The 50,439-nt window shown below is 65.5% G+C and carries 70 protein-coding genes; 33 read left to right on the top strand and 37 right to left on the bottom strand.

What is annotated here, in order from left to right:
• The coding region (locus OC446_RS16400) for a cbb3-type cytochrome c oxidase subunit I (protein ID WP_262030092.1) at positions 1-1,036 on the bottom strand (1,036 nt) is incomplete at its 3' end.
• Positions 1,037-1,324: 288 nt separating this feature from the next.
• On the opposite strand from OC446_RS16400, the gene OC446_RS16405 reads away from it, so the two are divergent.
• From OC446_RS16405 to OC446_RS16470, 14 genes are all read left to right on the top strand, one after another.
• Positions 1,325-1,453: a hypothetical protein gene (locus OC446_RS16405; RefSeq protein WP_262030093.1), complete on the top strand. Its 129-nt coding sequence runs from the start codon at positions 1,325-1,327 to the stop codon at positions 1,451-1,453.
• Between the two features lie 30 nt (positions 1,454-1,483).
• Positions 1,484-1,810 carry a hypothetical protein gene (locus tag OC446_RS16410; RefSeq protein ID WP_262030094.1) on the top strand — a complete coding sequence of 109 codons (327 nt, stop codon included), beginning with the start codon at positions 1,484-1,486 and terminating at the stop codon, positions 1,808-1,810.
• 100 nt (positions 1,811-1,910) lie between these two features.
• The gene (locus tag OC446_RS16415) at positions 1,911-2,243 is read left to right on the top strand and encodes a carboxymuconolactone decarboxylase family protein (RefSeq protein ID WP_262030095.1); all 333 of its coding nucleotides are present in this window, start codon (positions 1,911-1,913) and stop codon (positions 2,241-2,243) included.
• A gap of 63 nt (positions 2,244-2,306) precedes the next feature.
• Complete coding sequence (locus tag OC446_RS16420; protein ID WP_262030096.1) at positions 2,307-2,711, top strand: DUF488 domain-containing protein; 405 nt, start codon at positions 2,307-2,309, stop codon at positions 2,709-2,711.
• Positions 2,712-2,840: 129 nt separating this feature from the next.
• Positions 2,841-3,533, top strand: a complete 693-nt coding sequence (locus OC446_RS16425; RefSeq protein ID WP_262030097.1) for a CBS domain-containing protein — start codon at positions 2,841-2,843, stop codon at positions 3,531-3,533.
• A gap of 259 nt (positions 3,534-3,792) precedes the next feature.
• Positions 3,793-4,134: a hypothetical protein gene (locus tag OC446_RS16430; RefSeq protein ID WP_262030098.1), complete on the top strand. Its 342-nt coding sequence runs from the start codon at positions 3,793-3,795 to the stop codon at positions 4,132-4,134.
• 250 nt (positions 4,135-4,384) lie between these two features.
• Positions 4,385-4,804, top strand: coding sequence for a DUF5602 domain-containing protein (locus tag OC446_RS16435; protein WP_262030099.1), 420 nt, complete (start codon positions 4,385-4,387; stop codon positions 4,802-4,804).
• Between the two features lie 98 nt (positions 4,805-4,902).
• Positions 4,903-5,331, top strand: coding sequence for a plastocyanin/azurin family copper-binding protein (locus tag OC446_RS16440; RefSeq protein ID WP_262030100.1), 429 nt, complete (start codon positions 4,903-4,905; stop codon positions 5,329-5,331).
• Positions 5,332-5,421: 90 nt separating this feature from the next.
• Positions 5,422-7,224 carry a family 1 glycosylhydrolase gene (locus tag OC446_RS16445; RefSeq protein WP_262030101.1) on the top strand — a complete coding sequence of 601 codons (1,803 nt, stop codon included), beginning with the start codon at positions 5,422-5,424 and terminating at the stop codon, positions 7,222-7,224.
• Complete coding sequence (locus OC446_RS16450; protein WP_262030102.1) at positions 7,217-7,765, top strand: hypothetical protein; 549 nt, start codon at positions 7,217-7,219, stop codon at positions 7,763-7,765. The genes OC446_RS16445 and OC446_RS16450 overlap by 8 nt, the downstream gene beginning before the upstream one ends.
• An 84-nt stretch (positions 7,766-7,849) precedes the next feature.
• Positions 7,850-8,557 (top strand): RNA polymerase sigma factor, encoded by a 708-nt coding sequence (locus OC446_RS16455; RefSeq protein ID WP_262030103.1) that lies wholly within the window; start codon positions 7,850-7,852, stop codon positions 8,555-8,557.
• Positions 8,558-8,709: 152 nt separating this feature from the next.
• Positions 8,710-9,186: a DUF2231 domain-containing protein gene (locus OC446_RS16460; protein ID WP_262030104.1), complete on the top strand. Its 477-nt coding sequence runs from the start codon at positions 8,710-8,712 to the stop codon at positions 9,184-9,186.
• Positions 9,187-9,226: 40 nt separating this feature from the next.
• Positions 9,227-9,667 carry a PAS domain-containing protein gene (locus OC446_RS16465; protein ID WP_262030105.1) on the top strand — a complete coding sequence of 147 codons (441 nt, stop codon included), beginning with the start codon at positions 9,227-9,229 and terminating at the stop codon, positions 9,665-9,667.
• Between the two features lie 7 nt (positions 9,668-9,674).
• Entirely contained in the window at positions 9,675-10,256 is a 582-nt protein-coding gene (locus tag OC446_RS16470) for a DUF488 family protein (protein ID WP_262030106.1), read from the top strand.
• On the opposite strand, the gene OC446_RS16475 is transcribed toward OC446_RS16470, so the two are convergent.
• The 4 genes from OC446_RS16475 to OC446_RS16490 form a co-directional block, all read right to left on the bottom strand.
• Positions 10,190-10,687 carry a nucleoside deaminase gene (locus OC446_RS16475; RefSeq protein WP_262030107.1) on the bottom strand — a complete coding sequence of 166 codons (498 nt, stop codon included), beginning with the start codon at positions 10,685-10,687 and terminating at the stop codon, positions 10,190-10,192. The genes OC446_RS16470 and OC446_RS16475 overlap by 67 nt on opposite strands.
• Before the next feature lie 23 nt (positions 10,688-10,710).
• Positions 10,711-11,388, bottom strand: coding sequence for an ankyrin repeat domain-containing protein (locus OC446_RS16480; protein WP_262030108.1), 678 nt, complete (start codon positions 11,386-11,388; stop codon positions 10,711-10,713).
• Positions 11,389-11,499: 111 nt separating this feature from the next.
• Positions 11,500-12,309: a pseudouridine synthase gene (locus tag OC446_RS16485; protein WP_262030109.1), complete on the bottom strand. Its 810-nt coding sequence runs from the start codon at positions 12,307-12,309 to the stop codon at positions 11,500-11,502.
• A gap of 19 nt (positions 12,310-12,328) precedes the next feature.
• Positions 12,329-13,576 carry a Glu/Leu/Phe/Val family dehydrogenase gene (locus OC446_RS16490; protein WP_262030179.1) on the bottom strand — a complete coding sequence of 416 codons (1,248 nt, stop codon included), beginning with the start codon at positions 13,574-13,576 and terminating at the stop codon, positions 12,329-12,331.
• Between the two features lie 480 nt (positions 13,577-14,056).
• On the opposite strand from OC446_RS16490, the gene OC446_RS16495 reads away from it, so the two are divergent.
• Entirely contained in the window at positions 14,057-14,524 is a 468-nt protein-coding gene (locus OC446_RS16495; RefSeq protein WP_262030110.1) for a GreA/GreB family elongation factor, read from the top strand.
• Positions 14,521-14,958: a GreA/GreB family elongation factor gene (locus tag OC446_RS16500; protein ID WP_262030111.1), complete on the top strand. Its 438-nt coding sequence runs from the start codon at positions 14,521-14,523 to the stop codon at positions 14,956-14,958. The genes OC446_RS16495 and OC446_RS16500 overlap by 4 nt, the downstream gene beginning before the upstream one ends.
• 419 nt (positions 14,959-15,377) lie before the next feature.
• Here OC446_RS16500 and OC446_RS16505 read toward each other — a convergent pair whose 3' ends face one another.
• From OC446_RS16505 to OC446_RS16535, 7 genes are all read right to left on the bottom strand, one after another.
• On the bottom strand, positions 15,378-16,103 hold the full coding sequence (locus tag OC446_RS16505) for a uroporphyrinogen-III synthase (RefSeq protein WP_262030112.1): 726 nt from the start codon (positions 16,101-16,103) through the stop codon (positions 15,378-15,380).
• Positions 16,103-16,558: a transcription elongation factor gene (locus OC446_RS16510; RefSeq protein WP_262030113.1), complete on the bottom strand. Its 456-nt coding sequence runs from the start codon at positions 16,556-16,558 to the stop codon at positions 16,103-16,105. Before OC446_RS16510 ends, OC446_RS16505 begins: the two co-directional genes overlap by 1 nt.
• Positions 16,559-16,591: 33 nt before the next feature.
• On the bottom strand, positions 16,592-17,056 hold the full coding sequence (locus tag OC446_RS16515) for a RidA family protein (protein WP_262030114.1): 465 nt from the start codon (positions 17,054-17,056) through the stop codon (positions 16,592-16,594).
• Between the two features lie 106 nt (positions 17,057-17,162).
• Positions 17,163-18,047 (bottom strand): polyamine aminopropyltransferase, encoded by an 885-nt coding sequence (gene speE, locus OC446_RS16520; RefSeq protein ID WP_262030115.1) that lies wholly within the window; start codon positions 18,045-18,047, stop codon positions 17,163-17,165.
• Positions 18,044-18,562 (bottom strand): adenosylmethionine decarboxylase, encoded by a 519-nt coding sequence (gene speD, locus OC446_RS16525; RefSeq protein ID WP_262030116.1) that lies wholly within the window; start codon positions 18,560-18,562, stop codon positions 18,044-18,046. Before speD ends, speE begins: the two co-directional genes overlap by 4 nt.
• Positions 18,563-18,671: 109 nt before the next feature.
• Entirely contained in the window at positions 18,672-19,097 is a 426-nt protein-coding gene (rnk, locus tag OC446_RS16530) for a nucleoside diphosphate kinase regulator (RefSeq protein ID WP_262030117.1), read from the bottom strand.
• A 550-nt stretch (positions 19,098-19,647) separates the two neighbouring features.
• A complete protein-coding gene (locus tag OC446_RS16535) occupies positions 19,648-20,208 on the bottom strand; it encodes a PTS sugar transporter subunit IIA (protein ID WP_262030180.1) in 561 nt (186 codons plus the stop codon).
• 518 nt (positions 20,209-20,726) lie between these two features.
• Between OC446_RS16535 and rnk (OC446_RS16540) the strand changes: the two genes are divergently transcribed.
• Complete coding sequence (gene rnk, locus OC446_RS16540; RefSeq protein WP_262030118.1) at positions 20,727-21,209, top strand: nucleoside diphosphate kinase regulator; 483 nt, start codon at positions 20,727-20,729, stop codon at positions 21,207-21,209.
• A gap of 44 nt (positions 21,210-21,253) precedes the next feature.
• Here the strand turns inward: rnk (OC446_RS16540) and hpf are convergent, their stop codons facing one another.
• A complete protein-coding gene (gene hpf / locus OC446_RS16545; protein ID WP_262030119.1) occupies positions 21,254-21,601 on the bottom strand; it encodes a ribosome hibernation-promoting factor, HPF/YfiA family in 348 nt (115 codons plus the stop codon).
• Positions 21,602-21,881: 280 nt separating this feature from the next.
• A complete protein-coding gene (locus OC446_RS16550) occupies positions 21,882-22,070 on the bottom strand; it encodes a hypothetical protein (RefSeq protein ID WP_262030120.1) in 189 nt (62 codons plus the stop codon).
• A 578-nt stretch (positions 22,071-22,648) separates the two neighbouring features.
• On the opposite strand from OC446_RS16550, the gene OC446_RS16555 reads away from it, so the two are divergent.
• The 6 genes from OC446_RS16555 (at position 22,649) to OC446_RS16580 (ending at position 26,001) form a co-directional block, all read left to right on the top strand.
• Entirely contained in the window at positions 22,649-22,864 is a 216-nt protein-coding gene (locus OC446_RS16555) for a helix-turn-helix domain-containing protein (protein WP_262030121.1), read from the top strand.
• A 47-nt stretch (positions 22,865-22,911) separates the two neighbouring features.
• On the top strand, positions 22,912-23,130 hold the full coding sequence (locus OC446_RS16560) for a hypothetical protein (RefSeq protein ID WP_262030122.1): 219 nt from the start codon (positions 22,912-22,914) through the stop codon (positions 23,128-23,130).
• 273 nt (positions 23,131-23,403) lie between these two features.
• Positions 23,404-24,303 carry a CBS domain-containing protein gene (locus OC446_RS16565; protein ID WP_262030123.1) on the top strand — a complete coding sequence of 300 codons (900 nt, stop codon included), beginning with the start codon at positions 23,404-23,406 and terminating at the stop codon, positions 24,301-24,303.
• A gap of 18 nt (positions 24,304-24,321) precedes the next feature.
• Complete coding sequence (locus OC446_RS16570; RefSeq protein ID WP_262030124.1) at positions 24,322-24,525, top strand: hypothetical protein; 204 nt, start codon at positions 24,322-24,324, stop codon at positions 24,523-24,525.
• Between the two features lie 230 nt (positions 24,526-24,755).
• The gene (locus OC446_RS16575; RefSeq protein WP_262030125.1) at positions 24,756-25,574 is read left to right on the top strand and encodes a TIGR02587 family membrane protein; all 819 of its coding nucleotides are present in this window, start codon (positions 24,756-24,758) and stop codon (positions 25,572-25,574) included.
• 7 nt (positions 25,575-25,581) lie between these two features.
• Positions 25,582-26,001: a hypothetical protein gene (locus tag OC446_RS16580; protein WP_262030126.1), complete on the top strand. Its 420-nt coding sequence runs from the start codon at positions 25,582-25,584 to the stop codon at positions 25,999-26,001.
• Positions 26,002-26,138: 137 nt separating this feature from the next.
• On the opposite strand, the gene OC446_RS16585 is transcribed toward OC446_RS16580, so the two are convergent.
• On the bottom strand, positions 26,139-26,582 hold the full coding sequence (locus OC446_RS16585; RefSeq protein WP_262030127.1) for an OsmC family protein: 444 nt from the start codon (positions 26,580-26,582) through the stop codon (positions 26,139-26,141).
• Positions 26,583-27,008: 426 nt separating this feature from the next.
• On the opposite strand from OC446_RS16585, the gene OC446_RS16590 reads away from it, so the two are divergent.
• Entirely contained in the window at positions 27,009-27,677 is a 669-nt protein-coding gene (locus tag OC446_RS16590) for a CBS domain-containing protein (RefSeq protein WP_262030128.1), read from the top strand.
• Positions 27,678-27,807: 130 nt separating this feature from the next.
• On the top strand, positions 27,808-28,455 hold the full coding sequence (gene trhA, locus OC446_RS16595) for a PAQR family membrane homeostasis protein TrhA (protein WP_262030129.1): 648 nt from the start codon (positions 27,808-27,810) through the stop codon (positions 28,453-28,455).
• A 224-nt stretch (positions 28,456-28,679) separates the two neighbouring features.
• Here the strand turns inward: trhA and glp are convergent, their stop codons facing one another.
• The 9 genes from glp to OC446_RS16640 form a co-directional block, all read right to left on the bottom strand.
• Entirely contained in the window at positions 28,680-29,948 is a 1,269-nt protein-coding gene (gene glp / locus OC446_RS16600) for a gephyrin-like molybdotransferase Glp (protein ID WP_262030130.1), read from the bottom strand.
• Positions 29,945-30,493, bottom strand: a complete 549-nt coding sequence (locus OC446_RS16605) for a DUF4142 domain-containing protein (protein ID WP_262030131.1) — start codon at positions 30,491-30,493, stop codon at positions 29,945-29,947. The genes glp and OC446_RS16605 overlap by 4 nt, the downstream gene beginning before the upstream one ends.
• A 4-nt stretch (positions 30,494-30,497) precedes the next feature.
• Entirely contained in the window at positions 30,498-31,115 is a 618-nt protein-coding gene (locus tag OC446_RS16610; RefSeq protein WP_262030132.1) for a NapC/NirT family cytochrome c, read from the bottom strand.
• Positions 31,115-31,588 (bottom strand): nitrate reductase cytochrome c-type subunit, encoded by a 474-nt coding sequence (locus OC446_RS16615; RefSeq protein ID WP_262030133.1) that lies wholly within the window; start codon positions 31,586-31,588, stop codon positions 31,115-31,117. Before OC446_RS16615 ends, OC446_RS16610 begins: the two co-directional genes overlap by 1 nt.
• Positions 31,585-34,104, bottom strand: a complete 2,520-nt coding sequence (napA, locus tag OC446_RS16620; protein ID WP_262030134.1) for a periplasmic nitrate reductase subunit alpha — start codon at positions 34,102-34,104, stop codon at positions 31,585-31,587. Before napA ends, OC446_RS16615 begins: the two co-directional genes overlap by 4 nt.
• A gap of 3 nt (positions 34,105-34,107) precedes the next feature.
• Complete coding sequence (locus OC446_RS16625) at positions 34,108-34,365, bottom strand: chaperone NapD (protein ID WP_262030135.1); 258 nt, start codon at positions 34,363-34,365, stop codon at positions 34,108-34,110.
• On the bottom strand, positions 34,362-34,658 hold the full coding sequence (locus tag OC446_RS16630) for a 4Fe-4S binding protein (RefSeq protein WP_262030136.1): 297 nt from the start codon (positions 34,656-34,658) through the stop codon (positions 34,362-34,364). Before OC446_RS16630 ends, OC446_RS16625 begins: the two co-directional genes overlap by 4 nt.
• A 5-nt stretch (positions 34,659-34,663) precedes the next feature.
• Entirely contained in the window at positions 34,664-34,828 is a 165-nt protein-coding gene (locus tag OC446_RS16635) for a periplasmic nitrate reductase, NapE protein (RefSeq protein WP_262030137.1), read from the bottom strand.
• 304 nt (positions 34,829-35,132) lie between these two features.
• Positions 35,133-35,876 carry a Crp/Fnr family transcriptional regulator gene (locus OC446_RS16640; protein WP_262030138.1) on the bottom strand — a complete coding sequence of 248 codons (744 nt, stop codon included), beginning with the start codon at positions 35,874-35,876 and terminating at the stop codon, positions 35,133-35,135.
• Between the two features lie 686 nt (positions 35,877-36,562).
• Here OC446_RS16640 and OC446_RS16645 point away from each other — a divergent pair.
• From OC446_RS16645 to OC446_RS16670, 6 genes are all read left to right on the top strand, one after another.
• Complete coding sequence (locus OC446_RS16645) at positions 36,563-36,850, top strand: bacterioferritin-associated ferredoxin (protein WP_262030139.1); 288 nt, start codon at positions 36,563-36,565, stop codon at positions 36,848-36,850.
• Positions 36,851-36,869: 19 nt separating this feature from the next.
• Complete coding sequence (gene bfr, locus OC446_RS16650; protein WP_262030140.1) at positions 36,870-37,361, top strand: bacterioferritin; 492 nt, start codon at positions 36,870-36,872, stop codon at positions 37,359-37,361.
• A complete protein-coding gene (irr, locus tag OC446_RS16655) occupies positions 37,354-37,860 on the top strand; it encodes a Fur family transcriptional regulator Irr (RefSeq protein ID WP_262030141.1) in 507 nt (168 codons plus the stop codon). The genes bfr and irr overlap by 8 nt, the downstream gene beginning before the upstream one ends.
• 78 nt (positions 37,861-37,938) lie before the next feature.
• Positions 37,939-39,480: a PAS domain S-box protein gene (locus OC446_RS16660; RefSeq protein WP_262030142.1), complete on the top strand. Its 1,542-nt coding sequence runs from the start codon at positions 37,939-37,941 to the stop codon at positions 39,478-39,480.
• Complete coding sequence (fixJ, locus tag OC446_RS16665) at positions 39,470-40,087, top strand: response regulator FixJ (protein WP_262030143.1); 618 nt, start codon at positions 39,470-39,472, stop codon at positions 40,085-40,087. The genes OC446_RS16660 and fixJ overlap by 11 nt, the downstream gene beginning before the upstream one ends.
• Positions 40,088-40,198: 111 nt before the next feature.
• Positions 40,199-40,579, top strand: a complete 381-nt coding sequence (locus OC446_RS16670) for a response regulator transcription factor (RefSeq protein ID WP_262030144.1) — start codon at positions 40,199-40,201, stop codon at positions 40,577-40,579.
• Here the strand turns inward: OC446_RS16670 and OC446_RS16675 are convergent.
• The 6 genes from OC446_RS16675 to OC446_RS16700 form a co-directional block, all read right to left on the bottom strand.
• On the bottom strand, positions 40,563-41,000 hold the full coding sequence (locus OC446_RS16675) for a hypothetical protein (protein ID WP_262030145.1): 438 nt from the start codon (positions 40,998-41,000) through the stop codon (positions 40,563-40,565). The two genes, OC446_RS16670 and OC446_RS16675, sit on opposite strands and share 17 nt — an antisense overlap.
• 31 nt (positions 41,001-41,031) lie before the next feature.
• Positions 41,032-41,280, bottom strand: a complete 249-nt coding sequence (locus OC446_RS16680; protein ID WP_262030146.1) for a DUF6455 family protein — start codon at positions 41,278-41,280, stop codon at positions 41,032-41,034.
• A 251-nt stretch (positions 41,281-41,531) separates the two neighbouring features.
• Positions 41,532-42,038 carry a cytochrome b gene (locus tag OC446_RS16685; RefSeq protein ID WP_262030147.1) on the bottom strand — a complete coding sequence of 169 codons (507 nt, stop codon included), beginning with the start codon at positions 42,036-42,038 and terminating at the stop codon, positions 41,532-41,534.
• Between the two features lie 416 nt (positions 42,039-42,454).
• Positions 42,455-42,595, bottom strand: a complete 141-nt coding sequence (locus OC446_RS16690; protein ID WP_262030148.1) for a hypothetical protein — start codon at positions 42,593-42,595, stop codon at positions 42,455-42,457.
• A gap of 215 nt (positions 42,596-42,810) precedes the next feature.
• Positions 42,811-43,836: a sensor histidine kinase gene (locus tag OC446_RS16695; RefSeq protein WP_262030149.1), complete on the bottom strand. Its 1,026-nt coding sequence runs from the start codon at positions 43,834-43,836 to the stop codon at positions 42,811-42,813.
• Positions 43,820-44,035 (bottom strand): DUF6894 family protein, encoded by a 216-nt coding sequence (locus tag OC446_RS16700; protein WP_262030150.1) that lies wholly within the window; start codon positions 44,033-44,035, stop codon positions 43,820-43,822. Before OC446_RS16700 ends, OC446_RS16695 begins: the two co-directional genes overlap by 17 nt.
• 250 nt (positions 44,036-44,285) lie before the next feature.
• Here OC446_RS16700 and OC446_RS16705 point away from each other — a divergent pair, with 250 nt between their 5' ends.
• Complete coding sequence (locus OC446_RS16705; RefSeq protein WP_262030151.1) at positions 44,286-45,227, top strand: GGDEF domain-containing protein; 942 nt, start codon at positions 44,286-44,288, stop codon at positions 45,225-45,227.
• A 14-nt stretch (positions 45,228-45,241) separates the two neighbouring features.
• Here the strand turns inward: OC446_RS16705 and OC446_RS16710 are convergent, their stop codons facing one another.
• The gene (locus tag OC446_RS16710; protein WP_262030152.1) at positions 45,242-45,745 is read right to left on the bottom strand and encodes a DUF2267 domain-containing protein; all 504 of its coding nucleotides are present in this window, start codon (positions 45,743-45,745) and stop codon (positions 45,242-45,244) included.
• A gap of 423 nt (positions 45,746-46,168) precedes the next feature.
• On the opposite strand from OC446_RS16710, the gene OC446_RS16715 reads away from it, so the two are divergent.
• On the top strand, positions 46,169-46,864 hold the full coding sequence (locus OC446_RS16715; protein WP_262030153.1) for a gamma-glutamylcyclotransferase: 696 nt from the start codon (positions 46,169-46,171) through the stop codon (positions 46,862-46,864).
• Here the strand turns inward: OC446_RS16715 and OC446_RS16720 are convergent.
• The 6 genes from OC446_RS16720 to OC446_RS16745 all read right to left on the bottom strand — a co-directional run bounded on the left by OC446_RS16720 (position 46,861) and on the right by OC446_RS16745 (position 50,185).
• Complete coding sequence (locus OC446_RS16720; RefSeq protein ID WP_262030154.1) at positions 46,861-47,004, bottom strand: hypothetical protein; 144 nt, start codon at positions 47,002-47,004, stop codon at positions 46,861-46,863. The genes OC446_RS16715 and OC446_RS16720 overlap by 4 nt on opposite strands.
• 66 nt (positions 47,005-47,070) lie before the next feature.
• Positions 47,071-47,529, bottom strand: a complete 459-nt coding sequence (locus OC446_RS16725; protein WP_262030155.1) for a DUF6691 family protein — start codon at positions 47,527-47,529, stop codon at positions 47,071-47,073.
• A 3-nt stretch (positions 47,530-47,532) separates the two neighbouring features.
• Positions 47,533-47,958, bottom strand: coding sequence for a YeeE/YedE family protein (locus OC446_RS16730; protein ID WP_262030156.1), 426 nt, complete (start codon positions 47,956-47,958; stop codon positions 47,533-47,535).
• A gap of 12 nt (positions 47,959-47,970) precedes the next feature.
• The gene (locus OC446_RS16735; protein ID WP_262030157.1) at positions 47,971-48,306 is read right to left on the bottom strand and encodes an ArsR/SmtB family transcription factor; all 336 of its coding nucleotides are present in this window, start codon (positions 48,304-48,306) and stop codon (positions 47,971-47,973) included.
• A gap of 199 nt (positions 48,307-48,505) precedes the next feature.
• Positions 48,506-48,931, bottom strand: coding sequence for an MAPEG family protein (locus OC446_RS16740; RefSeq protein WP_262030158.1), 426 nt, complete (start codon positions 48,929-48,931; stop codon positions 48,506-48,508).
• A gap of 117 nt (positions 48,932-49,048) precedes the next feature.
• A complete protein-coding gene (locus OC446_RS16745) occupies positions 49,049-50,185 on the bottom strand; it encodes a murein L,D-transpeptidase family protein (RefSeq protein WP_262030159.1) in 1,137 nt (378 codons plus the stop codon).
• Positions 50,186-50,439: the final 254 nt, after the last annotated feature.

Below are 50,439 nucleotides of genomic sequence, written 5' to 3' on the forward strand. Positions count from 1 at the left end.
ACGAGAAGATCTTCACGCCGGTGGGAACCGCGATCACCATCGTGGCGAACACGAAGTAGGCCTGCGTCTGCAGCGAGAGGCCGACGGTGTACATGTGGTGCGCCCACACGACGAAGCCGACCACGCCGATGGCCACCATGGCGTAGGCCATGCCGAGATAGCCGAAGATCGGCTTCTTGGAGAAGGTCGAGACGATATGGGTGATGATGCCGAAGGCCGGCAGGATCATGATGTACACTTCGGGGTGGCCGAAGAACCAGAACAGGTGCTGGTAGAGCACCGGGTCACCACCGCCCGACGGCTCGAAGAAGGTCGTGCCGAAGTTGCGGTCGGTCAGCAGCATCGTGATCGCACCCGCGAGAACCGGCAGCGACAGGAGCAGCAGGAACGCGGTCACAAGCATGGACCAGGCGAAGAGCGGCATCTTGTGCAGCGTCATGCCCGGAGCGCGCATGTTGAGGATCGTGGTGATGAAGTTGATCGCACCCAGGATCGAGGAGGCGCCAGAGAGATGAATGGCAAGGATCGCGAAGTCGAAGGCCGGGCCAGGATGGCCGACCACTGAGAGTGGTGGGTACGCCGTCCAGCCGCCGCCGAACCCGGTCGACCCCGGCGCGCCTTCGGTGAACAGCGAGCAGAGCATCAGGCCGAAGGCCGCCACGAGCAGCCAGAACGAGATGTTGTTCATCCGCGGGAACGCCATGTCCGGCGCGCCAATCATGATCGGGATGAACCAGTTGCCGAAGCCGCCGATGAGCGCCGGCATGACAACAAAGAAGATCATGATGAGGCCGTGGCCGGTCACGAACACGTTGTAGGCCTGCGGATTGGAGAAGTACTGCAGGCCGGGCTCCTGCAGCTCCAGGCGCATGCCGATGGAGAGCAGGCCGCCGATGATGCCCGCCGCGAAGGCGAAGATGAGGTAGAGGCTGCCGATGTCCTTGTGGTTCGTGGAATAGAACCACCGGCGCCAGAACGTCGGATGCACGTCATGGGCCGCGGCATCGAGTTCGCGTCCGTGGACTCGTTCAGGCATGTCATCGCTCTCCAGACCTGCGACAGGGTTGGGCAAGGGCGGAGCCGTGACAAACGAATTTTATTGCTGGATATCGGCAGGGATCCTGCACCATGCTCCGTCAGGCGCCTGAGCGCCATAGCCGGCACGGCCGGCTTGAACTCCAAATCTTTTGCTTGATCAGACCAAACAATTTCGTTTGCCAGGCTCCCGAGCCGGAGGGAGGATTGTTGCACCGTTTCGCTAGACCGCCCCTCCTCCCGGATGGGACGGCGGCGGAACTGGGCAGTCCACGGCACGATGGAGGTCATGATGCAGCATGCCAGGCCCGCTCAATCCACGGCCATCTCCGACAGCCACACGGGCGAACGATGGCTGGCCGTCAGTCTTCTCGCCAGCTCGCTGGCCCTGCTCACTTGGTGCGTCGTCGCGCTTTAGGCGGACCGAATCCACAGAAAGGACCAGGACATGTGCCACTATAATCTGTTCCGCCACGCCGACCGTTCGGAACTCATCTGCGCGGTTCCGGAAGTGCGGCCCGTGCCCGCCTTCATCACCGGGCCGCCCTGGAGCTTCGTCGGACGCGTGAGGGACTATCCCGGCTCGTCGGGTTTCGATCATCAGGTGGCGGCGGTGAGCGCCCACTACAACGGTTTCTACCTGTTCCAGCTGATCAACCCGTCGGATCTCAAGGCCTGGGTCGATCAGGACCGCAGGCCACCCGATAGGGATGCTCCCATCTGTGGCCAAGAACGGCCAGGGGAGACCTTGCCGCTCCGGATGGCTGCCGGGTGAAACGAGGCGCAGCGGCGACCAAGTTCGGGAGCCATGCGATGTCACGGCTCATCGGCCGCGACGCTTTTGGCAAGGCACTGCAGGCTGGGTGGAGACCAACATGGCTGGAGAGTTTTATCTGAACCCAGCACCCGAGCTGGCGCGCAGGCGCCGCGAGCTCGCACCCGACGTGCAGGCCGCGTTCGAGGCGTTCGGACGCCAGGTGTTCGCCGCCGGCGCCCTGGACGCCAAGACGAAGCAGTTGATTGCCGTTGCCGTCGCCCATGTCACCCAGTGTCCCTATTGCATCCAGGGACATACGAAGGCGGCACAGCGCGCCGGCGCGACCCCGCAGGAACTCATAGAGGCCGTTTGGGTCGCAGCCGAGATGCGGGCCGGAGCGGCCTACGCGCATGCCGCGGTCATGGTCGCCTCATTGTCCGAGGATCAATAGGCAGGCGGTCATCAGGCGCTCCGGTGGCGCCCGCCGCTGAGGACCGTCATCTGGAGCATTCCCATGAGCGCAGAGGTTCCCAACGCCAATGTACGGCTAAAGCGGGCTTACGAAACGCCTGCCGCCGATGACGGCGCCCGCATCCTTGTCGACCGGCTTTGGCCCCGCGCGGTCTCCAAGCAAGCCCTTGCCCTTGACACATGGATGAAGGACATCGCCCCCAGCCCCGGTTTGCGCCGCTGGTTCGGGCATGATCCCGGCCGATGGCATGAATTCTGCCGCCGGTTCGCCGCCGAGGTGCATGAACACCAGGATCTGCTGGATGAGTTGCGCGCCCGCGCCCGCAAGGGCCGGATTACCCTCGTGTTTTCCGCCCGCGACGAGGTGCACAACGACGCGGTCGCCCTCCGGGGCTTTATCCTGCATGGCCTGGCGGATCGAGGGGCAGCCAAAGTGCAAAGAAAGTGATTGGAACCGGCAAATCTATTCGTTTGTCACGCAACCCGTCCACTCATACCCTCTTTCTTATCGAGCGATGGCGCCGATGACCGGCCTAGCTCGTAAAGCCTCTCGTCAGCGCACCCAGAGGAGGCAGAGATGCTCACCGCTGCAGATGTCATGACGACTGCCGTCATCACAGTCAGGCCCGAGACATCGATCCACGAGATCGCCAAGTTGCTCTGCGACCATCATATCAGCGGGGTTCCGGTGGTCGGAGACGACGAGCAACTGCTGGGCATCGTCAGCGAAGGCGATCTGATCGGGCATGCCCAATTGGCTGGTGAACAACGCCGGTCCTGGTGGCAGACTTTCCTCAGCGGCCCCACGGTACTGGCTCAGCACTACGCCAAATCACATGGTCGCACGGCCCGCGACGTCATGACGGAAGAGGTGGTTACGGTCCTGGCCACCACGCCACTCGCCGACACGGCCCGCGCCCTGGAGCAGCACCGGATCAAGCGCGTCCCGGTTTTGCGGAATGGGAGACTCGTCGGCATCGTGACGAGAAGCAACCTGCTTCAGGTCTTGGCGACCACCGACGTGTCGAAGCCGATGAATGTTGCCGACCGCATCATTAGGCAGCGGCTGAACGAAGAACTCGAAGGCCAGCCTTGGGCCTATCTCCTGTCGAAGAACATCGTCGTCGAGAATGGCGTCGTTCACCTGTTTGGCATCGTCCAGTCAGACGAGGAGCGGCACGCGATCCGCCTGGCTGCAGAGAACCAGGCCGGCGTGAAGGGCGTGGAGGATCACCTCTCAGTGGTACCGCCCGTCTCTTATGTCTTCTGAGGAGCTCACGGTGACTCTGTTCAACGCTGGAGAATTGAGGAACGCCAAAGTGGCTGCCGGCGCAACCCACGAGGTCGCGCAAGCAGGATGTGTCCTGCTTTACCCCTCGAAACGCCCGGACTTGTCATGGAGCCGCTATTGTTGAAGATGCAGTCCTCCGCGCCCATGCGCCTTGAAACGTGTCGGTCCTTTCAGGTGCTCGGCCCTAGTGGTTCGGTGTCTCGGCGTCGTCAGGCTTTCAGAACATGGCGGTGCAGACATGACGCCTGCTCGCGGTGAAGCGACGTCCTCACCGAACTTCAAAGCGGTTCTATACGGCCTTGCGCTCACGGCACTTGCCAGAGCCTCTCTTGTGCTGGCCGTGTGCATCATCATGGATGCGTCCGGAGGCCAGAGTCTCGGACTGAACCTGCGGACAGCGGTCCTTGCCTTCGGCCTCCTTGGAGGAGCCGGGCTTGGCCGCGGGTTGAGGGCGGAGCGGACTTTAGAATTTGAACAGGCAAGCCGTTTGTATGCCCTCGCCCTTGTGAACTTCTCCATCTGCTATGCTGCGCTTCTGGCTGGCAGCTTGTTGAGCGCCGGTGAAAGTCAGGGAACGTAAGCTTTGCATGGCAGCCCTTTCTTGACCTCATCCACCGGGCAAAGGCCCATTGCACTCATCACCGGCGCAACCGGCATCTGGGCCGCCCGCTCGGCAAGGTGTTAAGCGCGGCCACAGTACCTCCTGGAGCCGGGTGGTGTAGCGAAATGACAGGCTCCGGAACGCTCTTGCCGGGAACCTTTTGGGGCTGTTCCCATCCAATGGGGACGCGCGGGGCATAGATGGACTCGGCGCGTCACCGGAGGATGCCATGAGAATTGCTTTCGCCACGCTCGCCCTGGCTGCCGCCTTCAGCCTGCCGGCCCTTGCCGCCGACCAAGTCGAGAAGGCGCCGCCCACAGGTGCCTACAAGAAGGTGAGCGAACTTGTGAAGATACCCGACTTCCTGCCCGGCCTTGGCCAGCTCTACGTCGATCCCAAGACCCTACCGGCCGGCCCGTTCCTGGCCTATGACCGCGACGGGCGCCTCGTCAGCACCGTCTACATGCTCCCCATCGAGGACCTGTCGAACAAGGACAAGCGCTTCGACGACCTCGCCGCCCCCGGCGGCAAGGTCGACCACGTCGACGTCTACTTCAACGCCGGCCATCCCGGGGTCGAGAAGCCCCATGCGCACGTGGTCCTGTGGCATGTTCCGAAGGCCGATGAGCAGCGGGTGGCGGCAAAGTGATGGTCTCGCGCAGACACATCCTGCGGATCGGCGGGGGTCTCCTCGCCGGTCTGGCTCTGCCCCGGCTCCCACTCGCCGCTGAGGCAGTCGAAATCCGGATGCAGGGCAATGCGGACGGCTCGCAGGTCTGGTTTAACCCAATTGGCCTGCGCATCAAGCCGGGCCAGACGATCCGCTGGGTCAACCTGGACCCGGGGAATTCCCATACCGCGACAGCCTACCATCCCAAGAACTTCGAGCGCCCGTTGCGTATCCCTGAGGGTGCCGAGCCCTGGAACTCTGACTACCTGCTGCCGAACGAGAGCTTCTCGGTCACGCTCAAGGATGAAGGCGTCTACGACTTCTTCTGTGTTCCGCACGAGCATGCCGGCATGGTGGGGCGGATCATCGTTGGCGAACCGGACAGGTCTTCCATCGACAGCGGGCCGGCACAAGCAGCCGGCGGGGAACCGATCCCCGAGATTGCTCTCCGCGCTTTCCCGTCCGTCGCCGAAATCATGCGCCGCGGCATCGTCAGGCCCGCATAGGGCCGGTTCCGATAGCGGCGGGAACCTTACTTGTTCCCGCCCATCCAATAATCAGCCACCGAGGCCCTGCCAGATGCAGATGAGGGCGCCATGATCCGCTCGGTTGCCTACATGAAGGCGGTTCTCGCCGGCATGGCGGGAGCCATCGCTTGGGAGATCGTTGCCCGGCTGCTGATCTGGGCCGGCATGCCGTTCTTTGACCTTGTCATGACGCTCGGGACCTTGATCCTCCCCCATGCACCGGCATGGGAAGCCTGGCTGGCCGGCATGGCAATCCACCTGCTGGTCGGTGCCATTTGGGCTGTCTTCTACGCCTACTTCTTCTGGTCCGTCCTGCCGCTCCGTCCTGCTCTGCAGGGCATGGTGTTCGCCTTCGTACCGATGCCACTGGCGATCTTCATCATGCATCCGCAGTTCGACCTCATGCACCCGCTCGTCCAAAGCGGCCATCTGTCTTCCTCGGGCCTGTTCGGGTTGAGCGGCGGGGCGCACGAGCCGCTCTCCATCGCGGCGGGCCATCTGATCTGGGGCACCGTTCTGGGCCTGCTCTACACCCGCCCTGTCGGCTACCGGGCAAATAGGGCGCCGCGCCTGAACCGATGGACCATCGGAGCACGACCGCCTGTCAGCTCGGCTGCCGAGCCCACCGATCACCGGTTCATGTTCGCGACCGGGATCGAGTGCAGCTATCCCACACTGGAGGGCGGGCGGTGGCGCATGGACCAGATGGCGGCCTGCGGCCATTACCGCCACTGGCGCACCGACCTTCACCTCGTGCGGGATCTCGGCCTGCGCTACCTACGCTACGGTCCTCCCCTGCACCTCATCCATCGCGGCCCCGGCCAATATGATTGGGATTTCCTGGACGAGGTCGCCGCCGAGATGCAGCGGCTCGGCATTGTGCCGATCATGGACCTGTGCCACTTCGGCCTGCCGGGCTGGCTGCAGAACTTCCAGAACCCGGAGGTGCCGCAGGCGCTGGCCGACTATGCCCGGGCGTTCGCCCGGCGCTATCCGTGGGTGAAGCTCTACACGCCCGTGAATGAGATGTATGTGTGCGCCAAGCTCAGTGCCCTCGAAGGATTGTGGAACGAACAGTGCCGGGACGAGCGCGCCTTCGTCACGGCGGTGCGTCATCTCGCCAGAGCCAGCGTGCTGATGATGCAGGCGATTGCGGCCGAGCGTCCGGATGCCGTGTTCGTCAACAGCGAGAGCGGTGAGTTCTACCAGCCGTGCTGCCCCGATCCCGAGATCCGCCGCATCGCCGCCTTCGAGAACGAGCGGCGTTTCCTGCCGCTGGACCTGCTCTACGCCCGTCCAGTGCACGAGGACACGCGCGCCTACCTCCTCCAGCACGGCATGCCAGCGGAGGAATATGCCTGGTTCATGCAGCAGGACGTGCGCAGCCGTTCAATCCTCGGTGTCGACTATTACGAGTGGAACGAGAAGCTCATCGACAGCACCGGCCGCGCGCAGACGCTGGGTGAGCTGTTCGGCTGGTACGCCATTGCCGGCCAGTACTATGAGCGCTACCGGCGGCCGATGATGCACACCGAGACCAACCGCATGGACGCCCGCGACGGGCCGCGCTGGCTCTGGCGCCAGTGGCACAACGTGCAGCTGATCCGCCAGGCAGGCGTGCCGGTCGTGGGCTTCACCTGGTACTCGCTCACCGATCAGATGGATTGGGACATTGCCCTGCGGGAGCCGCTCGGCAACGTCACCCCGGTCGGCCTGTTCGACCTCAACCGCGATCCGCGAACGGTTGGCCTCGCCTACCAGCATCTCGTGCGCCTCTTCGGGGCCGACCTCAACGAGGCGCCATCCATCGAGGCGGTGCTAGACGAAGCGTCAAAGATCGCAGCGCAAAAGGTGAGGAGACTCCATGCTTAGGATGCTGCAGGCCCACGGCCTCGATGCCGGTCCGACCCAACGGCCGCTTCTCGCAGGGGCCATCGCAGGTGTGTCGGCAGCGATCCCGGCCTTTGCGGTCCTAGCCGGCTTTCAGTCCCTGGATGCACCTGCCCGAGCTATCGGCACGTCCGCGGTGGCTACCGGTCTCGTCTATGCCGTATTGATGCTCTTCGGCGGGATCCTGTACGGCTGGCTGTTCCAGCGGGCGGCCAACGACATGCGGGGCGGATGGCTGTTCGGGATGGCGTTCGGTTTCGTCCTGTGGATGCTCGGGCCCATCCCGCTGCTGCAGTGGCTTCCGGACCAGCCCATCCTGCACGGCTATCCCGCCGCTGGGCTGCTGCTGGCCCAATTGCTCTGGGGGCTGGCGATGGGCGTGGTATTCCCAGCTATCCACCGTCATCTCCACGTCAGCCTGGAGAACCGACCAAGCTCCGCATTCCAGTCCACCGGTCCGGAGGCGGTTGCCCAGACGCAGATGCTTCGGCCGCTCCCACCATCCGGGCACCCGCCGCACTGACAAGGTTTCCCTTTCCGTCCTTGGTCCGCTCCGGGAACCTTTGTCCGGATGTTCCATCTAATAGGCAGCAACAGGAGCTTGGCCATGCAGACGGCAACGGTCGCGGCAACACGGTTGGACGGGCTTGATGATGGGGCGCTGGTGGCACTGGCCCGAAGCCGGGACGGAGCTGCAGTCCGACTCATCATGCAGAGGCACAACCGCCGCCTCTTCCGCGTGGCCCGCGGCGTCCTGCACGATGATGCCGAGGCCGAGGACGTGGTTCAGGAGACCTACGTTCGTGCCTTCACCCATCTCGACGGCTTCCGCGGCGAGGCGCAGCTCTCGACTTGGCTCACGCGCATTGCGCTCAATGAGGCACTCGGACGACTCCGACGGCGGCGCACTATGATCGCCTTGAAGGATATCGATGCCATCAACGACCAGGGGGAAGCCCGCGTGATCTACCTGCCGTCGGCCCGCCAGGACAGTGATCCAGAAGCCGCCGCCGCCCGGGCTGAGGTGCGGCGTCTGCTCGAACGCGCCGTGGACGAACTGCCCGAGTCCTTCCGCATCGTCTTTGTCCTGCGGGACATCGAGGAGATGAGCATCGAGGAGACCGCCTCCCATCTGGGCTTGCGGGCCGAGACGGTGAAGACGAGGCTCCACCGCGCCCGGCGTCTTCTGCGGCAATCTCTCGACAGAACGCTGTCCTCTGCCGTGAGTGACGTCTTCCCGTGCGCCGGCCCCCGCTGTGCCCGGATCACGAAGGCTGTGTTGGAACGGCTCGGCTTGTCGGAGCCCCCTGAATAATGACGCTGTCCAAGACAGAACCCTCATGGGCATCGGACATGGGACCCGCGTCGCGCCAATCCCTGCCAAACCCCGTCCAAAGGGGTTGAGACGCCTTTGGATGATGAGGGACAAATTCCCTGCGGAGCTTTCTGCTGAACGAGGAGAACGCCATGCGAGCCGAGAACCCTGTACGAGACCGCAATCCCCAAAGCACCGCGCAGATCGCCGGCCATCCACTGCACCCGATGCTGATCCCGTTCCCGGTCGCCTTTCTCGTGGCCACCCTCGTGTGTGACCTGCTCTTCTGGAACACGGGCAACAGCGCTTGGAGCACGGCCTCGCTCTACCTCCTGGGCGCCGCGCTCATCATGGCGGCCCTGGCGGCCCTTGCCGGCCTGACCGACTTCTTGGGCGACCGGCGGATCCGCAGCCTATCGGCGGCCTGGCACCACATGCTCGGCAACGTCGTCGTGGTCCTCCTGTCCTTGTGGAACTGGTATCGCCGCTACGAGGCCGGCGACGCTGCCGTGCTGCCCATGGGGCTTCTCATCTCGCTCGTCGTCGTTCTCCTCCTGCTCTACACTGGCTGGCGGGGGTGGGAGATGGTCTACCGCCATCGGGTGGGGGTGTCGGATCAGGGAGCCTGATCCGGTGGCTCGTCATGCCCAGTGTACGGGAGGAGGATAAATGGATCTGAGCCGGCTTGCGGCGGACGCGATCCTCGCGGCTGCCGCCGACGCCGTGGTGGCGACGGACCGCGACGGGATCATTCAGGTGTGGAACCCTGGGGCCGAGCGGATCTTCGGCCATCGCGCGGACGAGGCGCTCGGGCAGTCGCTGGACCTGATCATCCCGGAGCGCCTCCGTGCTCGTCACTGGGAGGGATTCCGCCATGTCATGGCAACCGGCGAGAGTCATTACGGCGCGGGCGACCTGCTGTCAGTGCCGGGCGTCCGCAAAGACGGACAACGCATCTCGCTGGAATTCACCATCGTGCCGCTCAAGGACGAGCAGGGCCGAATGCATGGCCTCGCCGCCGTCATGCGCGACGTGACCAGCCGCTTCGAGGAGATCAGAGGCCTGAAGAAGAAGTTGGCGGAGGCAACCGTACCGCCAAGCCCGCATTGACCCGGCAATGGCAAACCCGTTCTACACCATCGGGCACTCCACCCGCACCATTCCGGAATTCGCGGACATCCTCCGTGAGGCGAAAGTCGGCCTCGTGGTGGATGTCCGGACCGTTCCGCGCTCCCGGACGAACCCGCAGTTCAACCGCGACGCCCTGCCCGAGAGCCTTGCAGACTACCAGATCGGGTACGAGCACATCGCCGAACTCGGCGGCCTGCGCGGCAGGCAGCGCCAGTTGGAGTCCTCCCCCAATGAGTATTGGGAGAACACGAGCTTCCGGAACTATGCCGACTACGCCTTGACGGACCGGTTCCGGGAGGGGCTTGGCCGCCTGACCGTCCTCGGCAGCGAGAACATCACGGCGATCATGTGCGCCGAGGCGGTGTGGTGGCGCTGCCACCGCCGGATCATCGCCGACTACCTGCTCGCCTCCGGCCATATGGTGTTCCACATCCTTGGACCTGCCAACATCGGGCCAGCGTCGATGACGCCCGCAGCCCGTTTGACCGCTGACGGGATTGTCTACGCGGACCTGCCGGCGCCGGACCCGTCAAGCGGGACCGAGGCGGCGTCGCGCCACAGCTCGTAGAGATCCCCGTCCTCGCGACGAACGGGCACATGGGCGATCTTGAGCGACTGCTCCGCCAGCGGCTTTGCCAGTTCCGCATAGATGGCCGCCGTCGACAGGCCGTACGGCTCGCCGTCGTCATTGGAATAGGCGTAGGTCACTTCGCGGATGCCCGTGAGATGCATGGCCGACAGGCACATCGGACAGGGATGGCCGCTGGCATAGATGACGCAGCCGTCGAGGCGCGGGCTGCCGAGCGCCCGGCTTGCGGCGCGGATCGCCTGGAGTTCGGCATGGGTGGTCGGATCTTGGGTTGTGTGGATCTCATTGACACCCGTGGCGATAACGGCGCCGTCCTTGACGAGGACCGCACCGAAGGGGCGGCCGCCGTTGCGGACGTTCTCGCGCGCTAGATCAATGGCTTCACAGAGGAAGCGCTCGGCTGGGGACATGTCGTTTCTCCTCGTCTCTCGGTTCAGCGTGCGCCAGCCGCGGTCAGGAGTTGTTCGATCCCATGGTAGCTACGCCGGCGTGCATGCTGCAGCGGCGTGACCCCGTCATGGTCGGCGAGGTTGGCGTTCGCTCCCGCGTCGAGCAGCAAGCGAACAATTTCAGCATGCCGCGGCCCGCCTTCCCCGAGGATGATCGCCTCCAGCAACGCGGTCCAGCCCAGCTTGTTCACGTGGTCGACATCCACACCCGCTTCAATCAGGGTGCGGACCGTCTCCACGTGCCCGCGCTCGGCAGCGGGAATGAGCGCCGTGCCGACATAGCGGTTCGTGCTCCTGAGATCAGCGCCATGGGCGAGGGTCAGGCGGAGGATCTCAAGATGCCCCCTGGCGCCGGCGAGCAGGTAGGGACTGTCGTTGATCTCGTCCTTCGCGTTCACATCGGCGCCTGCCTCGATCAGGGCTCTCGCGGTTGCAACGTGGTTGTTCTGGACCGCTGCCATGAGGGCCGTGCGCTGGCGGCCGTCACGGGCGTCCATGCTCGCCCCTTCACCCATGGCGCGCCTGACGCCGTCCGAATCCCCCCGCTCCGCGGCGGCGATGAGTTGCTGGTTGAGTGGCGAAGGGGAACCGGACGAACCAAGACCCGACAGTGTGCTCATCAGCAGGGCTCCCAACACCATGACGGGGAACAACAGTCTCATCGTCGTGCCGTCCACAACACCATTCCGACCCTTCCTGGTCCGGGATATTGGCCCGCCACGCAATTTGGGAAGAGCACGCACGATGCGAAGGGCGATTGATCGCGGCATTCCTTACCAAACTCCGAAATGGCCGGGCTGGCGCGAGGCGGTCTGGATCGGCACATCCAGCATCGCCTTCTCGGCGGGTGTGAGGTGCCGGACCGCTCCCCTGGGCAGATCGCCCAGCCGCACGCCACCCACATCGATCCGCACGAGGCGGAGCACCTCCGCATCGACGGCGTCGAGCAGTCGCCGGATCTGGCGGTTCCTGCCCTCGCTGAGAACAATTTCGAGCCAAGCGTTGCGTGCGCCGACACGGAGCAGGCTGGCCGACTTCGCGACGAGGCGTTCGCCGTCGAGCACCATGCCAGCCTGAAGGCGTTCCAGCATTGCCTCATCCGGCAGGCGGTCGATCTGGACGTGGTAGACCTTCTCGACGTTCGATGCGGGATCCAGCACACGCTGGGCCCACCGTGTGTCGTTGGTCATGAGCAGAAGGCCTTCGCTCGCCTTGTCAAGTCGCCCCACGGGCGCGACGAACGGAAGATCGAGCCCTTCAAGGCAGTCGTAGACTGTTGCCCGCTCCTCTGGGTCGTCCCGGGTCGTGACCAGGCCGCGCGGCTTGTTGAGCATCAGGTAGACCTTGCGCTCGGCCACGACCGGCTCGCCATCGACGGTGATGCGGGCGCGCCCGGGATCGACGCGAGCCGTCACGCTGCGGACGATCCGGCCGTCGAGGCGGACGCGCTTCTCAGCAATCAGGGCCTCGGCTTGTGTGCGGGAGCAGAACCCGAGCTTCGACAAGGCGCGCGGCAAACTGACCACGGCGCCGTTCTGACGCGGGGGTCGAGCCGCGCCCCGTAATCGGGGCGGAGGTTTCATGATGGTGCCGTTCCGGATGTCAGCTCGTGAAGAACTGCTGCGTGCCATGCGCCTCGATGGCGCCTGCAAGCCGCGAGAGCGCATGCACGTAGGCGGCGCTGCGCAGGGTAATGCCCTTCTCGCGGGCCAGTGACCAGACGGCGTCGCCTTCCCGCTCCATCATCGACTTCAGCCGCGCATGCACGTCCTCGACGGGCCAATAGTAGCCTTGCCGGTTCTGCACCCACTCGAAGTACGAGACCGTGACGCCGCCCGCGTTCGCCAGGATGTCCGGAAGAACAACGATGTTCTTGGCGGCCAGGATTTCATCGGCTTCAGGAGTGATCGGGCCATTGGCGAGTTCGAGAACGACGCGCGCCTTTACGCCGGCGGCGTTGCCCTCGTGGATCATGTCCTCCAGGGCGGCGGGCACGAGCAGGTCGCAATCGACCGAGACGAGATCGTCAAGAGGAAGGGTCGAGATGCCGTCAGTCCCGGCAATTCTCGTGACGGGACCCTGCCTCTTGGCAGCCATCAACTTCTCGATGTCGAGTCCGGCCGGGTCATGGATCGCGCCCTTCGAGTCGGAGACGGCCACGATCCTGTATCCGTCGCCTGCCAACAGACACGCGATATGCTGGCCGGCATTGCCGAAGCCTTGGATCGCCACCCGGGACCCAGGCTCCAATCCGAGCTGCCGGGCGAGGCGCAGAACAAGATAGTAGCCGCCGCGGGCGGTCGCGTCGTCACGCCCGAGCGAGCCGCCAAGGGCGATGGGCTTGCCCGTGATCACCGCCGGGGTCGCCTCGCCCACGATGGAGGCATACTCGTCGGCCATCCAGCCCATGATCATCGAATTGGTGTAGACGTCGGGCGCCGGAATGTCCCGGTCGGGCCCGATGATCTTGGAGAAGGCCTGAACGTAGGCGCGCGACAGCCGCTCCAGTTCGGCTTTTGACAGGGTATGGGGATCGACCTGCACGGCGCCCTTGCCGCCACCATATGGCAGATTCATCACCGCGCACTTGAAGGTCATCCAGAAGGCTAGCGTTTCCACCTCTTCGGCTGTTGCGTGCGGGTGGAAGCGGATGCCGCCCTTGGTGGGGCCGCGGGTGTCGTCATAGCGGCAGCGCCAAGCCATGAAGGATTTGCGTGAGCCGTCGTCCATGCGGATCATCAGACGGACCTTCGTGGTCTCACGCGGGTACTTCAACTTTTCGAGAACGTCCGCGTCGAGGTCGAGGTGCCGGGCTGCGTCATCAAGGCGTGTCAGCGCCTGGTCCAGCATGGAGGCTGCATGCAATTGATCTCTCTCCTGTGTCGGTGATGTAGATGAGGTAGGTTGTCGTTCGGAAGCCTTAATGGCGACTTCCGCTCCGGAGCGCAACATCTCCGGGAAGGCTGCGTCGATCCGGAGCAGCCTTCCCGGAGATGTCCCCGCAGGGGCCCTACTCCCTCCGCGCGGACGCGTGCGGCGCCCGCAACCTTGCATTCGCGGGCAATCGGGCTATCTTGTGAGTGTCATGATTACGCTCGTGAAAAATCTTCGCCTTCTGGCGCATGCAGGCTGCCTCAAAGCAGGCCAGTAAGCCCCAGGAGCCTGCTCGACCCGCTGTGGTCGCCGGCGCTCCGGGGCATCAAATCTCTCTCACGCATTCATTGAGTTGTCGCATGCGCCGTTCAGGCGCGTGTTGGCTTGCCACGTCCGTCCGCCCTGCGGGAACGCGCGTCTGCGCGTCCGTCAGTTGACCGTTTTGAGGAGGCTTTCATGAACACGCAACACGCGCTCCCCCCAATCACCCTCGCGGCCAACGACTACAACCGCCTGCTGTTCACGGCGATGATCCGGCACAAACACAACCGCCGGGCATCCAACTTCCTGCTCAAGGAGCTGCGTCGCGCCAGGGTTTGCCATCCTGCGGCGCTGCCGGAGGATGTCGTCTCGACGAACTGCCGCGTGATCTACCGCATCGACGACGAGCCCAAGTCGCGTGCGCACCTGCTCGTTCATTCCGAAGACCTGATCTGGCCTAGCGCAGAAATCTCCGTGATGACGCCGCTGGGAACGGCGCTCCTGGGCCTGCGCGTTGGCGACCGCATGTCGTTCGAGGAGGATGGCAAGCTCCATGAGGTGTGCGTGGAGGGCATCGGCCTGCGCTTTCTGGATGACGGTTCGACGGTCACGCGCACGCCTGGTGGCATCGATTGGGCTTCCGACGAGCGGAGGGCACGATGATCAAGCAAGAAACTCTCCCGCCCGTGACGATCTCGACGGGCGACTACGACCGTCTCGCTTTTCTCGCGTCCTTTGGCTTGAACTTTCAGCAGGACCGGCCTGCGGCGACAATGCTTGCCAACGAGTTGATCCGTGCGACGGTCGTGACGCCACGCGCCCTTCCGCCGTCGGTGGCCACGATGCACTCGCGGCTGGAATTCCGCGATGACGTCACCTGGGATGTCCGCTGCGTAACGCTGGTCTACCCCGACGAGGACGCCGGCGAGGCAGACCAAGTCTCTGTGCTGTCGCCGGAAGGCGCGGCCCTGATCGGCCTCAGCGAGGGACGGTCGATCACGTGGCGGACGTCCAAGGGATGGCGCAGCCTCACGCTGCTCCGCGTCCTCTACCAGCCTCACGGACGCTTCGTCGAACCATGGAGGGAACTGTCATGATGGGCCAAGAGCTTATTTCCATCATGCTCATCCTGGCCTGCTACCTGGTTTACCGGGTCGTCATTCACTCAGCAATCCAACACACCTCTGGCGAGCGCAAGGTTCGGAAGTGAAGGTTCGGTGGCTCGCCCGGAGCCGCGTCACCATCGGGGGCAGGAGGATGAAGTGAACAGAGCGTGTTTGGGCCATTTGCCCAACAGGAGCATGACCGGAGGCCAGCGGGAGCCTGTGTGCTGCCGCCATCATCCCCCGGAGCCGGCGATGGAGCGTGTGATGCGCTCGGTCGCCTTTGCGCTCATGGTGCTCGGCACGGCCGCCGGACTCTGGGAGCACTGGCTTGCTTGAAGGGCCGCAAAGCCGTGGCGCAGTTGCGCCGTGGAGGCCGGACCATCAGTGGTGCTGCCGGCTCCAATGGCGCCTCAGGCGTCCTCCGTCGTCCGGCGCAGAATGGCCTTGACGATGCTGTCTAGGCTCGGGGCAGCGGCGACCACCACCTGGCGGAAACCGGCCGGCTTGAGCGCCTCCGCCGCTTGAAGGCTGATCGCAAACGCCGTCATGCGGGCGCAGGCCTCCACGAGGCCCGACGCAATAACCAGGCTGCAGAACACTGCCGCCGTCCGGGCGGACAGGAACACGGCCCCGTCGATACGGTTCCAGGACATCTCGTGCAGGGTCCGTGCGCTCAGCCGCTCCACCGGACTGGCGCGGTAGACGATCAACCGGTCGACATCGAACCCAGCCGGGGCCAAGCCGGCCGCCAGGTCGAGTGAGATGTCGCGGCCGCTGAGGTGGAGCAACCGCCCCGCGCGCGGATCGACCTTTTGGCGGACATGGGCCATCAGGTTCACCGCGGTACCGCCCGCGGCCTGCACGTTCGAGAACCCGGCGGCCTCCAGCGGCTCCGCCGTGGCCGGACCGACGGCGAAGACAGGCATGTCACGGCGCGCGCCCGGGATCTTGAGCAGTTCGCGCGAGGCGTTGGCGGAGGTGAGCAGAACCGCCTGCGGCCCGGCCAGCACGGCCGGATCCCACGACACCGGCATGATCCGCAGCAAGGGCTCGCCGAGCCACTCGATGCCGCGTGCCTTGAGCACGGTCCCGAGTTCCTCCGATTGCGCCTGCGGGCGCGTGAGCAGAACCCGCATCAACGCCTCCGCTCATTCAGGAGACCTGGCCACGGCGTCTCCAGCGGCACGAAGGCGCCGGTCACCCGCGGACCAACAGCCCGGACCTCGACGCATGCATCCGCCGACCCGTCGGCTCCAAGCAGCGGCATGCGGTCCCCAGCACGCACGCCCAGGAGGGACAACCCAGCCGGGGTCAGGACCGACAGCTCGGCGGGCGGCCACATCCGGTCGTCCGGGTGGATCAGCATGCGCTTTTCCGGTGTGTCCTCGTCACCGAGGCGATAGGTCACGAACGTATCCAGGGCGACGACGTCGTCCGGGAGCTCGTCCGGTGCACACAGTCTGGCTCGGCGCAATTCGTGCAACAGGTGAGCCGCAAGCGGGTGCGCCTGTTCGGCAAGGCGTTCCGCCGTGTGCAGCAACCGACGATGGTCGCGCACCGTGACGGTGATGGCGGGCAGATCGACGATCATGGCGTTCCTCCTCGTCCCAGGCAATTCGGCAGCCTACCGGTTCAGAGGACTGTCCACGGGCGAGGACGGGCACCCGACCGGAAGGACCGCCGTGGCCGCAATCTCCACGATGGCAGCCGGTTCGACGAGTGCGGAGACCTCGACCAGCACCATTGCTGGATAGTGACTGCCCATGATCTCGCGGTAGACGACGCCGAGCTCCCTGAGCAGTGCTCGGTAGTGCTCGATGTCGAGCACGTACCAGGTCATCTGCGCGATATGCTCGGGCGCCCCGCCCGCCTCGGCGAGGACCGTGCGCACGTTCCGCAGCGCTTGGCGCGCCTGGGCCACCAGGCCGACGGAGGTGATCCTCCCTGCGTTGTCGGTGGCGATCTGCCCGCCGACGAACACGAACGTGCCGATGCCGGCCATGGCATGCGAATAGCCGCGGGGACTCGGCCATTTGGGCGGATTGATCTCGCGCAGCGGGGTCGAGAGAGGCGGCGGAGCGATGGTCATGGTGTCCTCCTGCTCGGCTCCACGACAGGGGCAGAGCCGTGATGATCCAAAATGCAGCCAAGAGGTGTCCCCCGGGACGGCGGCCTGTCGGCCGCCGCCGCGGGGTTCAGGATCCTGTTTTCAGCAACACCATCGCGGCCGGATCGTCGCTCCTGGAGGCAGGAGCGAAGGTCGGCGGCAGCGTGAACGCGGCCCGATGCACCTCGGGCGTGTAGTAGAGGGTCCGGCTCCGCAGCACGCTGAAGCGTCTCCGCAGAACATCGGTCGTGGGGCGCAGCGCATCGCGGGAGTCGCCTGCTGCCACAAGCGCAAGCATGCCGCCTGCGTAGGTCGGCACCGGCGCAAGATACGGACGCACCCCGGCAAAGGATCCGGACAGGCGTTCGCGCACTACCGCCAGTTCATCAGGTTGGAAGAAGGGGGCGCCGCTCTGCACGACGATCATCCCGCCGGGACGAAGGCGACGCCGGCACGCCCTGTAGAAGGCTGGCGTGAAGAGCGGCTCCCCCGGACCCATCGGGTCGGTCGAGTCGATGATGATGACGTCAAACATGGCCTCGGTCTCGGCGACGTAGCGCGTCCCGTCCATGACGAGCACGTTCGCCCGTGGATCGTCGAAGGCTCCGTCCGACACTTCGGGGAGGAAGCGGCGCGACAGGTCAATCACCTCGCCATCCAGCTCGACCAGCGTCGCGCTCTCGACCGGATGCTTGAGCACCTGCTTGAGCGTTCCGCCGTCGCCGCCGCCGATGATGAGCACGTCCCGCGCGGAACCATGCGCCATCAGCGGCACGTGCGCGATCATCTCGTGATAGATGTGGTTGTCGCGTTCCGTCAGCTGTACGATGCCGTCGAGCACGAGAACCTTGCCGAAGGTGGCGTTCTCGAAGATTAAGACATCCTGGAACTCGGTCCGCCAGTGATAGAGGACGCTTTCCATCGAGAGCATCTGCTTATGGTGCTCGTGAAGCTTCTCCTGGAACCAGGTCATAGGATCACCCCACGCTTGTGCTCGGCGAGCGTGACGTGCCCCGGCAGGAACGCCCCCTTGAGGACCTCGATGGCCTTGTGCGGCTGCGCGGTGCCGCACATGAAAATGTCGACGGCCGCATAGGAGATCTCGGGCCAGGTGTGGATGGAGATGTGGCTCTCCGCGAGCACCGCGACGCCGGAGATGCCGCCATTCGGCGAGAAATGGTGGAGGTCGATGTTGAGCAGCGTCGCGCCGGCACGGGCGGCCGCGTCCCGCAGCGCCTGTTCGACCAATTGCAGGTCGTCCAGGTTCGATGCATGCCAGAGATCGACGATCAGATGCGTTCCCGCGAACAGCATGCCGTCGCGTTGGATGAAATGGTCAAGGCGGCCGTCGTTGGCCGGCGCAGGGATTGAGGGAAGGATGGCAAGAGGTGCTGTCCGATCAGCATGACGCGGGCGTCCCTCAAATCCGTGGGCGGGCGGGCGCGGGTCGGGGGTGGCAATCACGCTGAGACGGTTGGTTTCGGGCATTCAGTTCTCCGTTGGCAGATTTCTGCCGGTTGCAGGACAAAGGTGGGCCACACGACCAGGGGCGGTCGCGTGGCGGATTGTTCGCATGGTGCGCGCGGGACATGCGCGCTTATGCGGGCTGGGGTTCCACGACAGCAGGTTCGCGCACCTGCAGCACCGTCAGCCGCTTCGTCTCTCCGGTGCGCGTGGTCCAATCAATCGACTTGCCGACGGGCAGCCCGATCAGCGCCGTGCCGATGGGCGTGAGTACGGAGATGCGTCCCTTCGAGATGTCGGCCTCGTTCGGGTAGACGAGGGTCACCGTTTGCACGCGTCCGGTCATGTCGTCGCGGAATTCGACCGTGCAGCCCATGCACACGGTATCGGTGGCACGGCGTCCCGCGGCCAGAACATGCGCGCGGTCGAGTTCTTCGCCGAGTGTGGCCGCGACCTCGGGCATGGTATGCGCTGCCGCGTTGGCGAGCACCGACAGTTTCCCATGGTCGGCTGCGGTCAGGGTGATGCGCGGCTTGGCGCCGCCGGCCTTCTTCGTCATCTCAGGTCTCCAATTCTGGTGGGGACGTCAGCAACCGTCATGCGGCGCTCGGTCCGGGATCGTCGTCATCGCCGTGGGGCGGATCAGGGAGCCGCTCCGGCGCCGGTCGGCTCCGCGGCGTCAACCGGACCACCTTTCCATCCGGCTCCTCCGCCCCGTGTGGATCGGGCTTGGATGGCGGTTCATTCGGGGACTGATGCATGGCACGGCCTCCTTTGCGCCGGATGGAGATGGGAGCGGATGCGGGTTGGGCGTCTGCGCCGGGAGCTCGGGAGCAATCGGCCCCGGGCACGCCTCTCCCGACGGCATACCGGGCTCTGCGCCGCCGCGGGGAAGGGGTTGCGTCTCGTCACGCTGAGCACGGGCTTGAAGAAGTGTTGAAGCATACCGTCGCACCGGATGCCTCGGCAGCCGGCCTCACAAGATGTCCGAAGGTTTGGGAATCCTGCACTGCCCCGAACTCGGGGCGCGGATGCGCGTCGAGCTCGGGGCTACTTGCCCGCGATGAGGTTGCCTGCACGCAGCAGGCCGCGACAATGATGTGCGAAGCTCAACATGATGCTTCTAGGCTGGTGCATATTGCCCCGTTTGTCAAATCGTCGACAGGCATTGTGGCGGAATGCCCTGGGTCAGGCTCATCGTCGGGCTCGCGCCAGGCATCGCTCGTGAGCACGACATGGATCGCCTCCGCGTGCTTGGCGGATCTCAGGCGCGCCGCGACCTCGCGGTCGCGCAGCCGCCGCGCCACGCAGGCCAGGGCGCGCAGATGCGTGGGATCGTCTCCATCCGGGCTCAGCAGCAGGAACACGAGATCGGCTGCGATGTTGTCGGTCGCGCCGAAGTCCTGCGCCGGCCTGAGGCGCGCGAAGGCGCCGATGGGCTGGTCGAGGCCAGGGATCGCGGCGTGGGGGATCGCGACCCCGCGCCCGAAGCCGAACGTGGACGCCTCGCCGCGCTCCAGAACCGCGCGGCAGACAACATCGCAATCCAAGGCGGCTTGCGCCGTCGCGAGGCGAACGAGTTCGCCAACAACCTGCCGGAGGTCACGGGCACGCAGGCGCGGAATCACGCGTGCCGGAGAAATCAAGGATGCCATCATGGTGGGTGCCATCGTCACCGTCGGCCGGATCCTGGGCCGCCTCATGTTTTCAGGAACAGGACAGGGTCGCTCGCCCCGGGCGGCATGCCGCCGCCGCGGGCTTAACGGCCCGTTTGCAGAAGTCCTTTCCGGAACAGCATGCGCTGCATGAGAAAGCGTGTGTTCATGGCATTATGGCAACGCTTGTCGGCAACGTAAGTTCAAGCTCGCGCCGGAGGCTATCCCTAAGGGCCATTGCACCCCGCATACGCCGGCATGGGCTCCACAGCTTGAACAGCCGCCTATTGTGTCTATCTTGGGCATATCATGCCGACACCCGCTACCACGCTTTGCTTCGCCACGCAGGCCACCTGCCACGCCTCAAGCGCCTGAGCCGGGGCAAGACGCCTGTCTTGCGCCCGGGAGCTTTCACCAAGCAGCAAGCACGAACCAGCGAACGATCAGCGACCGTGTCCTGTTCGCGGCTGCCCACAAGATGCGCCCATGCGTCCGGTCCGCCTGGCTGATGATATTCGTTTCAGGAGTATGAGGTGTCCGCGTCTCTCGTTGTCCCAACTGTTTCCGCACTTGATCATGAACGGCTTCGGAGGATCGCCTCGGCCGGCATGCGGATCCGCAGGGCGCCGCCATCGGCGCAGTTCCTCGCGTCCGAGCTCGAACGGGCCCGGGTGGTCAGCCCTGCAAGCCTCCCTCCGAACGTGATCTCCATGCATTCCGTCTTCGATTTCCGCGACGGGATCGCCGAGCAGATCCGCCGCGGGATGCTGGTTTATCCAGGAGAGGAGGATACAGGCGCGGAGCGCATTTCTGTGCTGTCGCCATTGGGCGCTGCTTTGATCGGCCTAGCCGAAGGACAGTCATTCCAATGGCGCAGCGCCACAGGCGTACAACGGGCGCTGCAGGTCATCCGTGTCGTGCATCAGCCCGAACGCGCGAGCGCGGGCGAGGACCACTATGCGAGAGCGGCTCCTGCGCCGACGCAACGCGGCTTGATGCGGACCACCACACGCTAGCATCGTGCCGGGCCGGAGAGGTGTTCTCCGGCCCGGCGATGTCCTCAAGCGAGCGCGGAGGCCTGCATCTGGACCCGCTTGCTGTCGGCCACCCGTTGCTTTCTCCGGAGCAGTTGCCGGCTGATCTTGGCGAGCGCCTGGTCAAAGGCCTTATGGCAGTCCGTCGCCGAGGCTTCGGCGACGATCACCTTCAGATTGCCGACCTGCACGTTGATGGTGCAGCAGTACCATTGCCCGTCGCGCGTGAACCCCACGGTCGCATGGTTCAGATGCCCGAAGTAGGTTTCGGCGACATGCAGGAGCTCTTCCTGGACCTTGCGCGGCAGCGCCTCGCCAAGGTCGATGTTGGAGCCGATGATCCTGATCGGAGTGGGTGTGGCGTTCTGCTTCATAAATGCCTCCTTCATGGGCTTGCGGGATGGGGGCTCCTGATGGTGTGCATCTCATTAGGGGGCACGGGAGCGTGTGGCGTGCCGGGTTTGGCCGGTTTGTCGTTTCCATAGGAACACCAAGGGCACCGGGCCGCGGCCCTTGGCAGATTGCGGTTGCAGATCCTGCAGACGTCCCGTCGGGCACGCCTCAGCATCGTCGTTCTCCTTTCGCGAGCCTCGCGCTCTGCAAAGCCGTTATCGTGGTTGGTGCGGGCGGGCGGTCAGGACCGCCGCAGCCGTGTCATCGGCCTCTTCCGTCGAAGAATGGTTGGGTTGCGGCGACCCGCGCCATCACGATCAGCGTGAGGGACGCGAAGAGTCCCAGGACACTGATCGATGCCGCGTAGCCGAATGCTTCGCCCAGCCGCTCCCAGAAGATGAGTTGCGCGAGCGTCAGGACAAAGAAGGTTGCAAGGATGACAATGGACATGACCTCACCATGCGGCGATCTCGGCGAGACGGCCGCTCATCGTGATTGGATTGTGATTGCAGAAACCCGTGCGCGCCGGATCAATCCACGCGGTGCATGGCGATGGGATTATGGGTGGTCGGGTTTTGCCGTGTACCGATCATCCCCGGACTGAAAGCGTCCGGGGCTTAGGCTCCCGTCTTCAGACGGCCTGCGCGCAAAGCGGAAAGGTTACGGATCGTGGGCATGACATCATCAATGTCGGTTGCACCGGGATCGTTGTCAAGGTTATCGCCCGCGTCAGAAGGCGCGGTTTGACAAAGCGCCGAGGCAGCCTAAGCTTGCTGTGTCATGGTGCCCTTTCTCAGACATCATCGCGGCCGCTGCCGCGCCGGAACCCTGGTCGCAGGACGCTAGCCCCGCGTCCGCCGTGCGTGCACGCGGACACGGGGTAAGGAATACCGTCAAAACATCAAGTCGGATTGGGATGCGGGCGCACGCACGTTCCGGCGCGGCCGCGTGGTGGCATTGCACTTGCGGAGACGTCGGCCACCGAAAGGTGCCACCGCGAGCCGGGGTGTGCGTTTCGGCAGGGTATCATGAGCAAAGAATCGAAGAAGAGATCCTTGAGTTATCGGGTGACGACACCTGAGGAGCGCGCCCGGCGCGAGACCGAGACCGAGCGGCGGTCCGCGCACATCATAGCGCTAAAGGCGCGAGGCCTGAACTACGCCACCATCGCGATCCGCTTGGGCCTGAGCGCCAGCACCGTAAGCCGCCTTGCGCGGGAATACGTCGAGCGAGCGCACGATTAGATTCAGGCCAGACTCAACCGACGCCGCATGTGTAAGAGGAGAGCAAAATGTCCAGTCATGCCCAACGCTCCACGAGCCTGCGCAACGAGGCATCCCCGCTGAACAACATTGAAGCCTTGGTCCGTGAGCTGTTCGAGCGCGCCTGCCGCGACGACAGCTTCGATGACCTCAAGCGGCGCGCCGCGTTCAACCGCCAGGACGCCGGTCACCTCAGGCACTGGATCAGGGCCGCACAGGCGGCGGCCGGGGCTCCCCGTCGCACCTGACGGCATCGGCTTGAATTCGTGGATCTTCTACTTACCTTAAGGGTATCATGAATACGCTGCGTCACTTCTCCCATCATTGCGCGGGGCGCCTCCTCCCAGGCTGCTGAACCCCGAAGGCCGGCCTGCCCATCGCGGCGGCCCGCTCTTCGGGGTCATGACGACTCCTGAACAATCCTCGGACCCATCGCGCCCTTTCAGGGGCCGGCGTGGCATGCGCCCCATCAGGATCGTCCTTCAGCCTTTGGCATGCTGCGCCGCGTGGGTGGAGACAACATGACTGCACGCCATCACCGCTTGACCGAGCCGCTGACGCCGCACCGGCTGCTGTCCCTGGCCCTTGGCCAATCGCCCGTGCCGGACGATGGCGGCCGCATCGCGCTCATGCCGTGGCGCCTGCGGCGGGAAGCCCTGGGCCGCTCGACGCCGAACCGCCTTCAAGATCAGGACCGCAGGCCGCAGCACCCACCCGCGGGCGCGGTGCCATCCCCGCTCACCGTCGCGGACGTGATGACGCGTGACGTGGTCTCCGTCTCGACGGCCACCCCGGTGAGCGAGGTCGCCAATGTGCTGGCGGGCAAGAGGATCAGCGCTGTGCCGGTGGTCGGCGCCGATGGAAGTCTGCTTGGCATCGTCAGCGAGAGCGGCCTGATCCGGCGGGCCGAGATCGGAACAGAGCGCCGGCGCTCCTGGTGGCGCAAGGTCTTTGTCGACATCAGCGCAGAGGCATCCGACTACGTCCGGGCCCATGGTCGCAAGGCGCATCACGTCATGACACCGCAGGTGGTCACGACCACCGAGGACATGACGCTCGCGGACGTCGCCGCTGTCATGGAGAAGCGGCGGCTCAAGCGGCTGCCCGTCGTGCGCGGAAAGCGTCTCGTTGGCATCGTCAGCCGCAGCGATCTCGTCAGGGCGGTCGCGCGCCACCGCGCCCCGATGTTTGCGGATCCTCCCACGGATGATGCCATCCTGCGGGACCTGATGGCCCAGGTAGCGGTTGTGACGCCCTCCTACCGGCTCATCAACGTCTCGGTGCATCGCGGCAACGTGGACATCGCCGGGCTCGTGGACTCGGCGTCCGAACGCGCGGCGATTCTCGTCGCGGCCGAGAACACGCCAGGCGTCCGCTCGATCCAGGACCGCCTGATCCTGCGGCCCCGCTCCGTTTCCTGAACCAGGGAGAACAGTGCGATGACGCGACCCCGTGCCATCCTGAATGACGCCGTCCTGTTCGTCGGCGTCTGCCTGATGCTCGGAGTTCCTGGAGCGATGATGATCGATTCCGGCGAGGTCCTCGCGATCTATGCCGCCGCGGTCCTCGGCTTCGCCACGTGGGTGTCCCGGGAGACCTACCAGGGCTCCCGCGCAGCGCCGACTCCCTCCAGGGCTCGCTGAACATAGGGATGGGGCTCGTGAGCCTTTGCCCGTCGACCTCGTTCGCGCCGGATCAGCCATTGCTGGCGTCAAGCCACGGAACGGGTCCGGCCGCCGTGGTGGTGCGGGAGGTCGCAGCGAAGGCATGGGTCCCGAGCGGGAGGGGGAACCCGAAGCCGGACGGCGGGTTCCCCCTCAAGGCCAAGCTTCCTCTGCCTGCGGTGTGAGCTTGGCCGACGGACGAGGTGACTGTGACCAGTGAACGTTACGCCATCGGACTCGCCCGCGCCTTTGGCGGCGCGATCATCTTCGGCCTCCCGCTGCTGATGACCATGGAGATGTGGTCGCTCGGCTTTTCGATGGGACGTGGCCGGCTGCTGCTGCTCGTAGGCTTCACCCTAGCGGTCCTGGTGGGACTCTCCTACTTCTCCGGCTTCGAGAAGACCTTCAGCCTCAAAGAGGACGCCATGGACGCGTTCGCCGCCTTTGGTGTCGGCGTGATCACATCCACCCTGCTGCTCGTGGCGCTTGCGGTGATCACCTTCGACATGAGCTGGGGCGACATCATCGGACGGATTGCGTTGCAGAGCGTGCCGGCCAGCGTCGGCGCCATGCTCGGGCGCAAGCAGCTTGGCGCCGAGCAGGACATGCAGGCCGAGGAGGAGCGCAAGCAGGAGGCAGGGTACGCCGGCGAGCTCTTCCTGATGCTGGCCGGGGCGCTGTTCCTGGCCTTTAACATGGCCCCGACGGAGGAGATGATCCTGATCGCCTTTCAGATGACGCCGTGGCACGCCCTGGCGCTGGGTGTGCTTTCGATGCTTCTCCTGCACGTCTTCGTCTACAGCATCGGGTTCTCCGGCCAGGAGAGTCGGCCCGAGGGCGGGACCTTCCTGTCGACCTTCCTGCGTTTCACGCTGGCCGGCTACGGCATTGCACTGCTGGTGAGCCTTTACGTGCTCTGGAGCTTCGGGCGTACGGATGGTGTGGCCGTGGCCGAGATTGCAAACATGCTGGTGGTGCTAGGCTTCCCTGCGTCGCTGGGCGCCGCGACGGCGCGGCTCGTGGTGTGAGGCAGCGATGAACCGGGAATACAAGACAGGTGAGATCCAGGCCGGAAAGCCGGTGCAGCAGGTGCCGTGGTTGGAGTGGCTGGCCGCCGGCATCGGGCTTTTCCTCGTCCTTGGCATCTTCGGCGTGATCGGCTGGCAGGCGCTCAACGGCGCCACTGTCCCTCCCGTGATCACCGTCACGGTCGAGAACGTGACGCCCGTTGAGGGTGGCTACCGGGTTCTGTTTCGAGCGCAGAACACGGCCGGGGAGGCAGCCGCGCAAGTGGAAGTCGAGGGCAAGGTGTCCACGGACAGCGGAGAGGAGGTCAGCCAGGTTGTAATCGACTACGTCCCGGGGCATTCGGACCGGAGAGGCGGGCTATTCTTCACCCGTGACCCGAGCAGCGGCACCCTGGCCGTGCGCGCCATAGGATTCGCCGATCCCTAACAAGCGTGGGCGACAGGGCCCTTCCCAAGCCTCGCCGGCAGCCCAAATCGTTCGCGCCGGGGCGACATGTTGCATCGGCGGTTCTGCCCCGGACCATGTCCGGAAGGTCCGGTTGGCGACCGGCGGAACGGAGCCCGTCACGGGCCGGACAGCCTTACCTCGCCAACTCTGTAGTCCAGGCTGTCGCGTACGACGCCCCCTATGACGCTGCGCTCCCGGGCGCGCTGCGCCGCCTGCGCGTATTCCTCGGCCCGGCTCCCATCGGCTTCGCGGATCTCGGGATGGACCAAGATGGTCGTGAACCGGGTTTCCCTCGGGAACCCGCTCACCGAGCCTTCCGCCGTGACGTGGATCCGCGAGAACGGCAGCCCTGCATTCTTGAGGATGCGCGACAGGGTGATGCTGTAACAAGACCCCACTGCCGATAGGAGCAGTGTTTCCGGATTCACGCCCTGGCCAGGCTCGTCCGTTTCAGCAGGAGCCGAATAGCCAAAGCGTTTGTTCCCGATGATGCAGACGCCCTCCCCGTCCGCCGGTTGGCTATGCCACCCCAGAGCCACACGAAAGCACAGATCGGTCATGCCATCATCTCCTTGCCGGCCTGGTGCATCGGCCTGTGCGGTGTGGTCCAGCTTCCGACCTGACCGGCAAAGCGCGGGAGCGTCAGAACCTGGCCCATTGGCCGGAGGGCCGGGGCTCCCCGCACCATGGCGTGAGCGAGGCTCCCCGGCCACGACGGCCGTGCCCCCGCAGCCGTCCGGGCGCTGATAGCAGGCCGCGCGACAGGTACTTTGTCTTGGCACAAACGGTTGGCGGCTCTGTGGCGCGGCCAGCGGCGGTTCCGGTGCGACATCCCCCGGTTCCGACGTGGGACCAAGACGCCAGGGCTGAGGCGCTGCACGGGGAAGCGGGGCAACCCAGATGGAACCCCCGGAGCCCTGTTCCATTGTGCCCTTGCCCCTCGGATGCCTTGCCTGGAGTGCCGCATGCTGACCGCCGCCGATGTCATGACCGCCACCGTCGTCACCGTTCCGCCCGAGACCCCGGTCCCCGAGGTCGCCCGCCTGCTCCAGGAGCACCGCATCAGCGGCGTGCCTGTGGTCGACGACAGTGGCAAGGTGGTCGGCATCGTCAGCGAGGGCGACCTGATCGGACATGCGGGCGCCATCGGCGAGCAGCGTCGTTCTTGGTGGCTGCGCCTGATCACCGGCGAGGATGCGCTGGCCCGCGACTATGCCAAGACCCACGCCCGCACCGCGAGGGACGTCATGACCGCCCGGGTGGTCACCGTGCCGGAGACCGCGTCCCTGGCGGACATCGCCCGGCAGATGGAGCGGCACGGAATCAAGCGCGTGCCGGTGGTGCGGGATGGACGGCTGGCCGGCATCGTCTCGCGCAGCAACCTGCTCCAGGCCCTGGCCGCCACCGACGTGTCCAAGGATGCCAGCGTCGATGACCGGACGATCCGGGAGCGCCTCACCGCCGAGCTGAAGGCGCAGCCCTGGGCCCACATGATGACCAAGAACATCGTCGTGGAGAACGGCGTTGTCCACCTGTTCGGCTTCGTACGGGGCGAGGAGGAGCGCCGCGCCTTGCGGGTGGCCGCCGAGAACGTTCCTGGTGTGGTCCGGGTCGAGGACCAGTTGGTGCGCCGTGAGGCCTACCCCGCCGCGTGATCCGGCCTCCGGCACCTCAAGAGGAGCCCTTCCCCGCCCGGGACCGCTGATGGACGCCCGACCTGTGCCGCAGGCTCCGCGGCGCCTTGGACCGCCAGCGGCCTCGGCATCACCGTGCGCAGGGGGAACAATGATCAACTGGAACTACGATAGGCACGAGATCCTGGCGGACGGCGTTGTCCATGCCCTGGGGGTTGTCGGCGGGCTCGTCGCCGTGATCGTCCTGCTGGCACTCGCCGCGCCAACGGTCGGCCCCTGGGAGCTGACCTCGGTGGCGATCTATGGCGTCGGGCTTGTGGCCGTGCTCGTGATCTCCGCCCTCTACAACCTATGGCCGGTGTCCCCGGTCAAATGGGTCCTGCGGCGGTTCGACCACTCGGCCATCTTCCTCCTGATCGCCGGCACCTACACGCCGTTCATCATTCAGATGAGGAACGAGGTCTCGTCCGTCGTCCTGCTGGTCAGCGTTTGGATAGGCTCATTGGCCGGGATGGCTCTGAAGCTGTGCTTGCCCGGCCGGTTTGATCGGCTTGCGATCCTGCTCTACCTGCTCCTCGGCTGGAGCGGCGTCATGGCGTACGAGGCCGTGCTCGGCGCCCTGGCCGGCTCGACGCTGTGGCTCCTGGCCGCCGGCGGCGTCCTCTACACGGCGGGCGTGGTCTTCCACTTGTGGGAGAGCCTGCGCTTCCAGAATGCGATCTGGCACGCCTTCGTCCTGATCGCGGCAGCCTGCCATTATGGGGCTGTGCTGGACTGCATGGTGCTGGCTCCGGGGTGATCTCCAGCGGCGCGAATCCGGTCAGCCTCCGCCACGTGGACAAGACGCTCCGGCGGGATCGCCGGGGTGGACGACAGCTATGTTTCAGGCGGAATGCCTCAGTGAAAGGATTGTCGGCCACATGGGCGTGGGCGCGTTCCGCCCGGGCTCGGCTGCTCTGCACCGGACACGGTGAAACGCCGGCTGGGGATCGTGCCTTCGGCCACCGCCAGCCCCCGCAGAGCTCAGATCGCAAATCCGTCCCGGAAGGGATGGAACATGACCGGCTCACCCGCCCGCACCGGGGCATGGAGCGCATCAATGCACACAAGACCATCGGCCGCCGCAAGCGGCTTCAGGCGCGCCGATCCCCCGCGTCCGAGGATTTCGGCCGCCAGGCCTCCGCTGGTCTGGACAAGCCGGGCTGGCGCAAACTCGGTGCGTCCGGGGCGGCGCTCGAACGTATGCGTCAAGGGAAGCCGCATGCCGGCCAAGGGCCGTGCTGGACGACCATTTAGGGCGGCAAGCACGGCTCCGCCGAGCAGCAGCCAGGAAACCAGGGCGGCGACCGGGTTGCCGGGGAGCCCCAGGTACGCGGCGTGGCCGATCCTGCCAATGGCCGCCGGCTTGCCGGGCTTGAGCGCAATCCTGAGGGACTCGCCCATGCCTCCGGCCTTGGCGAGGGCCGCCAGGGAATGATCCTCGTCGCCGACGGAGACGCCGCCGGTGCTGACGATCAGGTCGCACCGGGTGGCAAGGTCCCGAAAGGCTTCCGCCATGAGCCGCGGATCGTCCGGAACGATCCCGCCATCGACCACCGCGGCTCCGGCCTGACGGGCGAGCGCGAGAACCATCGGTCGGTTGGAGTCGAACAGCGAGGTATCGGCGAGCGTCTCCCCTTGGGACCGCAGCTCGTTGCCTGTCGAGAGCACCGCGACCCGGATCCTCCGACGAACGCAGACCGTGCCGTGCCCCTGGGCCGCTAGGAGGGCCACATGCCGCGCGTCGATCCGAGTTCCTTCGGCCAGAAGCGTCTCACCGGCTTGGACGTCCTCGCCGCGGCGCCGGATGTTGTCCCCGGGCCTCACCATGCGGGACAGGGCGATCCTGCCATCGGCACGGGTCACATTCTCCTGCATGACGACTGCATCGGCGCCCCGCGGGACCATCGCCCCTGTGAGGATGCGCAAGGCAGAGCCCGGGGGAAGGGTACGGGCACCGTCGCCGGCCGCCGCGCGTCCGATCACCGTGAGGACCGAGCCGGCGGGCAGGCCATCTCCGGCAGCCAGGGCGTAGCCATCCATGGCCGACTGGTCGAAGGGCGGAAGCGGCAGGTCGGCGGCGACAGCCTGGGCTAGGATCCGGCCCACTGCCTGATCCAGGACCACCTCCTCATGCTCCTCGACTGGAACCGCCCAAGCCGCTGCCCGGGACCGGGCCTCCTCAAGCGAGACGAGGCCGTCCGACGCGTCGCAGGAGGCGCGCTCCACGGAAAGGATAGCCGGTTGGCTCAAGGCTTGACAGCCTCATACATCTTGCGGGCTTCGGCCTGTTGCCGCTCCAGGTCAGGGAGAATCTGGGAAGCGAAGGCCTTGACCTCTTGGTTGGGCGCCCGGTTGGCGGCTTGGTAGATGCCGATCTCCTGCTCCAGGGCCTGCATCTGCACCTCCGCGTACCGTCGGCTCAGGGCGAGATAATCGAGCGGCTCCAGGTTCTCGATGATCACCTGGTGCTCGAACTCCTTGACGGATGGAAGTGGCATATTCCGCTCCCGCGCAAAGGCCTCGATCCGCTGCAATAGGCTCGTGCGGAAATCGGCGGCGGCGGCGGCGTATCCTTTGACCTCCGGCCGTGTGTCCCGGCTGGCGGCGATCTTGGCGATCTGTCCCTGGAGCGTGGCCGAACTGTAGGCCAAACGGAGGAACTCGTCCGGCTCGATGGGACGGGGCTGGGCGGTAGGGCCGGATGCCCCCTGCCCCTGCGCCGAGACGGATGGGATTGCTCCGGAGAGCGCAGCTCCGAGCACGAGCGCCAGCATGAGAGATCTGAAAACGTTCATGTGCTTACTGCCATCCCGGAACGCCCGACATGTCGGGCAGCTTGTGCGCGATGCCCTTGTGGCAGTCGATGCAGGTTCTCTCTCCTGAGAACAGGAAGCGCTCGTGCGCCGACGCGGCGCGCGGGTTCTGCTTCGTCAGGTCCATCGACTCCGAGCTGTGGCAGTTGCGGCATTCGAGTGAGTCGTTGGCCTTCATCCGCTCCCACTCCCGCTCGGCCAGGTGCTTGCGCATGGCCAGGAACTTGTCCCGCGTGTCGATGGAGCCGAAAATGTGCCCCCAGACTTCCTTCGAAGCCTGCATCTTGCGGGCGATCTTGTTCGTCCAGTTGTGCGGGACATGGCAGTCGGGGCACGTTGCCCGCACGCCGGAGCGGTTCGTGAAGTGGACGGTGCCCTTGAGCTCCTCGAACACGTTGGCCTGCATCTCATGGCAGCCGGTGCAGAACTTCTCGGTGTTGGTGACCTCCAGCGCGGTGTTGAAGCCGCCCCAGAAAATGACGCCGGCGACGAAGCCGCCAAGCGTGAGGAAAGCTAGGCTGAGATAGCCCGGCGGGCTCAGGGCCGTCCTGACCCACGGGTTGCCACGGAACCAGCCCCATGCGCGTGAGATCCCCGCTGCCATCAGTGCCGCCCCCGTTCAGGCTGACGCTCCGGCTCGGCAAGGGCGTCCATGTCGGTGAAGACATTGTCCACCAGGGGCTTTGCGGTCGTCTGCGGCACGTGGCAGGAGACGCACACGTAGCGCCGCGGCGCCAGGCCGCCGAGGGTGTTCCCCTCCCGGTCCTGGTAGTGCGTCACGCTGATCATCGGAGCCTGGCTCTGGTCCGTGAACTTGCGCGCGTGGCAGGACATGCACTTGTTGGCATTCAGGTCCATCGCATAGCCTTCGATGGAATGCGGGATCACCGGAGGCTGGTCGGGATAGTTGCGGCGCACGCGCACGTCGTCGGTCACCTGCCGCTGCATCGGCGGCGCCGGCGTTTCCCTCGTGAACGGCTGGGGGCCGCGCAGACGTGGCGCATCCTGCGCAAGGATCGTCCCAGCCGCCAGACAGGGCCCGAGACCCGCCAGGATCAGGAAAACGCTGCGCCTCATTGCACATCTCCCGCGTCGGCGGTGGCGGCCGCGACGACCTTGACCGCGCATTTCTTGAAATCGGTCTGCTTCGAGATTGGGTCGGTCGCGTCGAGCGTGACCTTGTTGATCAGCTGGCTCGCGTCGAAGAACGGCACGAAGACGAGTCCGGGTGGCACCTTGTTGCGACCGCGGGTCTCGACCCGGCTGCGGATTTCGCCGCGCCGGGAGACGATCCGCACCTCCTGCCCACGCCGCAGGTGGCGCTTGGCGGCATCGTCCGGATGCATGAACAGCACCGCGCCCGAGAACGCCTTGTAGAGTTCGGGCACGCGCATGGTCATGGAACCGGAATGCCAATGCTCCAGCACGCGTCCCGTCACAAGCCAGAGATCGTACTCGGCATCCGGGGACTCGGCGGGCGGCTCATAGGGGGCCCCCATGATATTGGCCTTCTTGTCGGGGTTGCCATAGAACTGCACCCCGCTGCCCTTCTCGACATAGGGGTCGTAGCCCTCCCGGTAGCGCCAGCGCGTTTCCTGCCCGTTCACCACCGGCCAGCGCAGCCCGCGCACCTGGTGGTAGGTGTCGAACGGCGCCAGATCGTGCCCGTGCCCGCGGCCGAAGCTGGCGTATTCCTCGAATAGGCCTTTCTGGACGTAGAAGCCGAAGGCCTTCGCCTCGCGGTTCTCGTAGGCCGGGTCGATCTCGGACAGGGGGAACTTGTTCACCTCGCCGTTGGCATAAAGCACATCGAAGAGGGTTTTGCCTTTGTACTCCGGATGGGCATCCAGGATCTGCGCCGGCCAGACCTCGTCTGTCGTAAAGCGCTTCGAGAACTCCATGAGCTGCCAGAGATCGGAGCGGGCGTCGCCGGGGGCGTTGACGAGCTGGTGCCAGAAATGGGTGCGCCGCTCCGCGTTGCCGTAGGCGCCCTCCTTCTCCACCCACATCGCCGCCGGCAGGATGAGGTCGGCCGCCATGGCAGTCACAGTCGGATAGGCATCCGAGACCACGACGAAGTTCGCCGGGTTGCGGTAGCCGGGATAGGTCTCGTTGTTGGTGTTGGGCGCCGTCTGGAGGTTGTTGTTGCACATGATCCAGTAGGCGTTGAGCTTGCCGTCCTTGAGCATGCGGTCCTGCTGCACCGCGTGATAGCCGACCTTCTCCGGCAATAGCCCATGCGGCAGCTTCCAGATCTCCTCGGCATGCTTGCGGTGCTCGGGATTGTTGACCTGCATATCGGCGGGCAGGCGATGGCTGAAGGTGCCGACCTCGCGCGCTGTGCCACAGGCGGATGGCTGCCCGGTGAGCGAGAAGGGCGAATTGCCGGGCTCGGAGATCTTTCCGGTGAGCAGGTGCAGGTTGTAGACCATGTGGTTGGCCCAGACGCCGCGAACGTGCTGGTTGAACCCCATGGTCCAGAGCGACATCACCTTGGTCTTCGGATCGGCATAGAGCTTGGCGAGGGCCTCCAGCCGTTCCTTGGGGACGCCCGAGAGCTCCGAGGCCTTCTCGACCGTGTACTGGCTCATCAGCTTCGCGTAGTCCTCGAAGCTTGAGGCGTTCGAGACCTGGGCATCATTGGCGTGCTGCGCGCGCTGCTCCAGAACGTTGTCGGGTCGCAGACCATAGCCAATGTCGGTGTTCGCCAGCCGGAAGTTGCAGTGCTTCTCGACGAACTCCCTGTTCACCGCCCCGGTCTGGATGATGTAGTTCGCGATGTAGTTCATGATCGCGAGGTCAGAGTTCGGTTTGAAGATCAAGGCCATGTCGGACAGGTCGGTGGTCCGGTGCTCGTAGGTCGAGAGCGTCATGATCCTCACATGCGGATGGCTGAGGCGACGGTCGGTGACCCGGGTCCACAGGATCGGGTGCATCTCGGCCATGTTCGAGCCCCAGAGCACGAAGGCATCGGCGTGCTCGAAATCGTCGTAGCAGCCCATCGGCTCGTCCATGCCGAAGGTGCGGATGAAGGTCACGGCCGCCGAGGCCATGCAGTGGCGGGCGTTGGGATCGAGGTTGTTGGTGCGGAAGCCGGCGCGCATCAGCTTGGAGGCGACATAGCCCTCCCAGATGGTCCATTGGCCCGAGCCGAACATGCCCACGGCCTCCGGTCCCTTCTCCTTCAGCACGCGCTTCCAATGCTTGGCCATCTCGTCGAAGGCTTGGTCCCAGGAGACCGGCTGGAACTCGCCATCCTTCGCGAACTGGCCGTTCTTCATGCGCATGAGCGGCTGCGTGAGCCGGTCCGAGCCGTACATGATCTTGGACAGGAAGTAGCCCTTCACGCAGTTGAGGCCGCGGTTGACCTCGGCCTGCATGTCGCCGTGGGTGGCGACGACCTTGCCATCCTTGACCGCCACCATCACGCCGCAGCCGGTGCCGCAGAAGCGGCAGGGCGCCTTTGACCATTGCAGCTGGAGATCCTCGCCGGTCAGGATGTTCTGTGCGCTTGCCGGGAGCGTCACGTTCGCGGCGGCGGCCGCCGCCGCGGCGGCCTGGGTCTTGAGAAGGGTGCGGCGCGTGAGGTCCATGGGTTACTCCCGCTCTTGGACAGGCTCGAAGTGGTGGAAGACGAGGGTCGCGGCGAGGACGCCGTCGAGAAGTTGGATGGCGTTGATGCGCTCGACGACTTGGCTCTCGGTGTCAGTTTCGAGCGTAACAATCAGTTTGCCGGCCTCGGCGCCGCCGTGAACGGCGGCGCCTTCGATCAGGCCGATGCGCTCCGAGATCGCCTGGACCCGGTCGGGGCGGCTGTGAACCACCAAGCTGGAGATGTGGCATTCACGGCTCATATGGTCGCCTCCGCAGCAGGGAGGTGGATGGCATCGACGGGGCACGCCGGAACGCACTCGCGGCAGCCGGTGCAGGCATCCGCCTCGATCCAGGGGCGCGCGCCACCGACGGCTAGCGCGAAGCGAACGGCGCCGGTCGGACAGGCATCCCGACAGCTCATGCAGGCGACGCCATGGAAGGCAAGACAGGTTGGAGCAATGACGGCGGTGGAAGGCTGGGTGGCAGGATCGGCGGCGGCAAACCGGCCGAGCAGGAAGTTGCGACGGGTGGGGATCGGGGCTTCCGACATCATCGCCCCTAAACCGGACCAGGCGGCCCGGTGAACAGGTAATACATCCAGACGATGAAGCCCCAGCCCGCGACGACGCCGACGGCGATGAAGGGCCAGATCAACACTGCAAGAATGAGGAAAGTGACCGCCTCACGCCTTTTCTTGCCGGATTCAAATGTTCCTGTCTGCATTGTGCCCCATTCAGATCACTGTCAGCAGCCGTTGCTTAACAAGACATCTAGGCAGGAAGTTCCCGTGTGTCCCTATACTTCGCAAGACCACTCACAGCTTGAATTCTTGTTGGCGTTTCTTTCCCGATGCGAATCGTATCAGAACAATGGCACCCTGTCTTTGCGCTAGATCAACTATGGACCAGGGTACCTGCCTTCCTTCACTCACGCTTTCCGCAACGGGTCGAAGGCGGGGCGTAGCAGCTTTCCGCTTGGGATGGATACTCCCGTTGGAGTGCAAAGCAGGCGTCATCATGGGCCTGTTTTAGCCCGAACGGCGCCCCGCTCGACGGTGGCCACGACGGGGGCGGGGATCCGATGACGTCGATGCCCTGGCAAGCCCCAGCAATCCGGCCAGGTTTGTGATGACGATGCGACACCGGCCGCGCCTGATTTGGCGCTGGGTCTCCCACGTCCCAAGCGTCCGGCTGACGGTGTGCAGCGTCGTGCCTGCCAAGTCGGCAAGATCCTGATGCCTGATGGGGATCAAGATTTCGATGCCGTTTGGGCCGGGACGTCCAAACTTGTCAGCCAGTTCGGCAAGCGCATGGGCGATGCGCTGCTCGACGCGGCCGCTGGAAAGGCCCAGCATCCGCGCTTCCATTTCGCCGAGGCGAGCGTCGAGGCTGCGCATCGCGTCGAGTGCCGCGGCGGGCTGCCTGAGAATGGTATCCCTGATCAGGTTGGACGGCCATTGTAGACCGATGCAGCTTGTCACGGCCACGGCGTCGGCACGGTAGGGTTCATCAAACACGGCGGACATTCCGAAGGCCTCGCCCGGTTTGACATAGCGGGTGATCACCCGCTCACCTCGGACAGTGGTCCGTACCATCTTGACGCAACCTGAAGTGAGCACGTGCACAACACGACCCGATGAGCCAGCACCGAAGATCAGGGCGCCAGGAGAAATCGTGCGCGTCTGGGCTTGCCGTATCAGCTCGGCGGTCAGGTCATCGGTGAGGCTCCGGAACAAGTCGATGCACGCCCCTTTGTTTATTTCAATCGTCATCACGTCCGCCAAGGAAGGGCCAGTTGCCTATGAGGCCTGGCCACAGGGACGGCAAGCTATCCCCCCGTGGGATTCGCCACATTGATCCAGCACAAGGACTGGGGTGTCCGCCAAGCGCATTTCCATGATCAGCCTGCAGGGCATTCGGCCGAAGCGGAGAAATCGGTTGCTGTGCAAAGAGGATTCCGGGCGGCCGCGGCGTCCCGGGATGGGATAGACGCTCGACAACGGGTCAGCCTTTCAGCGCCCCGATGCACCAAGACAGAAAATCGCAGTGGGCCACCAGATCCCGACTTCTTGGATCTTGGCGGCAACGAAAATGCTGCGGGCTTGCCGGTATCGAAAGACCTTGGCGCGGTATCATGGAGGGTCGGAGGTCCTGCCTCATGGCATGGGCGAGGCCCTCCGGCCGGCACAGCTGCGCCCCCCAGCTATGTCTCGCCGATTAGCAGCTGGCGCGACACGCTCTTTGTCCTAACGCAACGTGCCCGCGGTTGAGCGGGACGCATCTCGGGTTTCCGCATCAAGGTTAGCCCGGGCGCTCTGGCTGAGGCACACACTCTGTCATGCAGGACCGCAGCAGCGCCGACCACTCCGGTATTTCCCGGAGTGGTCAAGAGGAGACGGACCGATCTAAGTTATTGATGGCGTTTGTTTTTAAAATAATTCTAAACTGCGGTGTTCTAATGATCGTGTGCTCATGCAACGTCTTCTCGGACGGCGAGGTGCGCTCCTGCCTCAATCCAGGCTCAGACTGCCCGCGCACCCCGGCGCAGGTCTACCGGAATCTCGGCTGCGACGCCCAGTGCGGGCGCTGCGCCACCACAATCCGCTCGATCATGGATCAGGAGCTGGCCCGCAAGCATGCCTGCACGGCCGACTGCGCAACGGATTGTCCGCTGACCCGGCAGGCCAACTCCAACGAGCCACCGAAGCTTGAGAGATGGCGGCGGCGCGCCAGCCTCAAAGGCTGAGGGCTGAGGAGAACGGGCCATGAAGGGCGACGCCAGGGTGATCGATTACCTGAACCAGGGTCTTCGATATGAACTGACGGCGGTCAACCGGTTCTGGCAGCACCCCCGTACCTTGGCCGACTGGGGCTACAACGAGTTGGCCGGGAAATGGCGCGAGGAGTCCGCCGAGGAGCGGGAGCGCGCCGACCGCCTCAATGAGCGCATCACCTTCCCGGAGGGCGCCACCAACATGCAAGAGCTGAACGCATTGCGGGTCGACCAGGGCGTGCGCGAGATCCTGGAGAACGATCCCGCGGTCGAGTACGGCGCGCGCAGACTGGACCAGGAGGCGGCATACTGCGTCTCGATTGGGGACCGCGTTTCCAAAGACATGTTCGAGGAGTTGATGGCTGACGAGGAAGGCCACATCGACTTCCTGGAGATCCAGCTCACCCTGATCGAGCAGGTCGGCCCCGAGCTTTACGCGCAGAAGCACGTCGGGAGGCTTGGAAAGGATGAAGGCCATGGCTGAGGTCGGACCCGACCTTCGCAGCGTGGGGCAAACCCGCCCTGGCTGCCCAGTGTCGCTAGTGCGGGACAGGCTCCGCAAGGCGGGCCTGCGCCCAACCCGGCAGCGCATCTGCCTCGGATGGCTGCTGTTCGGCAGGGGTGACCGTCATGTGACGGCCGACAGACTGTTCGAGGAGGCCCAGAGGGCGCGGGTGCCGGTCTCCCTCGCAACGGCCTACAACACCCTGAGGCAGTTCACGGATGCGGGGCTCGCGCGGCAGATCGCGGCCGAGGGCCGCAAGACCTACTTCGACACCGACCTGACGGAACACCATCACTTCCTGGTGGAAGGGGAAGAGGAGCTGGTGGATGTGCCGGGCGGCCCAATGCCTGTGGCCGAATTGCCCGCGGCGCCCGAAGGCTATGAGATCGCGCGGGTTGATGTGATCGTGCGGCTCCGCCGGCGTGCGGATGGCTCCTCGGCCGCCGCGGCGGCCGGGATGCCACCATCGACCGAGTGACGCCGGGGGCCTCGGCAGGTAGGAAGGACCGACAGCCGACCTATATGACGGCTATTGCCACAACCCCTGGAGCCAGTCTTGCAGCACACTGCCGGAGACGGCGGGCGTCGGTTTGCGCCCCCGGTACCCCCCGACCTCCTGATCGATGCCATCGGCGACATCGCCCTCGTTGTCCTCGACCCGGACGGGCGCATCACAGGCTGGAACGCCGGGGCCGAGCAGATCAGCGGCTGGCGCGACGACGAGGTCCTGGGGCGGCATTTCTCGATGTTGTTCCTGCCGGAGGAGGTGGCGGACGGCAAGCCCGCTAGGGTGCTCGCCCTCGCCCGGGAGACGGGCCGCTACCGCGAGGAGGGCCTGCGCCTGCGCAAGGACGGCTCGCGCTATGTCGCCCATGTCACGGTGACCCCGCTGCGGGACGAGGCCGGCACGGTGGTGGGCTATGCCAGGGTGGTGCGGGACATCACGGAGCGGGTCGCGGCGGAGGAAGCGCTTCGGTCCAGGGAGGCGCACCTGCGCTCGATCCTGGAGACCGTGCCGGACGCCATGGTGGTCATCGACGAGCAGGCCGTGGTCCAGTCCTTCAGCGCCACGGCCGTGCGCCAGTTCGGCTACGAGCCGGACGAGGTCATCGGGCGGAACGTCAACGTCCTGATGCCGGAGCCCTATCGCACCCAGCACGACGCCTACATGCACCGGTATCTTTCGACAGGGCAGCGCCGGATCATCGGCATCGGGCGCGTCGTCGTAGGCCGGCGCAAGGACGGCTCGACCTTTCCGATGGAGCTGGCCGTCGGCGAGATGCGCTCCGGGGGCGTGCGCTATTTCACGGGCTTCATCCGGGACCTGACTGAAAGGCAGCAGACGGAAACACGCCTGCAGGAGCTGCAATCCGAACTCGTGCACATGTCGCGTTTCACCGCTCTGGGCGAGATGGCCTCCACCCTGGCGCACGAGATCAACCAACCGCTCACGGCCATCGCCAACTACCTGAAGGGCTGCCGCCGGATCCTGCAGCGCATGGACGGCAACCAGGTGCCGATGCTGCGGGACGCCATCAACGAGGCGGCCGACCAGGCCCTGCGGGCGGGCCAAGTGATCCGGCACCTGCGCGAGTTCGTGGCCCGCGGCGAGAGCGAGCGCCACATCGAAAGCCTGCCCAAGCTCATCGAGGAGGCCAGTGCCCTGGCGCTGATCGGCGCCAAGGAGAAAGGTGTGCGGGTGTCCTTCCAGCTGCATCCGGATGCACCCCTTGTGCTCGCCGACCGCATCCAGATCCAGCAGGTCCTGCTGAATCTGATCCGCAATGCCATTGAGGCCATGGAGGGCTCGGAGCGCCGGGAGCTCGCCGTCGCAACCAAGGCAAAACCGGGCGACGGCTTCGTCGAGGTGAGTGTCCGCGACACCGGCACCGGGATCGCGCCGGAAGTCGCCAGTCGGCTGTTCCAGCCGTTCGTGACCACCAAGCGGCAGGGCATGGGGGTCGGGCTCTCCATCTGCCGCACCATCGTCGAGGCGCACGGCGGCAAGATCACGGTCGAATCGGAGCCGGGCCGCGGGACAACATTCCGGTTCGGCCTGCGCGCAGTGGAACAGGAGGAGATGGCGGATGGCGAATGAGCAGATCGTGCATGTGGTTGACGATGACCTGGCGGTGCGGCAGTCGCTGTCGTTCCTGCTCGCCTCGGAGGGCCTGCCCGTGCGCTTGCACGAATCCGCCGCCGCCTTCCTGGAAACCGTGGCGGCCCCGTCCGGCTGCATCGTGACGGACGTGCGCATGCCCGGGATGGACGGCATCGCGTTCCTGCGCCGCCTGAGGGTGCAAGGCTTCGCCGTTCCAGTGATCGTGATGACGGGCCATGCCGATGTGGCCATGGCGGTCGAGGCGATGAAGGAAGGCGCGGTCGACTTCATCGAGAAGCCGTTCGATGACGACCTCTTCCTGGCCGCCGTCCGCTCGGCCCTTGTGGCGCGGGAGCAGAACTTGGAACGCGATGCCCAGGTGCGCGAGGTGAAGGACCGCCTGGAGGGTCTCTCCGAGCGCGAGGGGCAGGTGCTGGACGGCTTGGTGGCCGGCAAGGCCAACAAGGTGATCGCCCACGACCTCGGCATCAGCCCCCGGACCGTGGAGATCTACCGGGCCAATGTGATGAGCAAGATGCAGGCCGGCAGCCTGTCCGAGCTCGTGCGCATGGCCCTGCTCGTGGGCGCCGCGCCGGCGGGATGAGCGCCCCAAAGGACTTTTCCTGAGTGCATCCCGGTGGGCCCGTTGAGGGAGATCAATCCCGGATGTCGCAAGGCGGGGTATGCCCAAGGACAAAGCTGCAGGAAGCCCACCATGCCGAAGACCCCAGGATCCATCATTCTCGTCATTGAGGACGACGACGCCGTGCGGCGGTCGCTGAAGTTCGCCCTGGAGCTGGAGGGGCTGGAGGTGCACCTCTACGAGAGCGGCGAGCAGCTTCTGGCCGACCCCGACCTGCCGCCGACCAGATGCTTGGTGGTGGATTACACCATGCCTGGGATGGACGGGATCACTCTGGTCGAGCGTCTGCGGCAGCTGCTTGTCACCCTGCCGGCCCTGCTGATCACGGCGAGGAGCTCCCCGGCCCTGCGGGAGCGAGCCCTTCGCTCCGGCTTCCGCCAAGTGCTGGAAAAGCCCCTGGAGGACAGCTCGCTGCTTGACAGGATCCGCGACGCGCTCACGGCTGCCGTCTGACGCCCCGGTGGCCGGATGGGAACTCCGGCCGGTCGGTCAGGGCGCTCCGCCAAGCCACGACGGTGACTGTCTGCCAAGCCACGGTCCACAGCATCATTGCCCCAATGGAGCGGACGTCACAGGCCCCGCCCTGGGCGATGTGGACGCCAAGAGTGCCGAACACCGCCGTCGTGGCAAGGGCCATCAGGCTGGCCAGCCAAACCGCCCACGGCTCCCGCGCCAGCAGGCCGGCCCCGGCGAGAACGGAGGCAAGGCCCGCCGCGATGTTGAACCAGGGCACGATGGGCACGACCGCCCCAGCCCCTGCGGGTGGCTGGCCGAACAGGGCCCTGCCGCTGGAGAGGATGGTGACAAGACCAAATAGGATCGCCACGGTGGCGGTACCGCGGAGCCCCCGTTCGCCGGCAGGATGCCCGGCCATTTTTGCGCTCCCGTTCGGGCTGTCCGGCGGCTCAGCCCGCGCCGAAGGTCCGTACGTGGTTGAGGAAAGCCGCGTTGGCGCAGAAGGGCGGCGCGGCATCGGCGCCCCCGGCCTCCAGCCAGCGTTCGCAATCGGTCGAGCTCGGGCACGCCAGGCAGCGGCGGCACGCGGCCGCGAAGCCACCCTCGAACCGCTCCCGGGCCGTGGGGCCGGGATCCGCCCCGACCCGCTCCATCATCCGTCCGAACAGGCTGGACTGCCGCTCGACCCATCGGGTCATTGGCCACCCCCGCTTGCGCGGCGTCGATCTTCCAGGCGCTCCCGACCCCATGGACCAAGCCTCCAGGTTGAATGCGTGACCAGAGGATGCCCTACCTTGCGACAAGGCTCTTTGTTCCGGAGCAAGGAGCGGCGACAATCGGCCCTCCCACTCAGCCTATCCGAGGGACAGGCTGGCGGCGGCCCATCCGGCTCCGGACCGTGAACCTCTGAGGCCCGGTTCCGCCTTGCGCATCACGGACGTGACCGGCCTTAAACGGGGCTCATCCGGCGCAAGGTGCCGTCGCGCAGGACGAACTGGTGCCACAGCGCGATCAGCGCATGCAGGCCGGCAAGCCAGAGGATGATGGTTCCGCCGGTCTCATGCACCTCCGCGAGAAGCCCGGGAGCCCCCTGCACCGGCGCGGCAATGGTGGGAAGGCCGAGGCCGAAGAACGAGATCGGCACCCCGAGGCGGGAGGCGGCATACCACCCGGTCAGGGGCAGGCCGATGAGAAACACATACAAGACGGTGTGGCCGATCTTGGCAGCCAAGTTGAGCCATGGCCCCTGAGGGTCCTCGACGCGCGGCGCACCACCCATCAGGCGGATGATGAGGCGCGGGATAATCAGGGCAAGCACCGCGAAGCCAAGAGAGAAATGGAGCAGGGGCGGGTTGGCCCGGACGGACGGGCCTCCGTGTGAAGTGAGCCAGGCCGCCAGCACGAGCACAGCGGACGCCCAGTGGAAGGCAATCATGATCTTGGGATATCGCGGCATAGGAGATCCTCCTGACCGTGAAACATAAACAGCGTCAGGCGGGGCTGTAAGTGAATTCCGGGTAATGTTGGACCGGGCTGGTTTTACACGCGGCAGTGTAGAGGTTCGCTTGCCCTCCGGGACAGAAACACAGCCAAGGCCGACCCACCGTACCGTCAGAAGACGTTTCGGCTCAATAATCTCGCTGACGACCGTCCAGGAACGGCCTCGGCGACCTACCGTCACTGTTCTCGCCAATCATCCGACCTCCTGGACTTTGAAGCTGGAATGGACAGTCGGATTGCCTGTGGTCCGGCCGTGTAATCAGGTCGCGTGTTGAGAATGGCCATGGCCCGGCCCACGGTGTCCTCCACCCGCCGTGCAAACCCGCAGATCGGCAGCCTCATCATCGGATCTCTCCTGTCAGGAAAAAGAAATCATCTCATCGTGACGAACAGCACCTGGCCGACCTCGTCGGTGATCACCAGGATGCGGTCCGGCTGAACGCGATCTGCCAGGATGTCCGTCCACAGCGTGGCGGCCCCGTCCGGGTCAGGCGCGGGTCCGAGATCCGGCAACTCACAGCCCCCGGGTCCCACATCATCCGGTCGCCGATGCGGTGGTGAAAGAAGTAGCGCGGCATAGTGCAACCCCGTTCCGCCCGGAGCCAGTCTTCAGGCATTTTCGGGGTGTCGCCATAAACCAGATTAACTTCCAGGCCGCATGTGAGCGTCTGAACCTCGAAATGCAGCCGCCTTTAACCTGGCTTAGGAGAGCCCGGTTTCCGGGAAATCTACGCGACCGGTGCATCCACCGTGCAGACGACGCCGGTGCGGGCGAACTCGATCCGGGCTTGCCCGCCCATGTCCTGCGCGAGGCTGCGCTCGATCAGCCGCGTGCCGAAGCCGCGCCGGCCGGGCGGCTCAACCGGTGGACCGTCCTTCTCCGTCCAACGCAGCTTGAGACGGGGCGGCGTGCATTGCCGGTCCGCCGTCCACACGAGATCAATCCTGCCGGAGGCACTCGACAGCGCACCGTACTTGACGGCGTTGGTCGCCAGCTCATGCAGCGCCAGCGCCAGGTCGAGCGCCATCCGCGGCGACAGCCTGAGCCCTGGTCCCCGCACGTGAAAGCGATCATGCTCCGGCTCGCGGAACGGCGCCAGCGCCTGCTCGACGATCACGCGCAGCTCCGCCCCCTCCCATTTCTCCCGGGTCAGTACGTCATGGGCGCGAGACAGCGCGATCATGCGCTGTTCGATCACGGCCCGCGCCTCGGGCGGGGTGGGCGCGTTGCGCAGGGTCTGCGACACGATGGACTGCACAGTGGCCAGCGTGTTCTTGACCCGGTGGTTGAGCTCGTTGAGCAGCAACTGCTGGTATTCTGCCGCACGAACCCGGTCCGTGACGTCGCTGCCTTCGACGAAGATGCCGGAGATTTGGCCGTCGGCACCGATGATGGGCTGGTAGACGAAGTCTAGGAAGATCTGCTCGACAGGCTCCTCCGGATGGCGCTGCAACGTCATCGGCATCTGGTGGCCCACGAAGGGCCTGCCCGTGGCATGCACCTCGTCGAGCAGTTCGAAGAAACCCTGGCCGGCCAGCTCCGGCATCGCCTTGCGCACCGGCTGGCCGATGAGATCACGGTCGCCGACCGTGCGCCGGAAGGCGTCGTTCACCAGGGCGAAGACATGCTCCGGTCCCCGCAGGACGGCCATGTAGCCTGGGGCCTGTTGAAACAAGGCGCGCAGGTCGGCCAGCTCGGCCCTGAGGGCGTTGCTGGTCCGAGCGTCGTCCATCCTCTCAGAGCGCGGTGACATGGATGAGTTGATCGCTCTCGTCGGCAACCGCTACGGTCCAGCAGCAACATGTCTTGGTTTCGTGAAGGAGAACGCCATGCAGTTCCGCCGCGACCTTGTCGGCCGCGCCCTGGGCGGTCATCGGATCTGGCAGATCCACTCCCTCCTTGTCCCAGACGAACCTGTCCTTGGAGCGCAGGTGGAAATAGTAGCGGGGCATGGGCGTCCCCATCGGTCAGGAGGCGGGGCGGCAGGCGATTGCAGGCTACAACTTCCAGCCACGGTCCCTTGTTCGATGGGGCAAGCCAATCAAATCCCATCAGGTTACCTACCGACCTCCGTGGGCTCCACTACGGAACATCCACAGCTTGACGGGAGCGGGCCGTGGCGGAACATGCGGCGTGGGCAGCATTCAGGCCCCGGTTCGGAATGCCCCGTTGACCAGATTTGGAACCCCGCCCGAGTTGCCCATGGGACTTGACGATAGCTTCGCGCCTTCACGGCAGGACAACTGGCTGGCTCCGCTGCTACAGGGCTGGGCGGACAGCCAGCAGGCGGTCGGGCTTTTCGATGAGCAGGACCAGCTGCACTACGCCAATGCCACCTACCGCGAGATCTTTCTCGGCGGCCAGGAGGGCTCGTTCACCCTGTCGGAGCTGCTGCGCTACGGTTTCGAGCACCGGACCGGCACCGTGATCAAGTCCGGTGACGTCGAGGCCTTCATCGCCGACCTCTACACCCGCCGGCGCAAGATCGGCCCACACCAGGCGTTCGAGACGGACCTCATGGACGGACGATGGTTCTTCATGAACCAGACTGTCCTGCCGAACGGCTGGATCCTCATCGTGGGCACGAACATCACCCCCCTCAAGCACAACGAGAAGACCCTGCGCCAAGCGGCTGAAACCGACCAGCTCACCGGGCTGGCCAACCGGCGGCAGATGTTTGGCCTGCTGGACCATGCCCTGGCCGGCATGGCGACGCAGCCGTTCTGCCTGGCGTTGGTCGACATCGACCGGTTCAAGGGCATCAACGACCGTTTCGGCCATCCGGCGGGGGACGCGGTGCTGAAGCACTTCGCCGACCTGGTGCGGCACCGCCTCGGGACGGCCGGACATTTCGGTCGCATTGGCGGTGAGGAGTTCATGCTGCTCCTGCCCGGCATAGACATGGGCGGGGCGGAAGGACTGCTTCACACGCTCTGCGCGGACATCCCGCCCCTGCCGCTCGGCAGCGGCCGGTCGAGCATCGTCTACACGGCCAGCGCGGGGCTCACCACTGCATCCGCCTCGGACAGCGCCGAGGCGATTGTGCACCGGGCGGACCAGGCCCTTTATCTCGCCAAAGCGGCGGGGCGCGACCGGGTCACGACCCTGACGCGCGAGACGGAGCTGGCCGGCAGGATCGCCTGACGTGCCGCTCATCATCAGGCGCGTGCGCTGCCGGCTGCCACATCGCCTTCTGCGCGGTCGCGCTCGACCTCCACCCAGGTGGCGGCCGCGGGCCAGAGGGTCTGCACCTCCCCCGGAAGGGCGTGCCGGACCTTTTCGGCCTGCCCTGCATCCACGTGGCGCGCCAGGACCGTGAACACGGCTCCCGTCACCGCGCGGGTGTCCATGGAGCGGATCTGGCCCAGCCGCTCGCCGATGGGCTCCAGGAACTCGTCGAGCGAGCGGGGCTTTTCGTCCATGCGGCCGGGCGCGTGCCATTGATCATAGTAGAGGCCGCGGACCAAGAGCGGCAGCTCCGAGCCGAGATGAACGGCCAGCTCCAATGGGATGCGGTCGCGCACCGCGCGCAGAACCACCCCGAGCACGTGCCAGGCGAGCTGCCGGTCGGAGCCGACCGCCTCGTCCTGCATCAGTTCGGCAAGCCAGGTGTGGGTGGTTTGCAGCGTCTTGTCGAAGACATCGAGACCAGTCGCGCTCATGGAAAACCTCGCGAGACTGCGAATGTTCGCCAGCCAACTCGGGGCGGTTTTGGATGTTCCGAGGCCTCTCCATGAAGGGCGCTGAAAAGGCTCAGCCGGGCCGTTTCCGTGCGCGAGCAGAGCTCCCACGCGCCCTCTGCCTCGGACACGGAACGCCCCCGCGCGGGCCCGCGTTGGCAGCACCACCCGCCCAAGGCTCCGGCACGGGCGGGCGGGTTCAGGAACCCGTTCGCGCCGCAATAACTCCCCGACGGTCGACCGCGCGTCACTTGTTCGAGCCGGCGCAGCATGCGTGACACTGCCATGCGCCAGCGGCATGAACATACCAGCCCCCCAAGACTTACATACCGACCTATGGCATGCAGAGAGCCGAAGGGAACCGGCCCCCGCGGCCACGCGAGTGCCGACCCAGTGGAGATTGGAATGGAAGGACCTGCCGCGCCGAAGCGATCTCATCGCCTGACCCGGGAGGCCCTCCGGGACGGCTTCGTGCATGAGATGATCGCCCGCTCCGGGATCAATCTGCCAGTGTTGAGCGATGCCGAGCGGCATGCATCCCTCCAGGCGACCCTGGCCACGCAACCCGCGCCGGGCGATGTCTGGCTGTTCGGCTATGGCTCCCTGATCTGGAACCCGGCCTTCCACCATGTCGAGCAGAAGCCGGTCCTGATCCGGGGCTGGCACCGCGAGTTCTGCCTGTCCACGCCCATCGGGCGCGGCACCCCGGAGGCCCCCGGCCTGGTGCTTGGGCTCGACCGCGGCGGCTCCTGCCGGGGCGTGGCCTTCCGCATCGCCCGCGCCGAGGCGGAGGCCGAGCTTGAATTGGTCTGGCGGCGCGAGATGGTGACGGGCGCCTATGTGCCGCGCTGGGTCAGGCTGCACGGCCCCGACCTGCCCGAAGACACGTTCGGCATTGCCTTCACGATCAACCGCAAGGCCCCGAACTATGTCCGATCCGCTTCGGAGGCCGACACGGCTCGGGTGATCGCCACCGCCTGCGGGGCGCTCGGCTCCTGCCGGGACTATCTCTTCGACACCATTCATGGCCTGGAGGGGTTCGGGATCCACGACCATCATCTCAACCGCATCGCCCGCCAGGTGCGTGTGCATCGGAGCTAAGCGAGCGGTCGGCGTGGCTCAGCGACCCTTTTCTTTGTTTCCGGATCGGCGACCAGATATTGCACGCTGCCGGTGCGCTTCTCGTAGAAGCCCTTCATGATGGTGCGGCCGTGCAAGGGCGAGGAAGTCTGGGCGGACATAACGCTTGCTCCTGCTTTCAGGGGATGACGCAGGGCTTGAAGGCTGGAATGGTCGGCGTTTGAGTCTCAGCCATCCATGCGGGTGGCCTCGCGCCGGAAGGTGACCTGCGGCCAGTCGGCGGGCACCAGGCGGAAGACCGCCATGCCGACGATCATGGCAGCGACGAACACGAACACCTGCCACGGGCCGAAGGTCAGGCCGACCAACGCTGGGCCTGGGCATAGGCCAACCAAGCCCCAGCCGATCCCGAACAGGGCGGCCCCGCCGATCAGGCGCGGATCAAGGTCGCGCCGGGTCGGGATCTCCAGGCGCGGCGCCAGCACGGGCACGCCGCGGCGTTTGGCGACGAGATAGCCCAGCCCGGACACCACGACCGCGCCGCCCATGACCAGGGCGAGGCTCGGGTCCCAGATGCCGAAGATGTCGAGGAAGCCGAGCACCTTGGCCGGGTTGACCATCTGCGAGGCGATCAGCCCGAGGCCGAAGAGAAGGCCGGAGACGAAGGCAGATACGATTAAGGGCATGGCTTACGTCCCGATGAGGTGACGGATGACGAAGACGGTGGCAATGGCGGTGACCATGAACACCGCGGTGGCCGCGAGCGAGCGCGGCGAGCCGCGGCCGATACCGCAGACGCCGTGACCACTGGTGCAGCCGGCGCCCAGCCGCGTGCCAAAGCCGACGATCAGCCCGGCCAGGATCAGGAGTGGCAGGGAGGCATCGAGCTCCACGGGCGGCAGGACACCACCAGAGGCGACGTAGACCAGCGGCGCAACGAACAGGCCGGCCAGGAATGCCAGGCGCCAGCCGATCTCGCTGCGGGCCGGATGGAGCAGCCCGCCGAGGATGCCGCTGATGCCCGCGATGCGCCCGTTCAATACCAGGAACAGGGCTGCCGAGGCGCCGATCATCAGGCCGCCGATCAGGGCCGAGACAGGGGTGAAGTTTTCCATCGCGGCCTCCGATCAGCGGGACTTTCTGGCCTTGGCTGGCTTGCAGTAGAGCTCGTAGAGCGTGGCGAAGAGCTGCTCGATGCGCGGGTCGACGATGCGGTACCAGATCGTCTGGCTCTCGCGCCGGGTGGCGACGATGCCCTCATCCCGCATCTTGGCGAGGTGCTGCGACAGGGCCGATTGCGACAGCCCCACCGCCTCGGTCAAGGAGGTCACGTTGGCCTCGCCCCACTCGACCAACTTGCACAGGATCATCAGCCGCCGCTCGTTGGCGAGCGCCCGCAGAATGTCCGCAACCTCGGTCGCCTTCTGCTCAAATGTTTCGAGATCGAGTTCCACGCCAGGCATATGCATACCCAAGTTCATAAGATTTGTCTAATTTAGTATGTTCTTATGGATAAGAAAGGGCTGGCACGACGGAACGGTGTGGCCTGAAGGGGCTGAGGGGTGATTTCAGCCCCATTGGTCCGGACCCACACGACCATGGCAGCCGCGTCAGTCATGCCCCGTAGGCGGCCCGCCTCTGACTCGATGCTTAAGGCCACCGTTATCCTGCTGCCGAGACTGCCACGGATGCGGCCATTGCGAGCATGCAGATCGCCTGCACGAAGAAGAACGCGAACCGGACTGAGGCGGCGAGATCGGAGGGCGCAAGAGCGAGATGAACCGTGGTCTGACCGATGCGAGAGACCAGAATGGCTCCGGCCAGCAGGTCCAGGAGGCGGCTGTCCGCACCAGTTGCGGTGGCGCACAGGACGATGGCAGCAAAGACCGGCAGGTTCTCAACGCAGTTCATGTGCGCCCTCATGGCCCGCTGGTACCAGTCACTGCCTTGGGGCAGGTCAGCCTGCCATTCGGAAATTCTCACCTGTCCCGTGAAGATCCTGGACCATCGGTAGACCCCGACCGTTCCGAAGAGCACAAGCAGCGTCCACACGGCAAAGCCGAGGAGCGCCCATTGCGGGATCGTCATTGAACCCCTCCGCACTCAAGTAGGTTGTGTCCTTCTTGGCGGAGGGCCTCTTGGCCGCCATCCGCGCAAGCCGAACCCAGCGCTGAGGTGGAGCGCTCCCGTCGCCGCTCCGCAGCCCTAGCCGCCGAACACCCGAAAGCGCTCAAGGACAGAACCCCCACCGCCTCCCGCGTCGGTTGCTGGCACAGGCGCTGCTGCTGCCGGAGCAACCTGCCTGCTCGGTTCACCGGACGGAGTCCAGCCTCCCTGCGGCCTCTGCGAGGTGTACGCGAGCGTCGATGCCGCTCCTTGCTTCGGCTTGCCGTTTGCGCCTAGGACGACCTCCTGCGGCCCGGCAGCCAGGGCCTCGGGGCGGCTCACGTCACCGAGACGGTTGCGGGCGCTGGCATCTACGGCAAGCGAGCCATCCTCCCGGGACAGCGCTTCACGGAAGCTCCAATGTTGCCCGCCGTCGGCATAGACCACCCTGACAGGCTGCACGCCCCGGGCAACCAAGGCGGCCACTTGCTGCTCGTCCTTCTGCTGTTTCTGAGCCACCGTGGCCGCCGCGGATGGATCACCCGCATCGAAGACGTAGTGCCCGTTGCCGACCCCGACCTGCGGCTCCTCGCGGGTGACCTCGAAGGTGTCGTTGCCTTCTTTCAGGTTCTTCCAAAACGCGATGTTCGGGTCGAGGCGGTGCTTGGCCAGGTTCTCGGCTGTCATCCGGAACGGATACGACTGGAATTGGAAGCCGCGCTGGCCGCTAGCGAGGGCCTCGCGGGCGATGGCGTAGATCTCGGCGATGCTCTCGTCCGTCATGGCAAAGCAGCCGGCCGACGAGCATGAGCCGTGCACCATGAGTAGGCTGCCCGTGCGGCCCATCTGCTGGTCATAGGCGTTCGGGAAGCCGGTGTCGAAGGACAGGTAATAGGACGAGTTCGGGTTCATCTGCCCGGGCGTGATCGTATAGAAGCCCTCCGGCGCCTGCCGGTCACCGGTCTGGATCTTGGGGCCGAGTTGGCCGGACCAGCGGCAGATCGGATAGGTCTTGAGCAAGGCGTACTTGCCGTTGGAGCCCCGCTTCCAGACCTCCATCTCCGCCTCCTTCTTGAAGGCTCGAATCAGGATGGGATCGTTCTTGGACATGCCCTTGCTGTCCATCAGCGCCATGGTCGCCTGGGGAATGGGAGCAAGATGGCGCGTGGACCGGGTGTCACCCTGACAGGCGGCGAGCGCGAGAACGAGGCTCGCAGCCAATGCGATACGCTTCATGAGGGGATCCCCGCTTCCGATCCGCCCAGGCGTTGATGCCGGGCAGTTCCCCGATTTCCCTTGATTTCCGGCTTCAGGTTCGCTTGCCGCGAGCCCGGCCGATGCGAAGTAGAAGTTGCCGCCAAGTCCGGCAGGATTGAGGCACCGGCTCCCGCTTACCCACGATCCACAGGTTGGCCGTGGGCGGCAGACGCCTCAGCCGAGGATCCCGGAAGGCCGATCCATCGCGGCACGGCGGCGCGGTACCGGTCATA

Source organism: Microvirga sp. Mcv34 (genome assembly GCF_024519725.1).
Lineage (GTDB): Bacteria > Pseudomonadota > Alphaproteobacteria > Rhizobiales > Beijerinckiaceae > Microvirga.

What these genes read in the sequence shown, in the direction of transcription:
- OC446_RS16405 (WP_262030093.1), top strand. Translation starts at nt 1,325, where the DNA reads ATGATGCAGCATGCCAGGCCCGCTCAATCCACGGCCATCTCCGACAGC.
- OC446_RS16410 (WP_262030094.1), top strand. Translation starts at nt 1,484, where the DNA reads ATGTGCCACTATAATCTGTTCCGCCACGCCGACCGTTCGGAACTCATC.
- OC446_RS16415 (WP_262030095.1), top strand. Translation starts at nt 1,911, where the DNA reads ATGGCTGGAGAGTTTTATCTGAACCCAGCACCCGAGCTGGCGCGCAGG.
- OC446_RS16420 (WP_262030096.1), top strand. Translation starts at nt 2,307, where the DNA reads ATGAGCGCAGAGGTTCCCAACGCCAATGTACGGCTAAAGCGGGCTTAC.
- OC446_RS16425 (WP_262030097.1), top strand. Translation starts at nt 2,841, where the DNA reads ATGCTCACCGCTGCAGATGTCATGACGACTGCCGTCATCACAGTCAGG.
- OC446_RS16430 (WP_262030098.1), top strand. Translation starts at nt 3,793, where the DNA reads ATGACGCCTGCTCGCGGTGAAGCGACGTCCTCACCGAACTTCAAAGCG.
- OC446_RS16435 (WP_262030099.1), top strand. Translation starts at nt 4,385, where the DNA reads ATGAGAATTGCTTTCGCCACGCTCGCCCTGGCTGCCGCCTTCAGCCTG.
- OC446_RS16440 (WP_262030100.1), top strand. Translation starts at nt 4,903, where the DNA reads ATGCAGGGCAATGCGGACGGCTCGCAGGTCTGGTTTAACCCAATTGGC.
- OC446_RS16445 (WP_262030101.1), top strand. Translation starts at nt 5,422, where the DNA reads ATGATCCGCTCGGTTGCCTACATGAAGGCGGTTCTCGCCGGCATGGCG.
- OC446_RS16450 (WP_262030102.1), top strand. Translation starts at nt 7,217, where the DNA reads ATGCTTAGGATGCTGCAGGCCCACGGCCTCGATGCCGGTCCGACCCAA.
- OC446_RS16455 (WP_262030103.1), top strand. Translation starts at nt 7,850, where the DNA reads ATGCAGACGGCAACGGTCGCGGCAACACGGTTGGACGGGCTTGATGAT.
- OC446_RS16460 (WP_262030104.1), top strand. Translation starts at nt 8,710, where the DNA reads ATGCGAGCCGAGAACCCTGTACGAGACCGCAATCCCCAAAGCACCGCG.
- OC446_RS16465 (WP_262030105.1), top strand. Translation starts at nt 9,227, where the DNA reads ATGGATCTGAGCCGGCTTGCGGCGGACGCGATCCTCGCGGCTGCCGCC.
- OC446_RS16470 (WP_262030106.1), top strand. Translation starts at nt 9,675, where the DNA reads ATGGCAAACCCGTTCTACACCATCGGGCACTCCACCCGCACCATTCCG.
- OC446_RS16475 (WP_262030107.1), bottom strand. Translation starts at nt 10,687, where the DNA reads ATGTCCCCAGCCGAGCGCTTCCTCTGTGAAGCCATTGATCTAGCGCGC.
- OC446_RS16480 (WP_262030108.1), bottom strand. Translation starts at nt 11,388, where the DNA reads ATGAGACTGTTGTTCCCCGTCATGGTGTTGGGAGCCCTGCTGATGAGC.
- OC446_RS16485 (WP_262030109.1), bottom strand. Translation starts at nt 12,309, where the DNA reads ATGAAACCTCCGCCCCGATTACGGGGCGCGGCTCGACCCCCGCGTCAG.
- OC446_RS16490 (WP_262030179.1), bottom strand. Translation starts at nt 13,576, where the DNA reads ATGCTGGACCAGGCGCTGACACGCCTTGATGACGCAGCCCGGCACCTC.
- OC446_RS16495 (WP_262030110.1), top strand. Translation starts at nt 14,057, where the DNA reads ATGAACACGCAACACGCGCTCCCCCCAATCACCCTCGCGGCCAACGAC.
- OC446_RS16500 (WP_262030111.1), top strand. Translation starts at nt 14,521, where the DNA reads ATGATCAAGCAAGAAACTCTCCCGCCCGTGACGATCTCGACGGGCGAC.
- OC446_RS16505 (WP_262030112.1), bottom strand. Translation starts at nt 16,103, where the DNA reads ATGCGGGTTCTGCTCACGCGCCCGCAGGCGCAATCGGAGGAACTCGGG.
- OC446_RS16510 (WP_262030113.1), bottom strand. Translation starts at nt 16,558, where the DNA reads ATGATCGTCGATCTGCCCGCCATCACCGTCACGGTGCGCGACCATCGT.
- OC446_RS16515 (WP_262030114.1), bottom strand. Translation starts at nt 17,056, where the DNA reads ATGACCATCGCTCCGCCGCCTCTCTCGACCCCGCTGCGCGAGATCAAT.
- speE (WP_262030115.1), bottom strand. Translation starts at nt 18,047, where the DNA reads ATGACCTGGTTCCAGGAGAAGCTTCACGAGCACCATAAGCAGATGCTC.
- speD (WP_262030116.1), bottom strand. Translation starts at nt 18,562, where the DNA reads ATGCCCGAAACCAACCGTCTCAGCGTGATTGCCACCCCCGACCCGCGC.
- rnk (WP_262030117.1), bottom strand. Translation starts at nt 19,097, where the DNA reads ATGACGAAGAAGGCCGGCGGCGCCAAGCCGCGCATCACCCTGACCGCA.
- OC446_RS16535 (WP_262030180.1), bottom strand. Translation starts at nt 20,208, where the DNA reads ATGGCACCCACCATGATGGCATCCTTGATTTCTCCGGCACGCGTGATT.
- hpf (WP_262030119.1), bottom strand. Translation starts at nt 21,601, where the DNA reads ATGAAGCAGAACGCCACACCCACTCCGATCAGGATCATCGGCTCCAAC.
- OC446_RS16550 (WP_262030120.1), bottom strand. Translation starts at nt 22,070, where the DNA reads ATGTCCATTGTCATCCTTGCAACCTTCTTTGTCCTGACGCTCGCGCAA.
- OC446_RS16555 (WP_262030121.1), top strand. Translation starts at nt 22,649, where the DNA reads ATGAGCAAAGAATCGAAGAAGAGATCCTTGAGTTATCGGGTGACGACA.
- OC446_RS16560 (WP_262030122.1), top strand. Translation starts at nt 22,912, where the DNA reads ATGTCCAGTCATGCCCAACGCTCCACGAGCCTGCGCAACGAGGCATCC.
- OC446_RS16565 (WP_262030123.1), top strand. Translation starts at nt 23,404, where the DNA reads ATGACTGCACGCCATCACCGCTTGACCGAGCCGCTGACGCCGCACCGG.
- OC446_RS16570 (WP_262030124.1), top strand. Translation starts at nt 24,322, where the DNA reads ATGACGCGACCCCGTGCCATCCTGAATGACGCCGTCCTGTTCGTCGGC.
- OC446_RS16580 (WP_262030126.1), top strand. Translation starts at nt 25,582, where the DNA reads ATGAACCGGGAATACAAGACAGGTGAGATCCAGGCCGGAAAGCCGGTG.
- OC446_RS16585 (WP_262030127.1), bottom strand. Translation starts at nt 26,582, where the DNA reads ATGACCGATCTGTGCTTTCGTGTGGCTCTGGGGTGGCATAGCCAACCG.
- OC446_RS16590 (WP_262030128.1), top strand. Translation starts at nt 27,009, where the DNA reads ATGACCGCCACCGTCGTCACCGTTCCGCCCGAGACCCCGGTCCCCGAG.
- trhA (WP_262030129.1), top strand. Translation starts at nt 27,808, where the DNA reads ATGATCAACTGGAACTACGATAGGCACGAGATCCTGGCGGACGGCGTT.
- OC446_RS16605 (WP_262030131.1), bottom strand. Translation starts at nt 30,493, where the DNA reads ATGAACGTTTTCAGATCTCTCATGCTGGCGCTCGTGCTCGGAGCTGCG.
- OC446_RS16610 (WP_262030132.1), bottom strand. Translation starts at nt 31,115, where the DNA reads ATGGCAGCGGGGATCTCACGCGCATGGGGCTGGTTCCGTGGCAACCCG.
- OC446_RS16615 (WP_262030133.1), bottom strand. Translation starts at nt 31,588, where the DNA reads ATGAGGCGCAGCGTTTTCCTGATCCTGGCGGGTCTCGGGCCCTGTCTG.
- napA (WP_262030134.1), bottom strand. Translation starts at nt 34,104, where the DNA reads ATGGACCTCACGCGCCGCACCCTTCTCAAGACCCAGGCCGCCGCGGCG.
- OC446_RS16625 (WP_262030135.1), bottom strand. Translation starts at nt 34,365, where the DNA reads ATGAGCCGTGAATGCCACATCTCCAGCTTGGTGGTTCACAGCCGCCCC.
- OC446_RS16630 (WP_262030136.1), bottom strand. Translation starts at nt 34,658, where the DNA reads ATGATGTCGGAAGCCCCGATCCCCACCCGTCGCAACTTCCTGCTCGGC.
- OC446_RS16635 (WP_262030137.1), bottom strand. Translation starts at nt 34,828, where the DNA reads ATGCAGACAGGAACATTTGAATCCGGCAAGAAAAGGCGTGAGGCGGTC.
- OC446_RS16640 (WP_262030138.1), bottom strand. Translation starts at nt 35,876, where the DNA reads ATGACGATTGAAATAAACAAAGGGGCGTGCATCGACTTGTTCCGGAGC.
- OC446_RS16645 (WP_262030139.1), top strand. Translation starts at nt 36,563, where the DNA reads ATGATCGTGTGCTCATGCAACGTCTTCTCGGACGGCGAGGTGCGCTCC.
- bfr (WP_262030140.1), top strand. Translation starts at nt 36,870, where the DNA reads ATGAAGGGCGACGCCAGGGTGATCGATTACCTGAACCAGGGTCTTCGA.
- irr (WP_262030141.1), top strand. Translation starts at nt 37,354, where the DNA reads ATGGCTGAGGTCGGACCCGACCTTCGCAGCGTGGGGCAAACCCGCCCT.
- fixJ (WP_262030143.1), top strand. Translation starts at nt 39,470, where the DNA reads ATGGCGAATGAGCAGATCGTGCATGTGGTTGACGATGACCTGGCGGTG.
- OC446_RS16670 (WP_262030144.1), top strand. Translation starts at nt 40,199, where the DNA reads ATGCCGAAGACCCCAGGATCCATCATTCTCGTCATTGAGGACGACGAC.
- OC446_RS16675 (WP_262030145.1), bottom strand. Translation starts at nt 41,000, where the DNA reads ATGGCCGGGCATCCTGCCGGCGAACGGGGGCTCCGCGGTACCGCCACC.
- OC446_RS16680 (WP_262030146.1), bottom strand. Translation starts at nt 41,280, where the DNA reads ATGACCCGATGGGTCGAGCGGCAGTCCAGCCTGTTCGGACGGATGATG.
- OC446_RS16685 (WP_262030147.1), bottom strand. Translation starts at nt 42,038, where the DNA reads ATGCCGCGATATCCCAAGATCATGATTGCCTTCCACTGGGCGTCCGCT.
- OC446_RS16695 (WP_262030149.1), bottom strand. Translation starts at nt 43,836, where the DNA reads ATGTCACCGCGCTCTGAGAGGATGGACGACGCTCGGACCAGCAACGCC.
- OC446_RS16700 (WP_262030150.1), bottom strand. Translation starts at nt 44,035, where the DNA reads ATGCCCCGCTACTATTTCCACCTGCGCTCCAAGGACAGGTTCGTCTGG.
- OC446_RS16705 (WP_262030151.1), top strand. Translation starts at nt 44,286, where the DNA reads ATGGGACTTGACGATAGCTTCGCGCCTTCACGGCAGGACAACTGGCTG.
- OC446_RS16710 (WP_262030152.1), bottom strand. Translation starts at nt 45,745, where the DNA reads ATGAGCGCGACTGGTCTCGATGTCTTCGACAAGACGCTGCAAACCACC.
- OC446_RS16715 (WP_262030153.1), top strand. Translation starts at nt 46,169, where the DNA reads ATGGAAGGACCTGCCGCGCCGAAGCGATCTCATCGCCTGACCCGGGAG.
- OC446_RS16720 (WP_262030154.1), bottom strand. Translation starts at nt 47,004, where the DNA reads ATGTCCGCCCAGACTTCCTCGCCCTTGCACGGCCGCACCATCATGAAG.
- OC446_RS16725 (WP_262030155.1), bottom strand. Translation starts at nt 47,529, where the DNA reads ATGCCCTTAATCGTATCTGCCTTCGTCTCCGGCCTTCTCTTCGGCCTC.
- OC446_RS16730 (WP_262030156.1), bottom strand. Translation starts at nt 47,958, where the DNA reads ATGGAAAACTTCACCCCTGTCTCGGCCCTGATCGGCGGCCTGATGATC.
- OC446_RS16735 (WP_262030157.1), bottom strand. Translation starts at nt 48,306, where the DNA reads ATGCCTGGCGTGGAACTCGATCTCGAAACATTTGAGCAGAAGGCGACC.
- OC446_RS16740 (WP_262030158.1), bottom strand. Translation starts at nt 48,931, where the DNA reads ATGACGATCCCGCAATGGGCGCTCCTCGGCTTTGCCGTGTGGACGCTG.
- OC446_RS16745 (WP_262030159.1), bottom strand. Translation starts at nt 50,185, where the DNA reads ATGAAGCGTATCGCATTGGCTGCGAGCCTCGTTCTCGCGCTCGCCGCC.